This is a genomic window from Caballeronia eucalypticola (assembly GCF_047608185.1).
GTDB lineage: Bacteria > Pseudomonadota > Gammaproteobacteria > Burkholderiales > Burkholderiaceae > Caballeronia.
This window is the reverse complement of the sequence record NZ_JBLKRU010000028.1, coordinates 57672-102438: the sequence shown is the minus strand read 5'-3', so window position 1 is coordinate 102438 and position 44767 is coordinate 57672. Positions and strand designations below refer to the sequence as shown.

The window sequence follows — 44767 nt, the reverse complement described above, 5'->3', positions numbered from 1 at the left end:
TTCCTGCTTGACCTGCTGAGCCGCGAACTCACGCCCAAGACACTGCGACGCCATCGCGACAATCTCTGGCTGCTGGGAGGTGAATTGATCCGCAGGCGTTACGAGGACACCAGGCTCAAGAAACTGCCCGCGCAAGAGGCCATCGCCGAGTTGATAGAACCAGACGGCGGCCCTCTGATCTGGCCACGCATCAGCCAGACTGATCAAGACTCCCTGGATGCCACCTGTCGCAGGCTATACAGGTTTCTCGAAGCCCGGGAAAAACCGGCAGCTAAAGGGTAGCGTGCTGCCACGGCTTACCCACCGAGTGCTTCGCACCTGTGGACAAGCCGCCTTGTGTGCCAGTGAAAGGCACCTCGGCTTGTCCACAGGCAAGCTCGGTGGATAAGCCTGCACCTGCGCATAACATCGTTCAAAAGAACCATACCTGAACTACGAAACCACCCATAAATTCCGCCGACCAAGCCAATTTCTCAATCGTTTTGCCCCGCTTTCCAGCGCTTCGCTCTAGGCTATGTGCTTCAGCGAACGACCGCGGCCGCTGATATGGACGGAACCGTCCTTTCAGATTGGATTTTTCCTCCCGCGAGCTCAGGTCCGATTTTATGTGACGTAATGCAGAACGATGTCCTATATCCAATTTCAATCTGCAGTTTTTTTGTCGCTAGAAAACGCCCGTTTTGTCCGACTAATCGAGCACAGCACTGTGCTAGAACCAGACTTATTTGTCTGCCAATACTAAAACTGTATATCTTTACGAAGTCATGCGAAGCAATACGTCTGGACATATTCAAATGTATTTAACCTGACGTGAGGAAGACGGTCAATTATGTGAAGGAATGCAGAGCAATGCATTAAGCCATATTGTCCGACGCAATACGGATTCCTTATGAGGAGTCGATTTTTATCGCGAATGTGCGGTAGCGCGCATTCGTTTAGGATATTGATCCGCCAAACTCAAAGGTGTGGTGAGGCTTGCGTTGGACCTGACTTATTTGCAATGAAATTTGCGATCGACAGCCAGTTATAAAGACCAATCAAGACCTTTTAAGGGAATGATATGTTCAATTCCGAAGCCGCCTCTAGTCCGAAATTGGAAGATGCATGCATTAAAGATATTGCTTCGGAGCACTTAAATCTGACGGAAGCAAAACTCCAATCCACGTGGCACGCCAACGCGATGAAAAGAACGATGGACGTCGGTGGGGCGTCTGTTCTGCTCATCGTGCTCTTTCCGGTCTTGATCATAATTGCGCTACTGGTCATGAGCGACCGTGGGAATGCCATATATGGTCACACGAGAATTGGTCAGCGAGGACGTACTTTCAGGTGCTTGAAATTCCGATCAATGGTGAAGAATTCGGACGCAGTTCTCGCCGAACTTCTCGCCACAAATCCGCAAGCACGTGCTGAATGGGGCAGGAATTTCAAGCTCAAAAATGATATTCGCATCACTCCCGTCGGCCGCGTTTTGCGTAAGACGAGCCTCGATGAGTTGCCGCAGCTCTGGAACGTGCTGCGCGGGGACATGAGTCTGGTCGGGCCTCGTCCAGTCGTGCAAAAGGAGCTGTCGCGCTACGGCAGTGATGCTCATTACTATCTCGCTCTGAAGCCCGGAATGACCGGCTTGTGGCAAGTCAGCGGCCGAAGCGATGTGGACTATACGACGCGAGTTTCACTCGACGTTAAATACGCCATGAACCGCTCGCTAGCATTCGATATATCGATTCTTCTGAGAACCGTCAAAGTCGTTTTCGCGAAAGACGGTGCCTACTAAGTCGGTTGAAGTTTCACATTCGTTCGCATTTTCCATTTCCGTTTCTATTTCGTAGATTGCTCGTAGGCCTGATCTCCTTGATCGACAGCGAGGGCTTCCTCGACCCCATCAATTCGCGAGAAACTATATGAGAGTGGTTCACGTAATAGAATCAACCGCTACGGGAACGCTTGCGGTTGTAAGCACGCTTGCCACGCGCCTCGCCAAGGAAGGTCACGATGTTTATGTAATCTATTCCGAGCGCGAAGAGACGCCCAAAAATCTGCGTGCAGTATTCCACCCGAACGTCGGTTTGTATCATCTTCAAATGAAAGGACGATCACTGGCGCGCATCTTGCCCAGCTTGCGCCGGTTGATCGTCGAATTGAAGCCGGATATTGTCCATATGCACTCGTCATTCGCGGGTTTCTTTGGCCGGGTGTCGACTTTTTTCGCGCTACCTGCAACCGCATTTATATATAGTCCTCATTGCATCTCTCTCATACGTCCTGATATCGGCAGACTAAAGCGGTCCTGTTTCACTGCGCTGGAGATGTTTGCAAGCGCGAAGAACTGCATATATGTCGGCTGCTCCGAAAGCGAATGTGTAGCAATTCGACGCTATCTTCGGCGGAAAGCTGTCTTGATCGAGAATGCGATTGATCAAGGCGCCGCCGTTCTAACTGGCAATCGTTCGAAGAGCACGCTATCCGGTTTGAAGAGCACGCGAAAAATCGTGACGGTCGGTGGCATTCGTGTGCAAAAGAACCCCAGGTTGTTTGCGCAGATCGCCCGTTCATTTGATCGAAGCGTCGCCGAGTTTATTTGGATTGGCGATGGGGACGTAGACCTAAAACGAACACTCGTGGAGGCGGGCGTGCGCGTCACGGGTTGGCTTACGCGTGCGGACACTATCAAGGCCGTGGCGCAAGCGGACATCTACCTTTCGACGGCTTCCTGGGAAGGAATGCCGATCTCCCTGATTGAAGCTATGACGATCGGTACACCCATTGTGGCGTCAGATTGTCCCGGTAACGCCGATATCATTCGTCATGATTCGACCGGGGTCATGTATAGGACGGCAGCACAAGCGACATCGCTAATTACGAGAATGATGACGGACGGGATCTATTGTGAAGATCTATCGCGCCGCGCGCAGCAGGAAGCTGACAAAAGATTTAGCGAGGATCGCTTCTTCAACAACATCGTCCAGCTTTATTCCGACCAGCTAAAAGGCGTTCAGTACACAGTCCGGCGCTAGGTGAGTAACGGTGGGAAGCTGCATAGGCGAGGGGGAGACCCTTGTCCGCCGCTCAACAACGGCTCGATCAAGTTCACACTACGTCATTGATGTTTGGGTTGGACCCACCTCCTTAATCATGTCGTCATGACGGTCAAGCTTAATCTCTGTAGTCACCCGGGTTTTTCAATGCTCAACAACGATACGGCGGGTTGCTAGACGCCTGGGTGCAGCCGCGAGATTATTGTGTCGGCGCTTGGGCGTCTGAGCGCGCCCGGGCCGGCCGCCGGGCGGCGTATATATGGAGTTGCAACATGAAGGGGAGCGCACAGGTCTCGCAGCCGCGGCAGAGTCGCCACTATTCGTTCTTGCTTGACACTGCCAAGGTTCAGCGCGAAAGGAATCTGAAGTAAAAGTGCTACTAGGTACTGGACCGTCTGCAGTTCGCTGGCCACTGGAGTTATTTGCCGCTATGCGTGAAATTATTTTTCGATCTCAAGATATCGTCAATGATGTGATCAAAGCGGACTTGCTTATTCTCATGATATTTGGCCGATCCTCCCTATTTCCCTGGTTATGCAACTGGTACGTTTCTTCGATCGTCCAATTAAAAACCACCTCCTGTGCGGTTGCGAACGGACCTGTCGAAATTGCGCCGCTAGGCTCATGCTGTATTTGCCGGTTAGCTCTTTGCAAGCCACATCCACGACCTGCCCGCTCGACGAAGTCGACCGAGGGTGAGCCCAATTTTGGATCGATCACGTTCTGTCGGGTCCGACTTCTCACGATGTACTGTATTGCGTGTCGCAATACCACTCTAATAAAAGGTGAGACTTTCGTTTAATTTTCGTTGGGATATGGACCACAGTCCGATGTTCAGAAGCGTACTTCCAGATGGATCGGAAAGCAGAGATATCGTTTGCTTTGATAGGACGGATCGAGCAAGCAAGGGATTACGCTGATGTCAGCTCTTCGTCGGTTTGATACAGGCGCGGTTGGGGTGAACCTCTTTGACGATGGGCTCTATATGAATGAGTTTTCTACCAAAGCACAAACCGCCGGGTCAGACCGGAACGACATCGGTCTGGTCCGGTATGTCGATATCGTTCTTGCAAACCGTTGGCTTTTCTTTGCGGTAGCTTGTTTGGTTCTGGCAGCGGGTACTGCTTACAGTTTTCTTGCACGCCCCGTCTACCAATCGGACATCCTGGTGCAAGTGGAACAGGAAAGCCCGACGAATGCGAAAAGCCTGCTGGGCGATGTATCTAGCCTGTTCGACGTCAAGACCGAAACCACCGCGCAGATAGAAGTGCTGCGTTCGCGCTTGGTGGTGGGAAACGCTGTCGATAGTCTCAAACTCTATATCAGCGCCGAGCCCTTGCGTTTTCCACTAATTGGAAACTGGATCAGCCAATGGAACAAAGGCCTGGCCAAACCGGGCTTGCTTGGGCTGGGCGGCTACGCGTGGGCTCATGAATCGATTAGCACGGACCTATTCGATGTCCCGGAAGATCTGGAAGGCGAAGATTTCAAGCTGATCGCGCTCGGAAACGATCGTTTCATAGTCAAGCAGAAACTCCTTGATGCGCCGATCTACGGCCGTGTCGGCCAGACAGTCATTTCAGACGGAAGCGCCGGCAAGATCACGCTGCATGTGCAGTCCCTTCATGCAAATCCCGGCACCGAATTCGTACTCGTGCGCAACTCTCGCCTGAAGACGCTAGAGAATTTGCAGAACAAGTTGGTCATTGTCGAGAAAGGCAAGGAGAGCGGAATAATCGATGCGTCACTGACAGGCACAAACCGGCAACTGACAGCGCAAATCCTGAACAATATTGCCGACGGATACGTGGCGGCGAATGTCGCGCGCAAGGCTGCCGAAGCGGAGAACTCGCTTGCATTTCTCAGCGATCTGCTCCCACAACTCAAGAAGGAACTCGGCAGTTCGGAGGAAAATTACAACGCTTTGCGGGTAAAGCGCGGCACGTTCGACCTGAGCGAGGAAGGCAAAACCTACCTGAAAGAAAGCGTCGATTTACAGACGGGCTTGATCGCACTTAAACAAAAACGGACGGAACTGACTGAGCATTTCACTGGCGAATATCCGGCGGTCCGCTCCATCGATCAACAAATCGCCGCCTTGAACGACAAGGTGGCCGCTGTGTCGGAGAAAATGACCCAATTACCTGAGCTCGAACAGGAATCTCTGCGGCTAATGCGTGATATGCGGGTCAACAACGACCTTTATGTCGGCATGCTAAACAATATGCAGCAGTTGAAGCTTGTCAAGGCGGGTAAGGTTTCTACCGTCCGTCTCCTTGATCGCGCCATGGTAGCGAAGGATCAGATCAAACCTAACAGACCGATACTGATTGCCGGGTCGGTGGTGCTCGGCCTTGTTCTGGGCGTTTTGGTGACCCTCCTCCGGCATGTCGTTCGCCGCGGAGTGACCGATCCTCGGGATATCGAGCAGGAGACCGGGCTGAGTGTCTACGCAACCGTGCCGGTTTCTCGCATGCAAGCGACGCTTGAAATGAACACTCAGGCGCGCAAGCATGGCGCCTTTCTACTCGCAGAACATTCTCCAGCCGACCCATCCGTCGAGAGTCTGCGCAGTCTGCGCCTTGCGCTGCAACTGTCGATGTCGGAGGCAGGGAGCAACAGGGTGCTGCTCACCGGTCCGAGCGAACGGATCGGAAAATCGTTCTTATGCGCGAATTTAGCGGCTGTGATGACAGGATCCGCCGAAAAGCGAGTGCTACTAATTGATGGCGATATGCGCAAGGGTCATTTGAACCGGTATTTCGGCAGGAATCCTCAACCGGGACTTGCGGATGTGCTGACATCGAGTGTCACCTTGAATCAGGCATTGCAGCGCGACGTCGCACCTGGACTCGATTTCCTCGCCAATGGCACGATGCCGCCCAATCCGGCAGAGCTTTTGATGAGCGATCAGATGTCGCGTCTTCTCGATTCGGTAGGTGACATTTATGACGTCGTGCTGATTGATACGCCACCGGTTCTCGCGGTTTCCGATGCCGCGATACTCGCGCATCGTTGCGGAACCGTGTTTCTCGTGGCGCGCTTCGGCGTGACCTCAGTCGGCGAGGTGCGCGAATCAGCCAAACAACTCAGGTATGCCAACGTTCTGTTGAAGGGCATCATCTTCAACGGGTTCGATCCAGTTGCTTATCGCTATAGCTTCGCCTCGCCAGCGGGCCGAAACCAGTATAGGTCGTACCATTACGCGCCAACCCCAGATGGCACAAAATCGCCAAATTGATGCTTGCCCGTTCTCATGTGTATTCTGCTGGCCGGTGCCGCCGTCATCGGAGGGGAGAAAAATTTGGCCGCGCCTTTGTTTGCAAACGGAGGTTGTTGTTCAATTATCTTCGTCTTCCACTTTGGTGAGCGAAGGCAAATACGTCGGTATCGACGTACGACGCGCGCTTTCCGAATTTGGGCTTTGCCTTGTCGGTCGTTTTGCTTGTGCCGAAAAGAAGGTGATTGTGAAGTGGTCCGAAAATCTTCGCAGCGTACTGCTTTATGTTTTTTGCTTCGGCTTTTGGCCAAGCCTTTTGCTAACCATTCGCTCCCGGTCTTGGCCCTAGGCGAGGGGTTATAAGCTTCGCAGCTCATCTTAGGATCCGTTAATGCAGACGGCGTAAGCAGCCGGATTCGGCCGCAATTAGGGGGAATGAAAGTGCGTATTGTCAAGCTACCTGCACTAATCGGGGAAAGTGCGACCCCGGATCTGTCGGCGGCCATCTGGATACTTGTACTTTCGGTTCTATGCTTCGTTTCCATCAATCATGAAGCACTACTTCCGGAAAGATTCTTATTGGACCAGCGGTATATTCTAGAACGAATGATGGCAGATGTTCGCTTCGAGCCATTCGGCGATTCGTTTGACAATCTTGCATGGTGCTTCCGGGCGCTTGGCATCGGATCACTGGGAATATCACTGTTCGGATACTTCGTCTCGACACTCGGACTCTTGCTTGCAGTTTGGCGCTCGGGCGTAGCCAGCCTGAGTTTTATTGAGCTTATCGTCATCTTCTTTTGGCTATTTGACCAGACGGTATACATTGGATTGCCTTCAAAGGAAATCGTCATTTCGTCGGCGATTCTGCTGATCCTGCTGTGCAGGGATTGGCGATTCGTCATCCTCGTTTTTATTGTCTGTACGGCGGTTGTTGCGATTTTCTTTCGTTCCTATTGGGCCATCACGCTTGTTCCGACGCTGTTGCTCTATTTTGGCGCCCCTGTACTGCGCAAACCACCGCTTCTCCTTCTGTTGGCCGTCGTAATGTTTGTCTGCGTGGCAATCGACTTCCGCATTCAGTATGGTGAAGCGCTAGACTTTGCGCGGCAGTCGGTGAATGAATGGAGGGATCCGAGCGAGGTCGCATCGCTGATCGTGCAAATCATCCCGGGGGGCAACATCGTCTCAGACGTTAGCAATACTATGCTCATCCTGGGTACATTTTTACTTCCATTGCCGTTGATCCTGTCAGGCGTCGCAACGCAGACCCTTGGCGGCATATGCACATTTTTTTCGCTGGTCTACATGTTCGGCCGCTATCAAAAAAGAACGGTACTCGGGGAGCCTGGCCGCTTTGATAGATTGTGTTTTTGCTTCACTGTCAGTTTTCTCGCGACTCAAGCGATCTTCGAGCCAGACTACGGATCGTTTCTCCGCCATCTTTCACCAATTTCGCCGCTCTTGCTGTATTTATTGCTTTCATCGAAAACTGTTAAGCAGTCCGACGCATCTAAGTTAATGGAAGCTGGGCGCGGCCGTCTGCATTTCAGCCCAAGGGAACGCAGATGGATTAAATCCTCCGATGGTTAATGATTCGCCCTACGACAGATTTGTCCTATAACTTTCAGTTGACCGCCAGTCCGCGAATACGCTACTTCGCTTTCGATATGGGATTGTCTACCATGCTGAATGTCACCAAGCCCGCATTGCTGGTAGCGGGCCGCGGGACAAGGTTCCTGCCCGCTGCTGGAGCAAGTCCCAAGGCATACTGTCGGTCGTCGACGAACCGCTGATCCGCACGCTATCAAGGAGAAGATTGCTGCCCGCATGACCGAGATGATCTTCGCGACGGGCGAGAGCAAGCGCGCGATCGAATGTCGTTGGACGCGTCCTGCTAGATCGGGCCGAACTCGAGTCGTACAGCAGACGGACGCTTGCTCGAGCTGGCACGCCGCATCAAACCGGCCCATGCCGGCAGATTCGAAGCGTCGGGCCGAAGTACATGGTTCGGCCATCGGGCATCTGTGGCGGGAAAGCTGACGAGGGACCGTTCGCCGTGATTCGCGCTAAGCGCAAGTGGGAATTTCTCGAAGATACGGTTTATCGTGCGTGGTCGAAGCAGTTTGCGCTGGTCGAGCGGCGCTATCCGACGGCCGGATCTGCGCGGCATCTGTCTGATCGCGACGATGTTACGTATCTATTTTATGCAGCAGTGCTTCATTTTGTTGGACCCAGAAATGGAAGAAGCGTTGTTTGAGGTGCCACTGTATCGCGAGTTTCCCGCTCTTAGCGCGGGCATGACACGTTCGCCGGATAAAGCCCATTTTTTTCGGCTCCGACATCAGCTCGCAAGGCATGGACTGGCAGCTCAAACGCTCGCGGCGGTAAATGAGACTGTGAGGGGAAAGACGCTTGATGCCAAAGGCTGGTCCGCAGTTGATGCCATCTTGCTCGGCGTGCCGGAGACAGTTCTGGAACTCGGGATCCAGAATGAAGTCTTCGTCGGAAGGGTTCGAACTATGCTTGCAAACGTTTCGACAACTTCAGCTTGCGTTCATTGCGTTCATTAACCCACTGTTGCGCTTCACCTTTGAAACCACCAAAAAACTGATCGCCGAGACCTATTTTGAAAATCTTCGCCGACGAAAAAGGTACCTACTGCGGCATGCAAGACAGGATCGTGCCGCCTGTTGCTGCGCCCGCTAGACCGATTGATGAGTCTGCCGCCTTTTCGATTTTTCATGAGAAGTGGTGGCTCGATATCGCATCCGATGGGCACTGGAGCATGGCCAAAGTCAAGCATGGTAACCAGTTGCTGGGCCAGTTGCCTTACTGTTCCACCCGCAGGGGCGGGTTGCGCATTTCGCATTTGCCGCCGCTAACGCACACGTTGGGTCCGATCATCAAACCCATGGGCCTTGATGAGCCTCGCGAACAGCATCATCGCCAGACCGTGACGTCGGCACTTATTGAACAGCTTCCGGACTTTGACAGCTTCTATCAGCTGTTCGACCCGCGTATTGAAGATGCGCTCGCTTTTTCCCTGCACGGGTTTGCGGTATCCGTGCGCTATACCTTCCAAGTTTCACCAGAGCGCACGGTTGCCGAGGCTTGGGCACGGATGCATAGCAAAACCCGGAACGTCATCCGTAGTGCCGAAAAGAAGCTGACAGTCGCGCCGGTCGCCACGCCGGATGAATGCGTACAGTTCTATGAGGCAAATCTGATTGAACGTTCGCGTAAGAACGCATACGGAAACAGCGTAATGCGCCGACTAGTCAATGCGTTCGTCGATCGGGAAGCAGGGCAATTGCTAGGCGCGTACGGCCCCGGAGGGCAACTCGTCGCTGCGATCGGTCTTGTATGGGACAGGCACGCGATGTACTACCTAATGTCATCACGCGAAGCCGGAGCGCACAGCGGCGCGATCAGCCTGCTGATCTGGGCGGCAATGCAAGAAGCACTCAAGCGAAAACTGACATTCGATGTCGACGGCTTCTATAGCGTTGGCACCTGCAAGTTTCTGGAGGGATTTGGAGGTACGTTGAAGCAGCGTCTTTGTGTCGAGCGCGCGAGTACGCTGTTCTCCGTTGCGCGTACTCTGAGGCGCCGGATCGTAACCGACTCGGGGACAGGGTTTTCTTCCCCAAACCTGTAACTCAGCCATTTGATTTGGTCGAGCCCGCGCATCCGTTGGCGCAGGAGCGCGATCTTCTCGTACAGGCGCACCGTCTTCACATCGAAGCCTAACTCCGATTTCCGGCACTACGTTCTCCGGTTTTGCCTCACACGAAAGTTATGGGATCTGTCATGCTGAGGACGCTTTCGGCGCGGCGGTGCCACAAACCCGATCCCCAACTCGATCTCGATAGCCATCAAACAGCTTCAGTTGTTAATACAGCCAGCGACTACTCGCTTTTCCAGCCGAAGCCCCGCTGATTCCGAGATCGACCCATGTGGCATCAAATCTTTTTTCCATCCGGCCTTCGATGAAGCTGAAGCACACGCGGGTATGTCCTGCAGCGAAGTATTCACCCAAGCGCGTAATACCGGATTGATCAGTTTTACCGTTCGATTCACCGGCTGCGACGGGTGTCGCCGAAACACCGCTTCGAGCTTGCGCAATAAGGCTGTGCGCTTGTGCTGCTCGGGGCGTGTAAGCACCTAAAAAGCCGGAGCGACGACTCTCGTCGTTAGTTGCAGGAAGACTAGGGATAAGCTGCGTAGCCTATGGCTTTCAAAGACGTCATGGCGCCGTTAAACTTCTGATTTTGCTGCAAATTTCCTCGATTTCCCGTTGCTGTTATGGCAAAAAGTCGTTCAGGTTTCGGCGAATTTCTACAGTGGCTCCATATTATTTCTCGCCCCTCCTCACACTCCCTTCTTGAAATTACCGGGCGGTGTGCCATATACTTGGCACTCGTCGCACGAGAGTGCTAACAGTTTTCCGGCCGGTGGCCTTGTGGCTCATCGGACGGGTTTCCCGCGTTTTTATAGTCTCAGTTAGAGAGGAGTGTGTATGAACCTTCGTCCTTTGCACGATCGCGTCATCGTTAAACGTCTGGATCAGGAAACCAAGACTGCCTCGGGCCTCATCATCCCCGACGCTGCTGCTGAAAAGCCGGATCAAGGTGAAATCTTGGCCGTCGGCCCGGGCAAGCGCGATGACAAGGGTACGCAAAACGCCCTCGACGTCAAAGTGGGCGATCGCGTGCTGTTCGGTAAATACGCTGGTCAGACCGTTAAGGTCGACGGCAATGAACTGCTCGTGATGCGCGAAGAAGACATCATGGCCGTCCTGGTCAAGTAATCAGCTTCAAGCCCATGGCGCTCCGGCCGGCGCGATCGAACCGCTTTTGCGAGTCTCGTCCGGCCCGGTAAAAGCCAGAAAACTGAAACGAATCAAGGAGTTTGAATATGGCAGCTAAAGAAGTCGTATTTGGCGATATCGCCCGTGCAAAGATGGTTGAAGGTGTGAACATCCTGGCCAACGCGGTCAAGGTCACGCTGGGCCCGAAGGGTCGTAACGTCGTTCTGGAACGCAGCTTCGGCGGCCCGACGGTCACGAAGGACGGTGTCTCGGTCGCGAAAGAAATCGAACTGAAAGACAAGCTCCAGAACATGGGCGCGCAAATGGTGAAGGAAGTTGCTTCCCGCACCAGCGACAATGCCGGCGACGGCACGACGACGGCAACGGTTCTGGCTCAGTCGATCGTCCGCGAAGGCATGAAGTACGTTGCATCGGGCATGAATCCGATGGACCTGAAGCGCGGCATCGATAAGGCAGTGACCGCTGCTATCGAAGAATTGCGCAAGATCAGCAAGCCTTGCACGACGAACAAGGAAATCGCTCAAGTTGGCGCGATTTCGGCTAACAGCGATTCGTCGATTGGTGACCGTATTGCTGAAGCAATGGACAAGGTCGGCAAGGAAGGCGTGATCACGGTTGAAGACGGCAAGTCGCTGGAAGACGAGCTGGACGTGGTTGAAGGCATGCAATTCGACCGCGGCTACCTGTCGCCGTACTTCATCAACACGCCGGAAAAGCAAACCGCGATTCTCGAAAACCCGTTCGTGCTGCTGCACGACAAGAAGGTGTCGAACATTCGTGACCTGCTCCCGATTCTGGAACAAGTTGCGAAGGCTGGCCGTCCGCTGCTGATCATCGCTGAAGATGTCGAAGGCGAAGCTCTGGCAACGCTGGTTGTGAACAACATCCGCGGCATCCTGAAGACCGTTGCCGTGAAGGCTCCGGGCTTTGGCGATCGTCGTAAGGCCATGCTGGAAGACATCGCGATCCTGACCGGCGGTCAAGTTATCGCGGAAGAAACCGGCCTGACGCTGGAAAAGGCTACGCTGGCTGAGCTGGGTTCGGCTAAGCGCATCGAAGTGGCGAAGGAAAACACCACGATTATCGACGGCGCTGGCGAAGCTTCGGCAATAGAAAACCGTGTCAAGCAAGTTCGCACGCAAATCGAAGAAGCAACGTCGGATTACGACCGTGAAAAGCTGCAGGAACGTGTTGCCAAGCTGGCTGGCGGCGTTGCAGTGATCAAGGTTGGCGCTGCTACCGAAGTCGAAATGAAGGAAAAGAAGGCACGTGTTGAAGACGCACTGCACGCAACGCGCGCAGCTGTGGAAGAAGGCATCGTGGCGGGCGGCGGCGTTGCGCTGATCCGCGCTCGTCTTGCACTGAAGGACTTGAAGGGCGACAACGCTGATCAAGACGCCGGCATCAAGATCGTGCTGCGCGCGATGGAAGAGCCGCTTCGCCAGATCGTCACGAACGGCGGCGAAGAAGCCAGCGTCGTGGTGGCAGCAGTTGCAGCCGGTACGGGCAACTTCGGCTACAACGCGCAAACCGGCGAGTACGTCGACCTGGTGGAAGCCGGTGTCGTGGATCCGACCAAGGTAACGCGTACGGCACTGCAAAACGCGGCATCGGTGGCAGGTCTGCTGCTGACGACTGACTGCGCTGTGTCGGAACTGCCGAAGGACGATGCTCCGATGGGCGGCGGTATGCCAGGCGGCATGGGCGGTATGGGTATGGACATGTAATTTCGGGCCTGGCCTGAATTACAGGGCAACGCGGGCTTCTTTCGGAGCCTGGCGTTTGCCAAAACGAAAAACCCGCATCGGCAACGATGCGGGTTTTTTTATGGGTGCACGCGCTAAAACGCGGATGTCCTGGTTTCGCCGCGCGAGGCTTGGAATCAGCGAAAATGGTGAGGGGATGCGCGCAAAGCAGTTCACATGTTCGCCATGGCGACGCTTTACGACTTGATGGGAAAATACGTCCATGGACGTCTGACGGCTTCTGGCGAGCTTGCTGAACGGATAATCGATTGATGATGGGCGAGTTCGTTCCCGAGGTCATAGTTGAACATCTGGTGCTCAGGCATTGCAGCAGATACACACACCAAACATGTCGAACCTAATCGGATAGGGTGCCAGGGCTATGTCCCGTTTTCGTAAAATCTTAGTCGTCGCGTTCTGCGGTGTACTGACCGTAGCCAGCCTGATTTATGTCAGGCTCGCGCTGCCTTACCCGTTCCGCCGCGCGGCTGCCGCGGTCACTACCGGGCCGGCGACGCCATCTGGCAGCGTACGATTTGCGGTGCTCGGGGATTCCGACAGCCAGTCCTTCCACGACAACCTCACGTTGGCAGATCCCAGCTTGCGAGGAGGCCCTTATCGCGCTACTACCTGGCAGTGGACCGAGGTCCTCGCTCGACTGAGGGGCGACCAGATCGACCCTGGCGAATGGGGAGCTTGGGGAACCGGCGCCTCTCGCGCTTATTTCGATGAAGCTTTCGGTCTTCTCGCCCGGACGCCCCGCAAAGACGATTATCGATACAACTTTGCCGTCAGCGGCGCTACCTGCAGCCAGTTGATGGGACATCCGCTGCGCCAGGCGATCCGTCTCGTTGACCTGATGAACACAGAGCCACAACCATGGCGAGGCGGCATTGTGCTGATCCGGATTGGCGTCAACGATATCGGCGGGGAGGACGTACTCGACGAGTTGTCACGGGATCCGGCTGCGTCGCATCCCGCGGCCTTGATCAACGCCTGTATTGGCGCAATCGGCGAGACAGTCGCCCTGATCCGCAAACAGCACCCGGATACCTATATCGCACTTGTAGGCGTGCTCAACAATGCAGATTGGTCGGTCGACTTCAACAAGTGGCAATCAGCCCGGGAGATAGCGAATATCAACGCGGGCATGGATCTCTTCGACAATGGCTTGCGCAAGCTTGCCGAGGAGAATCGTCGCGTTGCCTTTCTTGATGATCGTGCCTGGTTCAGGAGCCTTTGGGGCGAGCGTGACGACCATGGTCGCCCGCTTTACAAGTCCGTTCATCTGTCACCGGGCTGGGCAATTACCAATACATCAGGCGATGACCCGCACAATGCTGTTCTTTCCGACGGTCATGCGGGCGTAGTTTGGAATACCCTTTGGGCGCAGCATCTTGTCACGTCCCTGAACGCCGCATTCGGATTGCATTTCAAACCGATTACGGATGCCGAAGTCATCGACTTTTTGCAACCAAGCTTTGCTGCGAGCGGGCAATCAGCTTCGTCATTACAGACTCCTTAGCATCGCTAACTTAGCGGGTAACGTGCACGTGTATCTGTGTTTGCGTCAGTTCAACGGCGACCAAGCCGAGGCATTGGTCGCCGCTGTATCAAAGGCGGCGCTATGGCTGATTGCTCGGGCCAACTGCAGCGAGTTGGCCGAGTACCTGCACGACGCTACCCATCAGCTCAGTGAAGGGCATGCACGCCACGTGTTCAACTGCGCACTCCCGTTCGCGGAGCGGGCAGTGTGCCGCATACCACGCGACCGGCTATTTCTAGCGCTTGCGAAACGCCGAGCGGCAGCACGATGCCGAAAACCGTCACGATCAGCAGCAACACATACCCATTCTCGACACCGGCTCTCGTCAACACGATGCGAATCCCTGCCGCCGCCAGGATGTGCATGACATACATATGCATCGAACGTTGCCCGCATAGCACGAGCGGCGCTTTTGCCAGCGTCTGGTTAGCCCGGTAGCAGACGATCATGGTCAATGCCATGCCGAAGATTACAGCCGGCAACGCTTGCTACGAGTAGACGGGCGCCGCGTTCCAGATCGCATGAACCGCCAGGCCGAATCCGGCGCAACAGACAACGAACGATTTCCAGGTCGCGATTGACGCAATGTACCGCTCGCGTCCCGGCCCGATCGCCGTGCCCGCTGCGAAGAAAATGCTCATATTCATGGAGGTCGTGAGAATGGATTCCGGCAGCGCCGTGCTGAAAGCGAGTGCCGCGATTGCGACCACCATGAGCGCCGGACCGCGTCGGCCGCAGGCAAACGCGATCAATTGCCAGATCATCAATGCATAGAGGAACCAGAACTGGCCGAGCGGCGCGTAGAAGAGCTTGGGCCAGTCAGACAATGCGAGCGGGTGATTGGTCGAGTGGGACATCGCGACCTGTACTCCGCCTTGAATGATCGACCATACGAAATATGGAACGACGATCGCCGTGAACTTGCGCTGACATTCCGGCTCGCCCTGATCCGCTCTCCAAACGCATTTTGCTGGCACGCGCAGCTGGCGCGCGCGATCTCCGACGCGAGATACGTCATGAGAAGGAGCGGCCGCCTGCTGCGGCTGCATCGTGGGAATATGCGGGGACCTGCTGAAATGTGGCGCGCGGATAACTTCGCGGCTAACGAAAGATAGGGGGCTCTGAGGGCTAGCTCCGGTGTATGGCATACGTATCGAATTGATTTGTGTGACTTATCGAGTTTACTAGTTCATTAGTCCAGTATTCTTGTGACTGTTTAATCTCGCCTGCATTGAAATGTCAAATACAACAGCATTTTTTTCATTACGTATTGAAAGGTTATAATCTGCCGGCACGATTTTCCGGTGAAATCGCATTAATCCCGCCAGTCTAAATAGATGCGCATTTTCATGTTCGACAACGCACATGCGGATAAATGGCGCGGTAGTAATCTTTAAATAAGGTCCTTAAACCTACGAAGGTGCGTCATGTATGCGCATAGCGATGGTTCTGTGTTGGCTAATACGTCAGGCCAATTGCTTACAGACGACAGCTTTCTACAAGCTTGTCGAAAGGATTTTAAAAGTAATTTTAATCTGCGTCCATTCAAATTCAATCACACGTTGCATCGAAGTGGTTTATTCGAGATCCCTAGGATCATTGAAATCTCTCGAAGAATGATCGAGAGCAAAGGCGACTATTCTGCCCTCGATTTCCGGCACGGCTCTATAGGCACGAAGTTCGGTGACAGCTATGTAGATGCAAAACTGAGCGGCATGTCCCCGAGCGAACAACTTGATGAGACGTTTTCTCATCTTGGCGACAACGGCACATGGATCAAGCTGGTGCGGGTGCAGAGTTACGACCCCGAGTATGCTCACGTCCTGGATGTCATTACATCCGAGCTTGAAAGTCTGTCTGATTTTCCGCTGCGCAAGGACATGTCCTGGGTAACCATGACACTGATACTTTCCTCGCCGAATATTTCAACGCCTTTCCATATTGATCACGAATCCAATTTCCTTTTCCAGGTGCAGGGATCAAAGGACGTCTGTTTATTCCCTCCAGCAGATCGCGAGTTGGTGCCGGATCAGGAAATCGAAAATTACTATAGCGGCAATTTCGATGCTGCGCATTATCGCCAGGAAATGCAAAGTCGCGGTACTGTCTTTCGGCTTAACCCCGGTGAAGTGGTGCATCAACCAACATTAGCGCCGCACTGGGTAAAAAATGACAACAATATCTCGGTGAGTATAAGCATCAATTACTGCATGAAGTCTATCGAGAAAATTGCAAGGATTTATCAAGCCAATTATTTTCTGCGCAAGATGGGCTTAGCGCCTTTGCCGCCAGGTCTTTCACCATTGCGCGACAGTTTGAAGTGGAGACTCATCTCGACACTGGAACACCGCCATCCAATGACCTTCTCGGATGTCGTCCACGCGCCGGTGACCAGATTGAAATTACCGCTGAATGCGGTCCGGCGGCTTGTCAGGCGATAACCGGACTTGCGAGAGGTCCCGTTACCATTACCCTGTCTTTGGCAAACGAAGCGATCTCGCGCATCAGCATGCCGCCTTGAAATGAATCCCGGCGTGCAACTAACAAAGCTTGCACGCCGGGACCCGTCCACCTACGTCACACCTACGCAACTCTAAGCCCTCGCATGGCTCAGGGATGCGGTCGAAACCTCCTGCTCGCCGACATCGGCTTCAACGCTCTCCGCCTGGGCTTCCTCAAGACGCACACGCAGTTGCTTGCCGATAACAGCGGTACCGGCCGGGCGGAACATCTGGTCATGCAAGCCCGGAACCGGCGTGACGACCAGCTTGCCTATTACCACCGATTTCCAACCCAGCTCGTCGGCGAACAGACGACCCTTGAGCACTTGAGCACTACGGAAGATCTGAATATCGCCGTCATAGACCGCCGGACAGTATCGCGTCTGCTGATCCAGCAGATATTCGATGTACCAGCGATTCTCAGCTATCAAATGCTCTGACACATTACCTTTGATCAGGCCGAGCTTAAGCGCAAATTTCGCGATGCCAAGCAAACGAAGGATTCGATAATGATTAAGGAACGCGACCATCGAGGTTTCGCCCCGCATGGCTTTGCGGAAGTCGCGTGGAATGTTGTCGGCACGCACCTGCAGCTTGCGCAACTGCTTGTCGTACCAAGGCATCGCCTCGCGATACCCAGGGCACCATGAGTCGTTGAGCACAACGAGTTCGACCGTCTCACCCTCGCGCCGCAGCTGATGGGCCGCCTCCACGCACATCGTGCCGAGCACACAGAGCCCCATGAGGATGTACGGGCCGTGCGGCTGGGCCAGCCTGATCAGCCGCACGGCATCCGCGGCGATATCCTGGAAGGCGCGCTGCGGAAAATCGCGCGGTTCCCCTTCAGGAATCATCGGGATGTCGATGATGGGCCGATTGCCGACTTGCTGAGCCAGTTCATAGAGAACGGCCGTGTTGTTGAGCATGATGATGGGCGTTCCGGGCGCATCCTCGTTATATCGCACGATATTGCGCGCTTTCGCCTCCAGCTCAGCTTGGCTCATGAAGCCGCTGAGACCGACGCCTCCCCCGACCGTCAGCGTCTCTTTCCCGATAGCGGGCGCCACTGGCTGTTTCGCTTCAATGTCGACTGTTTCCAGTACGTCGCGCCACTTGGCGAGATACCCGTCGACCGTCTCGACATCGTAGAGGTCCGTGTCGCCTTCACACGAGATGCGCCAGCCTTCCGGGCGCCGCACCATGAAGAAACTCAGGTCGTAGAGCGCGCCCGCGTTGAAGGAGGGTGAAGTCGTCGCAGTGAAATCTCCGCGGCGAACTTCATCGCCGAGACCGACGAAGCTTTGCTGCAGGGCGAAATTCACCGAGCACAGCGGCGGGCGATCCACGTCGGACACTTCGCCCGCCATCGTCATCATCTCTTCGAACGGCAAGTGCAGATGTTCGATGGCATCGCTCAGCTTGGCACCGCACTGCGCGGTGACGGAGGCAAGCGTGCTGTTTTGAGGAACATCGAGACGAAGGATCACCGTGTTGATCAGCGGTCCGACCACGCCTTCGAGTTCCTGCTGATCGCGCACCGACATCTGTGTGCCCATCGCAACATTGGTTTGGCCGACGGCCGGTTGCAGTGCCATCGCGAGGCCGGCAGCGGCCACGCTGAACGGGGTCACGCCTTGCGCCTTGGCCGCCGCAATCAGGCGGTCGCTCAGCGCGCTCGGCAACAGGATGGAGCGAATGGCGCCCTGGAAGCGCCGCTGCTGCGGCCGGGGACGATCGCCGGGAACATCGAAGCGGCTGAAGTCCTGAAGCTCCTTGCGCCAATGCGCGCGAGCGCCATCGAGCGCACCGCTCGCCTGGAACTCTTCCTTCCACAACGCGTAATCGCCATGGTGAAGATCAACCTCGGGGAATTCGGGATCGTGGCCGGCGTGTAACGCGGCAAGTCCTTCCACGAGTTCGCGCACGATGATCGCGAAGGACCAGCCATCCATGACAAGCGAATGGAAGGTCAGCTGCAATTCACCTTGCGTCACCGACTTGGGCAACCACACGGCCCGGAAGAACGACGGCGACGACAAGTCAAAGGGCGTGCGGGCCTGCTGTCCGCCGATACGCTCGGCTTCGGCAGTGCTGGCCTTTTCTTCCAGACCGGTGAGGTCGGCTACGTCAAGCCGGAACGGCACACGGCTCCAGACCTGCTGACGCAGACCCGCACCCGTCACCACGAAACCGGTACGCAATATTTCGTGGCGGGCTACCAGTTCGCCAAGCACCTGTTCGATGCTCTCGGCTTTCAGCGGCCCCGACAATTGCAGCCGGAAGGCAATGTTGAGCGCGGAGGCCTGCGGCGACGCCTTCTGCTCATTCCAGAACCGTACCTGGCAGGCGCTCGCCGGAAACAGCGCGTAGCCGGCTTCGATCTCAACAGCAGGGGCGATACTCAAGGCTATCGCGTTCATGACTTTAGACTCCCTCTGCGTGTCTGCGCTTGAAGTTGAGAATCGATGGCCTTGCCACGGCATTAGCTTCCATCAACTCGGTCGTCTGCGTGCTGTCGATGCTCGCGGCCAACTGGGCGATCGAAACGTTCTTCATCAGTTGACGGGCATCCACACCCAGTCCGCGTTCGTTCATTCGTGCAACGATGCGGAACAGCTGGAGGCTGTCAGCGCCGAGGCTGAAGAACGGCTGGTCGACGCCTACTTGCTGGAGGCCGAGCACTTCGCCCCAGATTGCTGCAATGGTCGCCTGCGTCGGCGTCATGGCTGCTGGCTGGGCCGGCGCGGCCGGCACTTCGATCAACGTAGCAGCCGATTCTGCCGATGCGGGGACCGGCGGGACCACCTTGAGCGCCGCATGCTGCTGGCGTGCAGGCGTAGCCACCATATCCGCTGTCGGCACTTGCAGAGCCTTGCGGTCGAGCTTGCCGTTGGCGGTCTGCGGCAACGCGTCGAGCGTCATCCACAGACTCGGCACCATATACGCGGGCAACTGTTCGGCAATATGCGCCGCGATCGTTGCCAGGTCCGTCTTGTCAGCCGCTTCAACGATGTAACCCACGAGGCGAGGACTGTCGTTGACGGTATGCAAGGCAACAGCAGCCGCTGCAACACCGGGCGCCTTGCGCAACGCCGCCTCGATATCCTCAATCTCGATGCGGAAGCCGCGCAGCTTGATCTGCTGGTCGCGACGGCCGAGGTGCAGGAGCGAACCATCGGCAAGCCGCTTGGCAAGATCGCCCGTGCGGTACAGCCGACGCGGTGCAGCGCCTTCGATAGCAACCTGCTTAAAGGCGGCATCGGTGAGATCGGGGCGGTTGAAATAACCCTTTGCCAGGCCTTCGCCACCAATCCACAGTTCGCCGGTGACGCCTTCCGGTGCCAGATGCAGGTCATCGGTCAGCACATGCAGGTCGGTATTGGCAAGCGGAGCGCCGAGCACGACAGCCCCATTCGCAACAACACGCGAAGCGGACGACCAGATCGTTGTTTCGGTCGGGCCATACAGGTTCCACACTTCAGCGCCGGTCGCCAGCAGCTTGTCGGCGAGGTCGCGCGGCAACGGCTCACCGCCGCACAGGATCTTGAAGCCCTTCGGCACCTTGAAGCCGGCCTCGAGCAACATGCTCCAGAGCGATGGCGTCGCTTGCAGAACCGTTGCGCCTTCGTCCTTCAGCCGCGTGACAAGTTCGTAGCCGGTGCGCACTTCCGTATGGCCTGCGATGAACGTCTGGCCACCCACGATCAGCGGTAGGAACAGTTCCAGACCGGAGATATCGAAGGAGAACGTGGTGACCGCGACAATGCGATCCCGTGCATCAAAGCCCGGTGCTTGCGCCATCGACAACAAGAAGTTGCTCAGTGCACGATGGCCAATCTCCACGCCCTTGGGCTTGCCAGTCGAACCGGACGTGAAGATCACGTACGCTGAATCCTTGTCCGACACGACCGGCAGCGTCACGTCTTCGTCGTCGCTCTCCGTTTCAGCAAGCAGCGCTTCCAGTTCCAGCACGCGATGTTCACCCGCTTCCAGCACTGTGCGGCTTCCAGCATCGCTGAGGATGGCGGCAATGCCGGCACCATCGAGGATCTGGCTCAGACGCGCTGGCGGCATCGTCATATCGAGCGGTACGTAGGCGCAACCGGCACGCCACACGCCAATCATCGCCGCCACGGTCATGGCCGTGCGGTCCATCGCGATGGCGATACGTCCGCGCGGTGCGATCCCTGCCGCTACGATCCGGCGGGCGATCTGGTTGGCGCGTGCATCGAGTTCAACATAGGCCAGGGCTTCCGTTTCGTCCGATACAGCCGTCGTATCGGGAGTGTGGCGGGCCTGCGCCGCGATCATCGCCGGCGTTGTCTGCGACAGATCGAAATCACGCTGCGTCGCATTCAGTTCGTCGCGAAGATGCTGAACCTCGCTTTCGTCCATCAGAGGCAGTGCCGCGATAGCCGTTTCCGGATTCTGCGCGATGGCTGCAAGCATGGTTTCGTAGTAGCCGAGCCAGCGCTGCACGGTCGATTCGTCGTAGACGTCGGTGTTGTAATCGCAATCCATGCGAAGACCTTCCACCGACTCGATGACATTCAGGAACAGATCGAAGTTGCTGAAGGCCTTCGCGTTCGGCGTGAAGTGCGTTGCGACGCCTGCCATGTCGAGCTGTTCGTCGACCTTCTCGAGGTTGAATTGCAGTTCGGTCAGCGGCAGCCGGTTGAAGTCGCGCTTGATACCCAGGTCACGCACGAGTGCGCCGTAGGTGTAGTTCTGGCGATCACTTGCGTCGAACACGTGGTCCCGCACGGCTTTCATGTGCGCGGCGAAAGGCTTCTCGCGGTCGAACTTGACGCGCAACGGCAGGAAGTTGACGCAGTGCCCGACCAGCAGCGCATCGCCCGCCAGGGACTGGCCTGCCATCGGGGCGGCGATCACGACATCGTCATTCCCGGAAAGGCGGCCAAACAGCACCTGGGCGGCACCCAGCAAGGTGGCGAACAGTGAGCAGCCTTGCTTCGATGAAGCGGTCTTCACCTGCTTGAGAAGCGGCGCGCCAATATGGCGTGTGGTCGAGTTGCCGCGGAAGCTCTTCACCTCGGGGCGCGGGCGGTCGCCCGGCAGATCCAGCTGCGGAGCGGGGTCGCGATGCAGGTTCAGCCAGAAGTCGCGCGTTTCTGCGTCGATACCCGCTTCATCCTGTGCCTTGGCGAAAGCGAGGAAGCTCTGCACTTCGTCGAGTTCAGCCTTGCTGCCCGAAATCTCGGCCGCGTAGAGGGCGCCCAGATCGCGCAGCACGATGTTGATCGACCAGCCGTCGCAGATGATGTGATGGGCGGTAAATACGAACGCCCACTTCTGCGCTTCCATACGGACCAGCGCAGCGCTGACCAGCGGAGCACGCGTCAGGTCGAAGACTTCGCGCGCTTCGGCATCGATGAAGGTCTTCAGTTCGCCGGCTGCGTCGGCATGGCCGGACAGGTCGAATTTTTCCAGCGGAACCGTGGTCGACGCGTCGGCGAACATCTTGTCGCCGGAGCGCGAGAACCGGGCGCGCAACGCATCATGGCGAGCAACCGTTGCGGCAAAAGCGCGTTCGAAAGCGGCCTCGTTGAAGTGACCCGTCAGTTCGAGGGTGAAGGACTCATTGAACACGAGCGATGCTTCGTTTCCCAGTTGAGCCGACATCCAGATTTCCTTCTGCGGCTCGGTGAGCGGAGACTCGGTGAGCGGCTTCGGTTCTGCCAGTGCAGGAATCGACGCTTCCTTGTTGCCGCCAAGAATGCCGACGGCCTGGAGCGCGTCGATACTTGCAATGAACGCATCGCCGATCTTGCGGATGTCTTCATCCGAGTGGCTGGTCGTCAGGAAGCAAGGGAAGCCTTCCATGATGTGGATGCCGAGGTAGCGCATGTACGGATAGAACAGGCTGCCCAAGCGGTCTTCGCCCGCGAAGCTGACGTAGAACCAGCTCGAGAACGTTTCTGCCCGCGCGGCAATGCCGACTTTTTCCAGATGCCCGTTGATGCGCTGCACGAGGCCGTCCATGCGCACGCCCAACGTCTCCTGAAGTGCGGGGCCTGCTTCCTTGAGGTGCAGGAGGACGGCTTTCATCGCGGCCAGCACGACGGGGTGGCGCACGAAAGTACCGGCAAAGAAGGTCGGCGGGACTTCGGGAACCGACGCGTCGCCGAATTGCCACTGGCCGCCGTCGAGCGCATCCATGTACTGCGAGCTGCCGGCGAGGACGCCGACGGGCAAGCCGCCGCCAACCACCTTGCCGTAGGTCGCCATGTCGCCCTTGATGCCCCAGTAGCCTTGCATGCCGGCTTGATGGACGCGGAAGCCAGTCACGACCTCATCGACGATCAGCGCTGACTCGTTGGCCGCGGTGACATCGCGCAACTGCTGCACGAATTCCTTCGGGCGCAGATTGGGATGGCGCGATTGCACCGGCTCGATCAGGACAGCGGCGATATCATCAATATTGGCCTTGATCCACTCCAGGCTTTCTGACCGTGCGTACGGCAGCACGACCATGTTGCCGACCGAGTTCTTCGGGATGCCAGGCGCGAGCGGGAAAGCACGCGGGACGCCCGCTTCGCTGCCCGGCTTGACCAGGACTTCGTCGAACTGGCCGTGATAGTCGCCATCGAAGCAGACGACCTTGTCCTTGCCGGTCACGGTGCGCGCCAGGCGCATGGCTGCCATCACGGCTTCCGAACCGGTGTTGCAGAACGTGACGCGCTGATGGCCGGTCATATCGGCGAACATCTGGGCGACTTCACCCGCGAGCGGGGACTGCGGTCCGATAGCAAAACCTTCCGCCATCTGCTTGTTGACTGCATCAACCACGAAATCCGGTGTATGGCCAAACGCGGTCTGGCCGTAACCATTGACCACATCGACATATTCATTGCCGTCGATGTCCCAGATCTTCGAACCCTTGGAACGCTCGGCGACGATCGGATAAACGAGTTCCTTCCATTCCTCGGTGAAGCCGCTGGCGGTACGCGGATCGGCCAGCACAGCACGATACGATTGCGTACGCGACTTGGAGGCGGCGGTCTTCGCCGAGTAGCGAGCCGAGAGATCAGCGATGAACGACTTCTGGACATCGGTGGTCGCCGCCGAGGGCGTAGCGCCGGGCTTGTACGCTGTAAAGCGCGACGGACGGTTTTCGTCGAAATTGATCTGCGGTGCGGTGGACGCCACGGCTGCGGCAACCGGCTTCAACGCCACGCTCAGAGCCGGGGCCTGAACTGCCGCTGCATTCTGTTGAACTGCAACCGGCGCGCCGCTGAACATCTGCAGTTGACGCTCCATCAGGGATTGCATCGCAGCGAGCTGGTCGCGGATCACCGATTGCATGTCGCCCGTGGCCGGAGCGGCGGCCATCACCGTGGTCATGACCTGAGTGGCCACACCCGCAACGGCTACCGGCGCTGCTTCTGCAACGACAGGTGCCGCCACCGGTGCCGGGTCAGCCGGCAAGGCGCCATCGAGGAACGTAGCCAACGCGGGCAGCGTCGGATAGTCGCTCATGATCTGCCGGAAACTGATCGTGACGTCGTAGCGGCGGCGCAACTGGCGGGACACTTGTCCCATGAAGAGCGAGTCGTAACCAAGATCCCAGAAGGTCACGTCCGGGTTGGACGTATCCGGCGCTTCGCCGGACATCTCGGTGAGAAGGGCTGCCAGTTCGGCGATGAGGCGCGGGGTACGATCGATTTGGACGGCTTGTGTCATGGCGGTCTTGGGAGTGTCGGTTATAACGTCGGACGAAGCGGGCGCGGCAAGGGCCGCAGCGGCCGTGGTCGTGGGATTTGAAGAAACAGTTGCAGGAGCATCGATCCAATGCCGTTCCGGTTCGAACGGATAAGCCGGCAGCGAAATACGACGGGCGCCTTCGGCCTGGACGGTTTTCCAGTCGAGCGTGAGGCCATTCAGCCACAGCCGCCCGGTCGCCTCTGCCAGGACGGAAAGCTCCCGGTCGCGCAGGGCGAAATCAGGCAGGGAGGCAATCGCGCCCACATGCCGGTCCTTCGGCAATCCCTGCATGACAAAAGTCGACAGGGCCCGGCCTGGGCCGATTTCGAGGAACAGCGGCTTGCCTTCTGCCGTCACCGCGGTCAGCGCGTCGTTGAAGCGCACCACGTTGCGGCAATGACTGGCCCAGTAAAGCCCCTGCACCGGCTGATCCATTGACGCCCACTGCCCGGTCACAGAGGACACGTACGGGATCTTTGGCCGTGCGAAAGAAAGGCTGTCCGCAAGCTTGGCAAGCTCGTCCACGACGCCGGACATCATTCTCGAGTGGAAGGCATGCGACGTATGCAGACGCCGGTGTTCAACGTCGCTCGCCTTCAGCGTGGCTTCGAAAGCCTCGATGGCGGCGAACGGGCCCGCCACGACGCTCAGCGATGGCGCGTTGACTGCAGCCAGGTCGACATTGTCGGGAAGGATGGGCAGAAGATCGGCTTCCGACATGCGCACGACCAGCATCGCGCCCGGTTCGGCCGATTGCATGAGCGCACCGCGCCGGGCGATCAGGTACAGCGCATCTTCGAAAGAGATCGCTTCAGCCACGCAGGCTGCGACCAGTTCGCCAATGCTGTGGCCGAGCATGGCCGTCGGCTTGATGCCGCGCGAGATCCACAGTTGCGCCAGAGCATATTCGACCAGGAACAGCGCCGGTTGCGCGTAGAGCGTCGAACGGATCGGGTGCGGAGTATCGTCGCCTTCCGGGGCTTCGCTCAACAGCAGCGTGCGGATATCCAGGCCGACATGCGGCGCCAGCACGTCGGCGCCCTTGTCGATCCACTCGCGATACACCGGCTCGGTCCGATAAAGCGCTGCTCCCATTCCCGGGTACTGCGCACCCTGGCCGGGAAACATAAAGACCACCGCGGGCGCGGCCTGAGGAGCCTGAGCGTCAATGGCTCCCTTTTGAAGCTTCGCCTGGGCCTGATCGAGGCTATCGGCGATGACTACGGCGCGGTGGGTAAAGGAGCGGCGGCCCGTTTGCAGCGTCGCGGCCACATCGCCAAGCGAGAGGCCGGGATGGGCGGCCAGATGGCCGGCAAGATTGGCCTTCGCGCGTTCGAGCGCAGCCGGGCTTCTTGCTGAAAGCGGCAATATCTGCATCTGCTCCAACGGCGCCCCTTGCGATTCAGATGCAGCATCCGCACGGTAAGGCGCTTCTTCCAGCACCAGATGGACGTTCGTGCCGCCCACGCCGAAGGAGCTCACGCCGGCGCGACGCGGTGCCGGGCCATCGGCCCAGGGAGTCGCCGCCGCGTTGAAGAAGAACGGGCTGTTCGCCGAGTCGATGCCCGGATTCGGCGCATTGAAATGCAGGAGCGGCGGCAGGACACGGTCACGCAGGGCGAGCGACGCGGCGATAAAGCCCGTCACGCCGGCGGCCGCATCAAGGTGTCCAACGTTCGCTTTCGCCGAGCCGAGCGCACAGAACTGGCCGCCCTCGACGCCACCCAGGCGGAACGCCTGCACGAGGCCGGCGAATTCGATCGGGTCACCAAGCGGTGTCGCCGTACCGTGCGCTTCGATATAGCCAATCGAGGCCGGATCGACGCCGGCTTCGGCGTGCGCGATGGCAATGGCGCGGGCTTGCGCATCGACGCTCGGAGCCGTGAAACCGACCTTGTCCGAACCGTCGTTGTTGATGCCTACACCACGGATCACGGCATAGATCGGGTCCTTGTCGGCGATGGCGTCTTCAAGACGTTTCAGCAAGACGACGCCTGCGCCGCTGCCGAACACCGTACCGCTGGCGTTGGCATCGAACGGACGGCAAACGCCATCGGGCGCGCCCATTCCGCCTTCTTCGTAGAAGTAGCCGCGCTTCTGCGGGAACGTGACCGATACACCGCCAGCCAACGCCATGTCGCAGCGTCCCGAGCGAAGATTCTCCACTGCCAGGCTAATCGCCGTGAGCGAGGTCGAGCATGCCGTTTGCACCGACATGGCCGGGCCAGTGAGGCCGAGCTTGTAAGCGGTGCGGGTGGCGACGAAATCACCGGCGCCGACCAGCTTTTGATACTCGCCGATCTGGAACTGGCTCGTGAACTCGTCGATAACCCCACGATCCGACAGCACATGCTTGAGGAAGTAGGTATTCATCGAGGTGCCGGCGAACACGCCGACGGCGCCAGCGATCTTGGCCGGATCGTATCCGGCATCTTCGAACGCCTCCCACGCGATTTCGAGGAACAGGCGTTGTTGCGGATCGGTCAGCGCCGCTTCGCGCGCCAGCATTCCGAAGAAGCCGGCATCGAAGCGGTCGACATCAGCGAGGATCGGACGTGCCTTGACGTAACGCGCTTCGCGGCGAGCGCCGTCGTCGAAACTGTCTTCCAGTTCGGCCACATCGAAATGCGTGATGCAGTCGCGGCTCGCGAGGATGTTGGCCCAGAGTTCGGAGACATTGCGCGCGCCTGGAAAACGACCGGACATGCCGATGACGGCGATCGCTCCGCTATCCGTATTACGGCGGCGCTGGACGGACCCTTCCTTCGCTGTATCGAGGGTGCTGCGCAGATGCGTGACCAGCGCCTCGACGTTAGGATGGCGAAACAGATCCACAAGGGCGATCTTGGCGGCCACATCGCGCACGATGATGGCGTGCGCCCGCATCAGGTCCAGCGAACGCAGTCCAAGGTCAAAGAAATTCGACTGGCGATCGACCGGTTTGCCAAGGAGCTCTTCGAACACGGCCGCCAGCTTCCCGCCGATATCGTCGTCCATCGCTTCGGGTTCGGCTGCGGCCGCTTCCGGTGCAGGCGCAGCGAGTCCTGCAAGCAGGGCCTTGCGGTCGACCTTGCCATTCGGCGTCAACGGAAAGGCCGGCAGGACACGCAATTCCGTTGGCACCATGTAGTCAGGCAAAGCAGCCTTGAGATAAGCGCGTATCGCGTCCGGCGAGACAGCGGGGGTTATTGCATCGGCTTTCACAAAACCGGCGATGGCCTTGCCTCTGCGGCCTTCGAATGCTGCGACGGCCGCGTCGGCCACGCCGGGAGCCGCACGCAACGCATGTTCGATTTCATCGAGTTCGATACGCTTGCCGGCGATCTTGATCTGACGATCGTTGCGGCCCAGGAAATCGATGGCGCCGTCCGGACGCCGGCGGACCAGGTCACCGGTACGGTAGAGCTTGGTCCCGGGCGTAAACACGTTGTCGACGAACTTCTCTGCCGTCAGGTCGGGACGATTCAGGTAGCCGAGCGCCACGCCGTCACCGCCCACGACGAGCTCACCGACTTCGCCCTCGGCAACGGGAACAAGCTTGTCATCGACGATATAAACCGCCGTGCCCGCAATAGCGTCGCCAATAGGAATGGCATCGCCGTTCGCCAAAGCCTCGCCGTCGCGCGGAATGCGGTAGCAGCAGGAGAAGGTCGTGTTTTCGGTCGGGCCGTAGCCGTTGATCACTTGCAGGCCGGCATGGGCATCCATGACCTTGCGAACATGAACGGGTGAGAGCACGTCGCCGCCCGTCAGGACTTCTTTGAGCGGGACGAATGCTTCGAGCCGATAGTCGGCGAGCGCATTGAACAGGCCAGCCGTGAACCAGGCGCTCGTGACGCCGAGACGCGCAATTTCCGCGGCGACGATATCAAGCGAAGGCTGAACCTCGTTGATGATGGCGGCGCACCCGCCGTTCAGAAGGGGCCCCCAAATTTCCAGCGTGCTTGCATCGAAGGCGAGGGGAGCCAGGTTGAGGAACCGCGTATTCGGCGTCATCTCAGCGAAGCTCTGGCCCTGCACCAGGCGCAGGATCGCGCGATGCGGCACCACTACGCCCTTGGGTTTGCCGGTCGAACCCGAGGTGTACATGATGTACGCGGCGGCGTCGCCAGTGGCTGCGTGGAGCGGAGCGGCACAGGCCGTCACCGACGACGTCACGATGTCCGCCAGATCGACCACTGCGCCATCCAGATTGCCAACCTTGGCGAGCGCAGCAGCTTCCGCGATGATGAGCTTGGGCGAGCAATCGGCAACGATGAAATCGAGTTGCGCCCGGGGATAGGCCGGATCGAGCGGCACATAGACGGCGCCCAGCCGCAGGATCGCCAGGATCAACGCCAGCGTGTCGCGGCTGCGCGGAACCATGATTGCGCAGCGATCGCCTGTCGCCAGTCCCATGCCGCTCAGGACGGTTGCAAGACGGGCCGAACGTTCGCCGAGGGCGGCATAACTTTCTTCACCCGTCGAGTCGATCACAGCGAGATTATTGCGAAATGCCGCACATACGGCATCGAAGCGCATTGCCACGCCAGGTATTTCACCTGGGCCGTCCGGCAAATCGGCCGTAAACCCATCTCTGTTCGACATGTGCTGCTCTCCAATATTTTAGAATGTTGGCCCTGTACTGAGCTGCGTCCCCGACAAGCGCACAGCTAGCAAAATGACGGCGGCCGTTCACGGGAAAGCGCAAACAGTACAAAGCTGTGCGCGCCCGACCCGTTCCTCGAACGTGAAATTTGCCGTAAGTGAAAGTTAATCGCCTGTGACATAACTATCCGTTCGTCGTCGCACACACCAACGACGCAACAGCATTTCATCGCAACGAGTTCGCGCGTTAAAAGCGTGCCGGGTGCTTTTTACTCAATTATTAAAATGACGGGAGAGCGTAAGCACGCCTTATCCGGGGGTGCTCTGACGAGGAACGGAGTTAAATCGCGCTGGATTGCGCAAGCAGATGCATCAAGCCCCATGCTCCCGACTTGCCTGCCGAATTGGAAGCCGAGCTGACAGCAAAACGTAACGTTCGCTTAACTCGGGTTGACTTGAAGAATGGGTAGGTACTTACTTACCCTACATGAGCGATTGATTCGCGCGATTTACGTTCGGTGCTACGCATTAGCAACTGGATTTTGCCGATAAGCTGTATTCGAGCATTGCGGTGAGCGCCGAGCGTCGTTAAGCAATCCGCTCTGCACTTCATTTCATTTCGACAATCGACCAGTCTGTGCGTCGGGCCGCCACCGCTCCCGCGCAGGTCGGGCTGAATGACAGGGCCCGAATGCACCAATGCATGGCTTCCTCCGCGTCGCCGCCAACGGCGCGGGGCGTTGTATCACCGCGGATGGAAAGATCGAATTCGAAATGGGTGGGTGGCAGGATGAAGCCGGTGCCGAGCGCTTTCAAGCACGCCTCTTTGCGAGCCCAGCTTTCGAAGAAGACTTTTTGTCGTTCTGCATTCGGCAACGCACTGAATTGTGCGCGTTCCTGATCGGAGAATACTTGCAGCGGCATACCCTCTTCGATCGGGCGGACTTGTTCTACGTCGATGCCGACTTCGAAGCCGCTCGAGATAGCGAGAGCAGCCACATTCTCACTGTGGCTGAGATTGAAGCAGATACCGCGTTCAGGAGGCTGGTTTGCGCAAAAAGGTTTGCCATCCGAACCATAGCCAATATCGACTTCAATCGGTGATAACCCGAGATAGCGGCTGAGCAGCTGCCTGAGTTCGCCCCGGCCCATCACGAAGCGACGGCGATGCCGTTCGAAGCGAAATTTGCCGGCGCGCTCTCGCTCCTGCGTCGATAGCGTTTCCCAGTAACTACTAAAATCGCCGTCGCAGAAATCGAGGTCCCACTGCCAGACATGCACTTGCTGCGCAGAGGGCGGTGTGAGGAGAGAAAAGGACATTAAATGCCTGGATGCGACCGATGACGGGTGCTGGTGACGGGGACTGGTGAGGGGGCTTGCCGATTCTACAGGATCGACACGGGTCATCAAAAGCGGGGAGAGCGGTGCAGCGCCGCAGACGCTGCGGACGACTCCGGCCCCTGCGTATATAAACGTATAGGCGTCGCTGCACGATCGGCTTAGGATCGTTATTGGCAGCGAACATATCAGCAAAACAATTCGTCACCCGGGGGGGAATTTCTGACGGACTCTGATCGTTTATGTAGTCAAAGCTGATCAGCGATCAGGGCTGCGGCAGTTCGCATGTGGGCCATCGAACAGTGCCGTACTGCGCGCAGCAGTCTAATAATGGCGGGACGAATAGTCGGGCAGGGCAAGTAGTCCGAAATCGATCTCACAAACGAGCGTAAAAGCGAATGAAAATATTGATAGCCAATACCCTATATAGCCCCGACATGGTCGGAGGGGCGGAGGTATCCACGCAAATACTGGCGGAGGGCCTGGTCGCATCGGGCGCCGAAGTGTGCGTCGTCTGCGCAACGGGTACGGGCGTTGATCGCATCACCGAACTGAATGGCGTGAAGATTTATCGTCTGCGTCTTAATAATTTTTATTGGCCACATAATTCAACGAAGCATTCGCGGATCATGAAAATGATCTGGCACGCAGTCGATGTCCATAACGTGCTTATGGCACTCAAATTAAAAAGAATCATCCAGCGAGAAAAGCCGGATATCGTCAGTACGAGCAATCTGGCGTGCCTTTCCATCGGCATATGGCGCTTATCGAAGCAAGCCGGTGTGCCGATCGTTCACACGGCGCGCGACTACTACCTGATGTGCCCCTCATCGAAGATGCTCTCGCATAACAAATCATGCGAGCGGCAGTGCGGGGTCTGCGCGCGCTATACCGGACCGAAGAGAACCGCGTCGCAGCGTGTCGATGCCGTTATTGGTGTGAGCCGGTTCGTGTTGCAGAAGCATATCGACAGCGGATATTTCGCGAGTGCCTCCACAACAGGTGTGATCAACGACTGCTATCTGCCGATGCAGGGTGAATTGCCTCCTGTAGCATCGAACGTAGCCCGCGACGGCGTCGTTCGGCTCGGCGTGCTTGGGCGGGTATCGCCCGAGAAAGGCATTGAAGTGCTTCTCGACCAGTTGTGCCGCGACTCATCGTTGAACTGGACATTGACGATTGGCGGCAGCGGTGACGCAGCCTATCTCGACACATTGAAGAGCACGTATAACGATCCGCGCATCAACTTCGCCGGCCACGTCGTGCCGGCGGAATTTCTTCGACGCATCGATATTCTTGTTGTGCCGTCAAAATGGAATGAGCCGTTCGGCCGTGTCACGGTCGAGGCTTACTCGCATGGTGTCCCTGTCGTTGGCGCGAACACCGGCGGCATTCCAGAGGTGATCGAGCCGAGCTCGAATCTGATCTTCGACATCGATCAGCCGCATACGGTGATCGACAAGATTCACGAGGCTGTTCAGCTCTTGAACGATCCTCAGACACCCACGCGTTTGCGCGACTATGCGCAGACCTTCAGCCCAAAGGCGATGGTCGATGCATATCTGGAAGTGTACAAAAACGCGCTGAAAGCAAGGCCGTGCGCCATTGCAGCAACGCAACAGAAAGTCACGACATAGTTCCGTCCGTCAAGGCTTGGTCAACGGTCGTCCAGAGACACGCTGGACGGTCCGGCCGCGTAGCATGCCCTACACCCCTGCATCGGCTTTTTCCCTGACGGCGGCGCGTTTCGGGCGCACGTTCAATGCCCTGCGGCTTTTCACGCGCAGCGCGTTGAACTGTGCATGGCCGGCGGCGGTGTTGTCGAAGATGCACCAGACTTCGTGCACTTTTTTCGCCCGGTCGTGGAGCGTGAGCGCGAGGGCATCGAGGTAAGGATACTCATACGAAGACTGGTACATCTCCGGCGAACCATGCAGCCGGAAATACACCAGCGATGTATCCGCCCGATATCTGATCGCACAATCAGCGGGTTGCGGATCGGCATCGACGTAAGCGATCTTTTTCGACTTGAGCATCGTGGCGGCGGCTTTCGAGAACCAGCTCTCGTGGCGCGCTTCCAGCGCGATCGGAATGTCCGTGCGTTCGCGCATCGATGTAAAAAACGACTTGGCGATATCTGGATCGAACGACAGGCTCGGCGGCAGTTGCACGAGCCAGCAGCCAAGCGTACTGCCCAGTTGAGTCGCGGCTTCGAGGAAAGCGTCGAGCAGCGCCTCGCAATCAACGAGGCGTGCGTCGTGTGTAATGGCCTTCGGGATCTTCACCGAAAAGCGAAACGTGGCGGGCACGCTGTCACGCCAGCGCGCGTACGTTTCTGCCCGATGCGGCCGATAAAAACTCGAGTTGATTTCGACGCAGGTGAGCACCTGCGAATAGCGGGCGAGATGAGTGCCTTCGCCGGGGAAATGTTCCGCGACCGCGTCCGTGAGACCCCAGCCGGCACAGCCGATCCGTACAGGCGCAAAGCTGTGCTTGAGTGGGGGGAGCGATGGTTTGCGCAGCGGCATGTGTCAGTCTCGCTCCAGGAAAATATTAGTGGCGGGCTTCGCCCGGTATGACGGGTGGTGCATCTGCTTGTGTATCGATGACCACGGGCGGCGTCTCGTCGTCATCGTTCGAACGCGCCCAGAAAAACCGGTCCGGCAAGTAAGCGCCCATGCCGGGCCTGAACGCTGCGCGGGTCGCCTGGAACACATATTCCTGAGCTTCGCGCGCGGCTTCCGCGGGTTCCTGACCGTTGGCGAGCAACGCGGCGATGGCGGAGCCGAGCGTGTCGGTAATGCCCATCATGCGATGCTCGGTGCGGTCCCATGTGTCCTGCCGGATCTGGCCTTCCTCACTGTAAAGCGTATTCACATGCCGGTGCGTGCCTGTTTCCGTCGCCAGGATGTACTCGCAGCCTTGCGACAGCAAATGCGAGATGGCGGCGTCGAGCGTGGGCGCTTCGGCGTCGCCATCGGGCTGTGCGAGTTGCAGGAGCGTGGCGTGATCCGCAACGAGCATGGTGGTTTGCGGCACTAGCAAATCTGCCATCGATTCACGCAATTCGTCCGCCGCCAGCACATGTTCGTCGTCGAGCGTGAAATCAGGTGCGAGGATCAGCGGCACGTCGTCGTAATCGGCAACTACTTCCGCAATTGCGCTGACCACTTCCGCACGCGTCGCCGCGCCAATCTTGAAGGCCGCCACCGGCATATCTTCCAGCAACATGCGGGCCTGAGTGCTGACGGTATCGGGATCAAGCCCGGTGACTTCGTCGCAGGTCGCCGAGTCTCGGACGGTGTAGCCGGTCAGGACAGTGAGCCCGTGGCAGCCCATGCTGGCGAGGGTCAGCAGGTCTGCCTGCAGGCCGGAGCCGCCCGTGGGATCGGACAGGCCAAAGGTGAGAACAATAGGAGGGGTGTCGCTGGGCATCGGATTATTCGTGGTTTCAATCTAATCGGCTATTCAAGCGACCGGACAATGAGTCGGCGCAAACGGCACGATTATGCGGCCTAAAGTCACGCGGGCACATGAGATGGGCTTTTTTTCGCGCCGAAGTTGAGTGAAACAGTGTGCGGGAACCAGTGAAACGAAGGTCCGATACTTGCTGGAAGGGCCTCGCAGGCCGTACGGCGTTCAATTGAGTGGTTCAGACGGCAAAGCTGACAAACTCCAGACGGAAGGGGAAGAAACCGAAGAGAAGCCGAAAAACCCGTCCGAATCCTGACCGATCCGCCAGCGCTGCCGCATTGCTAGGCATGGCGCTGCCAAACCGGTACCATCATGCACTCATTTAACCGATTGCCCGACGCGACATAAGTATGGAATACAGAAGCTGGATGTGCCTGATTTGCGGCTGGATTTACGACGAAGAAGCGGGATTGCCCGAAGAAGGAATTGCGCCGGGCACTCGCTGGGAAGACGTTCCAATTAACTGGACGTGTCCCGAATGCGGCGCACGCAAGGAAGACTTCGAAATGGTCCAGATCTGAGCAAAGGCTCGGACGTCGTGCAAGGAACACTCGCGCCGCATGGATGGGATGCCTTCATGCGGCGCGCCTTGTTTACGTGCCGGGCGTCGTGAAGGTTTTTGATTCGTTTTGCAGATCGCAATGTGCGGGATGGTCAGCTAGACCAAAGATGGACCACTGAGCAGGAACGCTCGGCTAGCGAGTTGGCGCGACCGGCTCGACTTTTCCGGCGTGTGTCCGGGTTTTATCGCCAGAGGGGATGCGGCGGCATGCATTGGCCGCTTTTGGCGACAATGCGCCCGGGTTCGATCAAGATCCATCCGATGCCTGGGGCTTGGCGCCGCGCATCGGCTCGTGAGCGTTCCATGACAACTCAATCCGGTTTGAGCAACACGTTCCAGGCATTGCCCAATCCGCGCGGTGGGGCTGTGCGGATTGCAGAGATGGCGCTGACCGACGCACTGCACGCGTTCATGCGCGACGGCGACACGCTTGGCGTGCTGCGCCGCGGGATTGGCGCGTTGCAGTCGGCGGGCTGGCTACCGGCGCAGCGGTTCGGCGAGATCCTGGTGCTGGTGTCGCCGCTGGCCGGGCTGAGCGACAAGAATCGCAACCAATTTGCCGAAGCGCTGCGTGACTTCAGCGCGGCGGTCGAGCGCCGCAATCTGCGGGAGCTCGCGTGCTCCACCCTTTTGTTCGAGCATTATCGCGGGCTGCATGCGCTGATGGCCGCGCATACCCGCGCAGCCCCCGTTTCCTTCGATGACCTCGCGCTCGCCGGCCGCGCCATTGCGCCAGCTACGTTGCGCGCCATTTCCCCGGAGCGCCTTGCTCGCGTGCGGGCGCACTACGAACGTGCGTTGCTGATCCTGCTGAGATCGAAGGCGGGTGAGTTGAAGGGAGAGGCGGAAATTGTTTCCATCCTCGACGCCTGTCTAGCCGATCTCGCCGGCCCCGATCCCTACGATTTCTGGCGTCTGGCGATTGGGGTGATCGAAGCATTGCGTTTGCAGCCGGATCCCGACACCGCCGCAGACGCACGTCGGCTGTACGCGCGTTTCAATCTGGTTCTGGCCGATCAGGCGCACGGTTTGTCGCATGCGCCCAAGTCGCTGGTGCGCGCCGCGCTCGCGCTGCTGTGGCGCGATTACGCGTTATACGGCGCGTCAGCGGAGGATTCCGCTCAAGTCGATGTATTGCGCGACTACGGCTTGACCGTGGATTGGCACGTTGCAGCGTCGCAAGCGTCCGAGGACGAGTGGGAGCGCAATGCGGAGCAGGCGCGCGATGCTCCCACGCGGGACTTGGGCGTATTGCGTGTGAACGCGGTGGCGTACGAGGACTTTCTGACGAGCGCCGAGCCGGCTATCGGCGCGTTGATCGAGCATGGGATGTCGGCGCGGGAAGCAAGCCGTATCGATGTACCGGCGGCGCTCAAGGCTGCCGACGCGGCGTATCGGCTGGGTGCGGCGGCCTGCGCGTTAGGGCTGGGCCATGTCGCGTTGCTTGCCGATACGCTCGGGCTCGCCTGGCGCCGGATTGCGTACGAGGCGCAGATAACGCCAGAGGGCTCACCGCTCGATGCATCGATTCCCGAGAAGGCCGCCCAGGCGCTCGGCGCGATGTTGCATCAGGCGGCGGCTGGCATTGCGCCATCGGAAGGCGGCGCGTCGGTGGCGGCGCTGACCGCGATGATCGAAAGAGGCATGGCTGTCGCGCGATAGGGGTTACTTCACCGCCGCATACCGCGCGAGCGTGATCTTGCGCGCGGCATCGTGATCGACGACTGGCATCGGGTAGTCAGCGCCCAGCGAAATCTTCGCGGCCTTCAACGCATCCGGTTTCGCTTTCCACGGCGCGTGGATGTCTTTATCCGACAACGCCGCAAGTTCCGGCACGTAATGACGGATGAACTTGCCGCGGGTATCGAATTTCTCCGACTGCGTGACCGGATTGAAAATGCGGAAATACGGCTGCGCGTCGCAACCGCTCGACGACGCCCACTGCCACCCGCCATTATTCGATGACAACTCGAAGTCGTTCAGCAGCGACTCGAAATAGTGCTCCCCGCGCCGCCAGTCAAGCCCGAGATCTTTGGTGAGAAAACTTGCCACGACCATCCGCAAGCGGTTATGCATATAACCCGACTGATTGATCTGGCGCATGGCGGCATCGACTAGCGGATAACCCGTCTGGCCTTCGCACCACGCGGCGAAATTGGCATCGGCGGCATCGCCCGTTTCCCATTGAATGCGGTCGTATTCCGGCTTGAACGCTTTGTGATCGCCCGGCACGCCAACGTACGGAAAGTGGTGCAGCACCGAGAAATAAAAGTCGCGCCAGATCAATTCGGACAGCCACGTTTCCGCGCCTCGATTGCCGTGACGCTGAGCGTCGTGAGCGGTGCGAGCGAGTGCGCGAATCGAAATAGTGCCGTGCCGCAGATGCACGCTGAGATAACTCGGTCCCTTAACGGACGGAAAGTCGCGCGTCCGGTCGTAGTCCACCATGCGGTCGCGGAAGTCGTCGAAGAGCTGATATGCGCCGCTCGTTCCGGCCGGCAATGCGGGCGCGTGCGTGGCACTGAATCCAAGCGATTCCAGCGACGGAATGGCGTGCTTCACGCCAGCCGGCGGCCGCGCCAAAGCAGCGAGATTATCCTCCGACGCATACGGCTTCAACGCGTCCGGCGTCAGCGACGCGAGCCAGTTGCGCTTATAGGGCGTGAACACGGTGTACGGCTTGCCCGTGCCCGTCAGCACGTCGTCCTGATGAAAAATCACCTGGTCCTTGAACGTGAAAAACGCGACGTCCGCGCTGGCCAGCTTTTTACCGATATCCTCATCCCGCGCCTTCGCCGACGGCTCGTAGTCGCGATTCGCGAACACTGCGTCAACGCCGCATTCACGCGTCAGCGCCGGAATCTCGTGCGCCGGCACGCCGTGCCGCACGATCATGCCGCCGCCCGCGTCGCGCAGGGTTTTATCGAGTTCGATCAGGCTGGCATGAATAAACGGAACGCGGCGATCGTTTTGAGGCAGGGGCGAGAGAATTTCGCTGTCGAAAACGAAGGCGCACAGCACCCGGCGACAGCGAGTTAGTGCGTGATAGAGTGCAGCATGGTCTGCCACGCGCAGGTCTCGTCGAAACCAGACCAGCCCCAGATCAAAGTCGGCCATCAAGCAGTGCCTTTGCTAAAATTTGAATTATGTCCAAGACTTCCGATCGCATCAATTTGACCAATCAGTTCCTGATCGCCATGCCTAACATGGCCGATCCCACGTTCTCCGGGACTGTAGTCTACCTTTGCGATCACAGCGAGCGCGGTGCGCTCGGCCTGGTGATCAACCGGCCGACCGACATCGACCTCCAATCGCTTTTCAATCGCATCGACCTGAAACTCGAGATCGAGCCGCTCGTGCATCTGCCCGTCTATTTCGGCGGCCCGGTGCAGACGGAACGCGGCTTTGTGCTGCACGATCCGGCTGACGGCGATGTCTACACCTCGTCCATGAGCGTCCCCGGCGGCCTTGCCATGACCACGTCGAAAGACGTGCTCGAAGCAGTCGCGAGCGGCAAGGGGCCCGCACGGTTCCTGCTCACGCTCGGCCATGCCGGCTGGGGCGCGGGGCAATTGGAAGAAGAAATTGCCAAGAACGGCTGGCTGACTGTGGAAGCCGATCCGCGCATCGTCTTCGACGTCCCCGCTGAGGACAAGCTGCAAGCGGCGTTGTCGCTGCTCGGCGTGTCGCTTTCCATGCTGTCGGGCGAAGCGGGCCACGCATGACGGGTGACTCCCGCATTGACACCCGCACCGAAGCCACGCTGATTGCCTTCGATTACGGCGAGAAACGAATTGGCGTCGCGGTCGGCAACACGTTGACCGGGCACGCCCGGGCGCTGACAGTGTTTGAAAACCGCAGCCGCGAATATCGGTTCGAAGTGGCCGGTCAATTAATCGACGAATGGAAACCCATGACGGTGATTGTCGGGCTGCCCATGCACCCCGACGGCACGCCGCACGAAATGACCCAACTGGCCACGCGTTTCGGCAATCAGTTGAACGGTCGTTTCAGCGTGCCGGTGACCTGGGTGGACGAGCGGTATTCATCGGTGGAAGCGAAGGCCGAAATGAAGCGCAACGGCGTGAAGATGAACGCAAAAGGCCGTTACGACGATATCGACGCCGAAGCCGCGCGGGTCATCCTCCAACAATATCTAGACGGACTTCACGACCGATCATGAGTTCCATTGACGCCGAGGCGCTGTACCGCGAGTTGCTGGGTCAGATCCGCGCCGCGTATGGCGAATCGCTGACGCAATCAGGCGCGCCGGTGCTCGCCGGTATTTACAGCGGCGGCGTGTGGCTGGCCGAACGGCTGGCCAAAGATCTGGACGTGGCTGGATTCGGCGTGGTGAACGTGTCGTTGCATCGCGACGATTACGCTAAAAAGGGCCTGCACAGCCAGGCCAGCCCGACGTCGCTGCCGTTTGAAGTCGACAATCGAAAAATCCTGCTGATCGACGACGTGCTCTCGACGGGCCGGACCGTGCGCGCAGCTGTCAACGAGCTTTATGATTTCGGCCGCCCGGCCGCGGTGGAACTCGCCGTGCTCGCCGATCGCGGCGGCCGCGAGTTGCCCATGGCGGCGCGTTTCACCGGCGGTGTGGTCGATATACAGGCAAACACCAATCTCGTTCTCACGCGGCGCGATGACGGCACGCTTAGCTTCACGACCGAAACCCGCACGGATTGATTAAAACCGCACACGGACAGAATCAATAGCAGCGCCGCCTTTCCCCTGACAAAAAACAACGTACCACCAGGATTGACATGAACACGTCCACCCAGGGTTCTGCCGACGGCAGCGAGCCGGATCGAAAACCGGCGTCTTCGCGCTACGGTTTTCTCAAAGGCAATCCGCAGCTTACGAAGAACGGCGAACTCAAGCATCTGCTCACCATTGAAGGACTTCCGCGCGCGATCGTCACGCATATTCTCGATACCGCCGAACAGTTTGTCAGCGTGACGGATCGCGAGATCAAGAAAGTGCCGTTGCTGCGTGGCAAGTCAGTTTTCAACCTGTTCTTCGAAAACTCCACGCGCACCCGGACCACGTTCGAAATCGCCGCGAAGCGACTTTCGGCGGACGTGCTGAACCTGAATATCAACGCGTCGTCCACGAGCAAGGGCGAGTCGCTGCTCGACACCATCAATAATCTCTCGGCCATGCACGCGGACATGTTCGTCGTGCGTCACGCGTCGAGTGGCGCGCCGTATCTCATTGCCGAGCATTGCGCGCCGCACGTGCACGTGATCAATGCCGGCGATGGACGTCATGCACACCCGACGCAGGGTCTGCTCGACATGTACACCATCCGTCATTACAAGAAAGACTTTAGGAATTTGCGCGTGGCGATTGTTGGCGACATCCTGCATTCGCGGGTTGCGCGCTCCGATATCCACGCGCTGACCACGCTCGGCGTGCCGGAAGTGCGCGCGATTGGTCCGCGTACCTTGCTGCCGAGCAACCTGAACGAGATGGGAGTGCACGTGTATCACAACCTCGACGAAGGCCTGAAGGACGTCGATGTAATCATCATGCTGCGCTTGCAGAACGAACGCATGAGCGGTTCGTTGCTGCCTTCATCGCAAGAGTATTTCAAGTCCTGGGGACTCACGCCGGAGCGCCTTGCGCTGGCTGCGCCCGACGCTATCGTGATGCATCCGGGACCGATGAATCGCGGCGTCGAAATCGACTCGGAAGTGGCCGATGGGCCGCAATCGGTGATCCTTAATCAGGTCACGTTCGGGATCGCCGTGCGAATGGCGGTAATGGGCATCGTTGCCGGAAATAACGACTAACACCATGAAGATTCATATTCAGGGCGGCACGCTCATTGACCCGTCCGCGGGCACCGAAACCAGGGCCGATGTGTTTATCGCAGAGGGGAAGATCGTTGCCATTGGCGATGCGCACGCGGATTTTCAGGCGACTCGGGTAATCGATGCAAAGGGGTTAGCCCTTGCGCCGGGTTTCGTCGATTTGAGCGCGCGGTTACGCGAGCCGGGTTTTGAACACAAAGCCACGCTCCAGTCAGAAATGGCGGCCGCGGCCGCGGGTGGCGTCACCAGTCTCGTGTGTCCGCCCGATACCGATCCCATTCTCGATGAACCGGGTCTGGTCGAAATGCTCCGGTTCCGCGCGCAGAAGTTGAATCAGGCGCACGTGTATCCGCTCGGCGCGTTGACGGTCGGGCTCAAGGGCGAAGCGATCACCGAAATGGTCGAGTTGACGGAGTCGGGCTGCATCGGCTTCTCGCAGGCCGATACGCCGATCGTCAATACACGCACGCTGCTGCGCGCGCTGCAATATGCGACCACGTATGGTTATGCCGTCTGGCTGCGTCCGCAAGACTCTTACATGGCGAGCGGCGGCGTGGCGGCGAGTGGGGCGGTGGCATCGCGGCTGGGGTTATCGGGCGTGCCGGTGTCGGCGGAAATCATCGCGTTGCATACTATTTTCGAATTGGTGCGGGTGTCGGGGGCGCGCGTGCACTTGTCGCATTTGTCGTCGGCGGCGGGCGTTGCGCTCGTGCGCGAGGCGAAGGCCGAGGGCTTGCCCGTGACGTGCGACGTGACGATTAACCATGTGCATTTGACCGATATGGATATCGGCTATTTCAACTCGCAATTTCGCTTGGATCCGCCGTTGCGCTCGCAGCGTGACCGTGATGCGATTCGCGCGGGGCTGGCCGATGGCACCATCGATGCAATCTGCTCCGATCACACCCCGCTCGACGACGACGAAAAGCTGCTGCCTTTCGCCGAAGCCACGCCGGGTGCGACGGGGCTGGAACTGCTGCTCTCGCTGACGGTGAAATGGGCGCGTGAGGCGCGCGTGCCGCTGGCGAAGGCGCTCACGCGTATCACGAGCGCGCCGGCCGCGGTGCTCAAGCTGAACGCGGGGCGTATTGCCGTAGATGAGGCCGCCGATCTCTGTCTTTTCGATCCCGCTGCCGAATGGCTTGTCGAACCTGCGAAGCTCAAGAGCCAGGGGCACAACTCGCCGTTCCTCGGTTATGAGTTGCCGGCGCGTGTGCTCATGACGCTTGTGTCGGGGCATATCGCTTATGAAGCGCGCGCGGACCGGTCCTGACCATGTTCGCTTTTCGCAAAGTACGGATTTTCGGGCATCTGCTTCACGGCATGTGGACCGTGGCTACGCGTTTTCCCAACGCGACGCCGCAGGTGCGCATGGAGTTGAATCGGCGCTGGTCGATTGAAATGCTCCGCCGCTGCGGGATGAAACTTGTCGTCCACAACGATCAGGCGCGGCTCGATAGCGGCGCGCTGGTGGTCGGCAATCATGTGTCGTGGATCGATATCTACGTGGTGAACGCGTGGCGGCCGACGCCGTTTGTATCGAAGGCTGAAGTGCGGCAATGGCCGCTCGTCGGCTGGCTCGCGCAGCAACTCGACACCATTTTCCTTCAGCGTGAAAAACGTAGCGATGCTAAACGCATCATGCATGAGCTGTCGGAACGGCTCGTGCGCGGCGAACTCATGTGCGTGTTTCCGGAAGGGACGACGTCGCTTGGGCGCGACTTGCTGCCGTTTCACTCCAACCTGTTTCAGGCGGCTGTGTCGGCGTGCAGGCCCGTGCAACCCGTCTGCCTGATGTACGAAGACGCGAACGGCCGGCAGGCGGACGCGCCGGCTTATATCGATGACCTGACGCTCGCGTTCACGCTGAACGCCATGCTTCGCGATACGCCGTTGACGGCGCATCTTTACGTCTGCGATGCGATCGAGCCGGGTGCCGACAGGCGCGCGCTGGCGAAGCAAGCGCAAGCGGCGGTGGAGGCGGCGTTGCGGCAGATGCAAGCGAGTTTGAAGGTGCCGGTGGCCGTGGTTAGCGTTGACGCGGGGACGGTTGCGGAGTTCGAAGCGGTGACGCCGCGGCGTTGAGGGTTTAACGGGTAGTCGGGCCGCGATTGCCCGCGAAGCCGCCGGACGTAAAACCTCACCTCGCCGTCCACGCACGACGCCGATTTATACTTGACTGGTCGACGTCGAATTGGGCTGTCTCATGCGCGTATCTATCGGGTAAAGGGTTTTTATGATTCTGGTAACGGGCGGCGCCGGATTTATCGGCGCTAACTTCGTGCTCGACTGGCTGAAAGCGTCCAACGAAGCCGTGCTCAACGTGGACAAGCTGACCTACGCCGGGAATCTGGGGACGCTCAAGTCGGTACTACGCGACCCTAGGCATATTTTCATGCAGGCGGATATTTGCGATCGTGCTGCAATGGACGCGCTGCTCGCCCAGCATCAACCTCGCGCGATCCTGCATTTCGCCGCTGAAAGTCACGTGGACCGGTCCATTCACGGGCCCGCTGAGTTTGTACAGACCAACGTTGTGGGCACGTTTACGCTGCTCGAAGCAGCGCTTGCCTATTGGAAATCCTTGCCCGAAGCAGATCAAGCGGCGTTTCGCTTCTTGCATGTATCGACGGATGAGGTGTTCGGCTCGCTATCCGCCGGCGACGCGCCGTTTTCCGAAACGTCAGCTTACGCGCCGAACAGCCCATATTCCGCGACTAAAGCGGCTTCCGACCATCTGGTGAGGGCTTACAAACACACTTATGGCCTGCCAGTCGTGACGACGAATTGTTCGAACAATTACGGGCCGTACCAGTTTCCCGAGAAGCTGATTCCGTTGATGATCGCGAATGCGCTGAGCGGCAAAGCCTTACCCGTTTACGGCGATGGTCAACATATCCGCGACTGGCTTTACGTCGGTGACCATTGCGCGGCGATACGCGAGGTGCTGGCGCATGGCCGCCCCGGAGAAACGTATAACGTAGGCGGTTGGAACGAGAAGACGAATCTTGATGTCGTGCATGCCGTGTGCGACCTGCTGGACCGGCTGAAAGCGAAGCCCTCCGGTTCATACCGCGACCAGATCAGCTTAGTGGCAGATCGACCGGGCCATGACCGCCGTTATGCTATTGATGCGCGCAAACTCGAGCGCGAACTTGGTTTTAAGCCGGCCGAAACGTTTGAGACTGGCATCGAGAAAACGGTGCGATGGTATCTCGACAATCAGGCGTGGGTGGACGAGGTGGCTTCCGGTGAATATCGCCAGTGGGTCGAGGCTAACTATGCGCAGCTTGCTGATATCCATTGGCCCAAACAGGACTGACGATGGCCCGTAAAGGCATCATTCTCGCCGGTGGTTCGGGTACGCGGCTCTACCCGATTACCCATGTTGTCTCGAAGCAGTTACTGCCCGTATACGACAAACCGATGATCTATTACCCGCTCTCCACGCTGATGATTGCGGGGATTCGCGATGTGCTGATCATATCGACGCCGCATGATGCGCCGCGTTTCGAATCGATGTTCGGTGATGGCAGCCAGTGGGGCATGAACATGCAGTATGCGGTGCAGCCATCGCCGGACGGACTGGCGCAGGCGTTTATTATCGGCGAGGAATTCATTGGCGGCGACCCTTGTGCGCTGATCCTCGGCGACAATATTTTCTACGGTCACGATCTCGGCAAGCAACTCGAGCATGCCAGCGCAAAGACCGACGGCGCGACGGTTTTCGCGTACCACGTGCACGACCCCGAGCGTTACGGAGTAGTTGAATTCGACGCGAATTTCCGCGCGTTGTCGATTGAGGAAAAGCCGGCAGTGCCGCGCTCGAACTACGCGGTGACCGGTCTTTACTTCTACGATAACAACGTCTGCGAGATCGCTGCGGATATCAAGCCGTCGTCACGCGGAGAGCTCGAAATCACTGATGTAAATTTGTTTTATCTCGCGCAGCGCAAGCTCGAAGTGGAGATCATGGGGCGAGGTTATGCATGGCTCGATACCGGCACGCCGGATTCTTTGATCGATGCCGCCACGTTCATCGCGACATTGCAGAAACGCCAGGGTCTGGTGGTCGCGTGCCCTGAAGAAATTGCTTACCGTCGAGGCTGGATTGACGGCGAACAACTGTCGAAGCTTGCGCAGCCGCTCGCAAAAAATGCCTATGGGCAATATCTGCTCAACCTACTTACGAACCACGTCGCATGGCCCTCCACATAAGCGCTACCGCGTTGCCGGAAGTCGTGGTCATTGAGCCGGAAATTTTCGGCGATGCCCGCGGCTTCTTCTACGAAAGCTTTAACAGTCGGGACTTTAGCGAGCACGTGCAGGCGGGCGTTGAATTCGTGCAAGACAATCATTCACAATCGGGCCG

The 44767-nt window shown here is 58.3% G+C and carries 29 protein-coding genes and 3 pseudogenes (1 of these 32 running past the window's edge); 23 read left to right on the top strand and 9 right to left on the bottom strand.

The annotated features are described in order from the left end of the window. The 9 genes and pseudogenes from ACMX25_RS27120 to groL all read left to right on the top strand — a co-directional run. Positions 1 to 282, top strand: a pseudogene (locus ACMX25_RS27120) (hypothetical protein); the annotation flags it as partial. Positions 283 to 1180: 898 nt separating this feature from the next. Further along, positions 1181 to 1777: pseudogene (locus tag ACMX25_RS27115) on the top strand (sugar transferase); the annotation flags it as partial. Positions 1778 to 1904: 127 nt separating this feature from the next. After that, positions 1905 to 3017, top strand: coding sequence for a glycosyltransferase (locus ACMX25_RS27110; RefSeq protein WP_414953089.1), 1113 nt, complete (start codon positions 1905 to 1907; stop codon positions 3015 to 3017). A gap of 1006 nt (positions 3018 to 4023) precedes the next feature. Continuing rightward, positions 4024 to 6279 (top strand): polysaccharide biosynthesis tyrosine autokinase, encoded by a 2256-nt coding sequence (locus ACMX25_RS27105; RefSeq protein ID WP_414953091.1) that lies wholly within the window; start codon positions 4024 to 4026, stop codon positions 6277 to 6279. Between the two features lie 414 nt (positions 6280 to 6693). Further along, positions 6694 to 7851: a hypothetical protein gene (locus tag ACMX25_RS27100; protein ID WP_414953088.1), complete on the top strand. Its 1158-nt coding sequence runs from the start codon at positions 6694 to 6696 to the stop codon at positions 7849 to 7851. Between the two features lie 515 nt (positions 7852 to 8366). Further along, positions 8367 to 8831: a transposase gene (locus ACMX25_RS27095; protein ID WP_414953087.1), complete on the top strand. Its 465-nt coding sequence runs from the start codon at positions 8367 to 8369 to the stop codon at positions 8829 to 8831. Positions 8832 to 8887: 56 nt separating this feature from the next. Beyond that, a complete protein-coding gene (locus tag ACMX25_RS27090) occupies positions 8888 to 9919 on the top strand; it encodes a GNAT family N-acetyltransferase (RefSeq protein WP_414953086.1) in 1032 nt (343 codons plus the stop codon). Positions 9920 to 10780: 861 nt separating this feature from the next. Continuing rightward, on the top strand, positions 10781 to 11071 hold the full coding sequence (locus ACMX25_RS27085; RefSeq protein ID WP_031362728.1) for a co-chaperone GroES: 291 nt from the start codon (positions 10781 to 10783) through the stop codon (positions 11069 to 11071). A gap of 107 nt (positions 11072 to 11178) precedes the next feature. After that, the gene (gene groL / locus ACMX25_RS27080) at positions 11179 to 12819 is read left to right on the top strand and encodes a chaperonin GroEL (protein WP_414953085.1); all 1641 of its coding nucleotides are present in this window, start codon (positions 11179 to 11181) and stop codon (positions 12817 to 12819) included. A gap of 18 nt (positions 12820 to 12837) precedes the next feature. On the opposite strand, the gene ACMX25_RS27075 is transcribed toward groL, so the two are convergent. After that, positions 12838 to 13062 carry a hypothetical protein gene (locus tag ACMX25_RS27075; RefSeq protein WP_414953084.1) on the bottom strand — a complete coding sequence of 75 codons (225 nt, stop codon included), beginning with the start codon at positions 13060 to 13062 and terminating at the stop codon, positions 12838 to 12840. A gap of 157 nt (positions 13063 to 13219) precedes the next feature. Here ACMX25_RS27075 and ACMX25_RS27070 point away from each other — a divergent pair, with 157 nt between their 5' ends. Beyond that, on the top strand, positions 13220 to 14362 hold the full coding sequence (locus ACMX25_RS27070; protein WP_414953083.1) for a GDSL-type esterase/lipase family protein: 1143 nt from the start codon (positions 13220 to 13222) through the stop codon (positions 14360 to 14362). A 194-nt stretch (positions 14363 to 14556) separates the two neighbouring features. Here the strand turns inward: ACMX25_RS27070 and opgC are convergent, their stop codons facing one another. Both opgC and ACMX25_RS27060 read right to left on the bottom strand, forming a co-directional pair. Then, entirely contained in the window at positions 14557 to 14865 is a 309-nt protein-coding gene (opgC, locus tag ACMX25_RS27065) for an OpgC domain-containing protein (protein ID WP_414953082.1), read from the bottom strand. A 6-nt stretch (positions 14866 to 14871) separates the two neighbouring features. Next, positions 14872 to 15432 carry an acyltransferase family protein gene (locus ACMX25_RS27060; RefSeq protein WP_414953081.1) on the bottom strand — a complete coding sequence of 187 codons (561 nt, stop codon included), beginning with the start codon at positions 15430 to 15432 and terminating at the stop codon, positions 14872 to 14874. Positions 15433 to 15810: 378 nt separating this feature from the next. Between ACMX25_RS27060 and ACMX25_RS27055 the strand changes: the two genes are divergently transcribed. Continuing rightward, entirely contained in the window at positions 15811 to 16824 is a 1014-nt protein-coding gene (locus ACMX25_RS27055; protein WP_414953080.1) for a cupin-like domain-containing protein, read from the top strand. 152 nt (positions 16825 to 16976) lie between these two features. Here the strand turns inward: ACMX25_RS27055 and ACMX25_RS27050 are convergent, their stop codons facing one another. From ACMX25_RS27050 to ACMX25_RS27040, 3 genes are all read right to left on the bottom strand, one after another. Then, positions 16977 to 19304: a condensation domain-containing protein gene (locus ACMX25_RS27050; RefSeq protein WP_414953079.1), complete on the bottom strand. Its 2328-nt coding sequence runs from the start codon at positions 19302 to 19304 to the stop codon at positions 16977 to 16979. Positions 19305 to 19308: 4 nt separating this feature from the next. Then, positions 19309 to 29196, bottom strand: coding sequence for an amino acid adenylation domain-containing protein (locus tag ACMX25_RS27045; protein ID WP_414953078.1), 9888 nt, complete (start codon positions 29194 to 29196; stop codon positions 19309 to 19311). 609 nt (positions 29197 to 29805) lie between these two features. Further along, on the bottom strand, positions 29806 to 30477 hold the full coding sequence (locus tag ACMX25_RS27040; protein WP_414953077.1) for a 4'-phosphopantetheinyl transferase family protein: 672 nt from the start codon (positions 30475 to 30477) through the stop codon (positions 29806 to 29808). Positions 30478 to 30932: 455 nt separating this feature from the next. On the opposite strand from ACMX25_RS27040, the gene ACMX25_RS27035 reads away from it, so the two are divergent. Then, the gene (locus tag ACMX25_RS27035) at positions 30933 to 32171 is read left to right on the top strand and encodes a glycosyltransferase family 4 protein (protein ID WP_414953076.1); all 1239 of its coding nucleotides are present in this window, start codon (positions 30933 to 30935) and stop codon (positions 32169 to 32171) included. A gap of 69 nt (positions 32172 to 32240) precedes the next feature. Here the strand turns inward: ACMX25_RS27035 and ACMX25_RS27030 are convergent, their stop codons facing one another. Both ACMX25_RS27030 and thiD read right to left on the bottom strand, forming a co-directional pair. After that, on the bottom strand, positions 32241 to 33062 hold the full coding sequence (locus ACMX25_RS27030; protein ID WP_414953075.1) for a DUF72 domain-containing protein: 822 nt from the start codon (positions 33060 to 33062) through the stop codon (positions 32241 to 32243). Between the two features lie 25 nt (positions 33063 to 33087). After that, a complete protein-coding gene (gene thiD / locus ACMX25_RS27025) occupies positions 33088 to 33969 on the bottom strand; it encodes a bifunctional hydroxymethylpyrimidine kinase/phosphomethylpyrimidine kinase (RefSeq protein ID WP_414953074.1) in 882 nt (293 codons plus the stop codon). Positions 33970 to 34358: 389 nt separating this feature from the next. Here thiD and ACMX25_RS27020 point away from each other — a divergent pair, with 389 nt between their 5' ends. Next, positions 34359 to 34529: a rubredoxin gene (locus ACMX25_RS27020; RefSeq protein ID WP_025527884.1), complete on the top strand. Its 171-nt coding sequence runs from the start codon at positions 34359 to 34361 to the stop codon at positions 34527 to 34529. A 344-nt stretch (positions 34530 to 34873) separates the two neighbouring features. Next, complete coding sequence (locus ACMX25_RS27015) at positions 34874 to 36232, top strand: hypothetical protein (protein WP_414953073.1); 1359 nt, start codon at positions 34874 to 34876, stop codon at positions 36230 to 36232. Between the two features lie 3 nt (positions 36233 to 36235). Here the strand turns inward: ACMX25_RS27015 and ACMX25_RS27010 are convergent, their stop codons facing one another. Beyond that, positions 36236 to 37687, bottom strand: coding sequence for a cryptochrome/photolyase family protein (locus ACMX25_RS27010; protein WP_414953072.1), 1452 nt, complete (start codon positions 37685 to 37687; stop codon positions 36236 to 36238). A 29-nt stretch (positions 37688 to 37716) separates the two neighbouring features. Between ACMX25_RS27010 and ACMX25_RS27005 the strand changes: the two genes are divergently transcribed. The 9 genes and pseudogenes from ACMX25_RS27005 to rfbC form a co-directional block, all read left to right on the top strand. Beyond that, positions 37717 to 38295: a YqgE/AlgH family protein gene (locus ACMX25_RS27005; protein ID WP_031362713.1), complete on the top strand. Its 579-nt coding sequence runs from the start codon at positions 37717 to 37719 to the stop codon at positions 38293 to 38295. Next, positions 38292 to 38763: pseudogene (ruvX, locus tag ACMX25_RS27000) on the top strand (Holliday junction resolvase RuvX). Before ACMX25_RS27005 ends, ruvX begins: the two are co-directional and overlap by 4 nt. Beyond that, positions 38750 to 39265 carry a bifunctional pyr operon transcriptional regulator/uracil phosphoribosyltransferase PyrR gene (gene pyrR / locus ACMX25_RS26995; RefSeq protein ID WP_414953071.1) on the top strand — a complete coding sequence of 172 codons (516 nt, stop codon included), beginning with the start codon at positions 38750 to 38752 and terminating at the stop codon, positions 39263 to 39265. The pseudogene ruvX and the gene pyrR overlap by 14 nt, the downstream one beginning before the upstream one ends. 77 nt (positions 39266 to 39342) lie before the next feature. Next, the gene (locus tag ACMX25_RS26990) at positions 39343 to 40374 is read left to right on the top strand and encodes an aspartate carbamoyltransferase catalytic subunit (protein WP_414953070.1); all 1032 of its coding nucleotides are present in this window, start codon (positions 39343 to 39345) and stop codon (positions 40372 to 40374) included. A gap of 4 nt (positions 40375 to 40378) precedes the next feature. Then, complete coding sequence (locus tag ACMX25_RS26985) at positions 40379 to 41668, top strand: dihydroorotase (RefSeq protein ID WP_414953069.1); 1290 nt, start codon at positions 40379 to 40381, stop codon at positions 41666 to 41668. A gap of 2 nt (positions 41669 to 41670) precedes the next feature. Beyond that, complete coding sequence (locus ACMX25_RS26980; protein ID WP_414953068.1) at positions 41671 to 42480, top strand: lysophospholipid acyltransferase family protein; 810 nt, start codon at positions 41671 to 41673, stop codon at positions 42478 to 42480. A 151-nt stretch (positions 42481 to 42631) separates the two neighbouring features. Continuing rightward, a complete protein-coding gene (gene rfbB / locus ACMX25_RS26975; protein WP_414953067.1) occupies positions 42632 to 43717 on the top strand; it encodes a dTDP-glucose 4,6-dehydratase in 1086 nt (361 codons plus the stop codon). Between the two features lie 2 nt (positions 43718 to 43719). Next, positions 43720 to 44613, top strand: a complete 894-nt coding sequence (rfbA, locus tag ACMX25_RS26970) for a glucose-1-phosphate thymidylyltransferase RfbA (protein WP_414953066.1) — start codon at positions 43720 to 43722, stop codon at positions 44611 to 44613. Beyond that, on the top strand, positions 44598 to 44767 hold the start of the coding sequence (gene rfbC, locus ACMX25_RS26965) for a dTDP-4-dehydrorhamnose 3,5-epimerase (RefSeq protein WP_414953065.1). It continues 382 nt past the right edge of the window; the window shows 170 of its 552 coding nt (coding positions 1-170); the start codon lies at positions 44598 to 44600; its stop codon lies beyond the right edge, outside the window. Before rfbA ends, rfbC begins: the two co-directional genes overlap by 16 nt.

Coding starts and splice junctions, on each gene's coding strand:
- ACMX25_RS27110 (WP_414953089.1), top strand. CDS start 1,905: ATGAGAGTGGTTCACGTAATAGAATCAACCGCTACGGGAACGCTTGCG.
- ACMX25_RS27105 (WP_414953091.1), top strand. CDS start 4,024: ATGAATGAGTTTTCTACCAAAGCACAAACCGCCGGGTCAGACCGGAAC.
- ACMX25_RS27100 (WP_414953088.1), top strand. CDS start 6,694: ATGAAAGTGCGTATTGTCAAGCTACCTGCACTAATCGGGGAAAGTGCG.
- ACMX25_RS27085 (WP_031362728.1), top strand. CDS start 10,781: ATGAACCTTCGTCCTTTGCACGATCGCGTCATCGTTAAACGTCTGGAT.
- groL (WP_414953085.1), top strand. CDS start 11,179: ATGGCAGCTAAAGAAGTCGTATTTGGCGATATCGCCCGTGCAAAGATG.
- ACMX25_RS27075 (WP_414953084.1), bottom strand. CDS start 13,062: ATGGACGTATTTTCCCATCAAGTCGTAAAGCGTCGCCATGGCGAACAT.
- ACMX25_RS27070 (WP_414953083.1), top strand. CDS start 13,220: ATGTCCCGTTTTCGTAAAATCTTAGTCGTCGCGTTCTGCGGTGTACTG.
- ACMX25_RS27060 (WP_414953081.1), bottom strand. CDS start 15,432: ATGCAGCCGCAGCAGGCGGCCGCTCCTTCTCATGACGTATCTCGCGTC.
- ACMX25_RS27055 (WP_414953080.1), top strand. CDS start 15,811: ATGTATGCGCATAGCGATGGTTCTGTGTTGGCTAATACGTCAGGCCAA.
- ACMX25_RS27050 (WP_414953079.1), bottom strand. CDS start 19,304: ATGAACGCGATAGCCTTGAGTATCGCCCCTGCTGTTGAGATCGAAGCC.
- ACMX25_RS27045 (WP_414953078.1), bottom strand. CDS start 29,196: ATGTCGAACAGAGATGGGTTTACGGCCGATTTGCCGGACGGCCCAGGT.
- ACMX25_RS27035 (WP_414953076.1), top strand. CDS start 30,933: ATGAAAATATTGATAGCCAATACCCTATATAGCCCCGACATGGTCGGA.
- ACMX25_RS27030 (WP_414953075.1), bottom strand. CDS start 33,062: ATGCCGCTGCGCAAACCATCGCTCCCCCCACTCAAGCACAGCTTTGCG.
- thiD (WP_414953074.1), bottom strand. CDS start 33,969: ATGCCCAGCGACACCCCTCCTATTGTTCTCACCTTTGGCCTGTCCGAT.
- ACMX25_RS27020 (WP_025527884.1), top strand. CDS start 34,359: ATGGAATACAGAAGCTGGATGTGCCTGATTTGCGGCTGGATTTACGAC.
- ACMX25_RS27015 (WP_414953073.1), top strand. CDS start 34,874: ATGACAACTCAATCCGGTTTGAGCAACACGTTCCAGGCATTGCCCAAT.
- ACMX25_RS27010 (WP_414953072.1), bottom strand. CDS start 37,687: ATGGCCGACTTTGATCTGGGGCTGGTCTGGTTTCGACGAGACCTGCGC.
- ACMX25_RS27005 (WP_031362713.1), top strand. CDS start 37,717: ATGTCCAAGACTTCCGATCGCATCAATTTGACCAATCAGTTCCTGATC.
- pyrR (WP_414953071.1), top strand. CDS start 38,750: ATGAGTTCCATTGACGCCGAGGCGCTGTACCGCGAGTTGCTGGGTCAG.
- ACMX25_RS26990 (WP_414953070.1), top strand. CDS start 39,343: ATGAACACGTCCACCCAGGGTTCTGCCGACGGCAGCGAGCCGGATCGA.
- ACMX25_RS26985 (WP_414953069.1), top strand. CDS start 40,379: ATGAAGATTCATATTCAGGGCGGCACGCTCATTGACCCGTCCGCGGGC.
- ACMX25_RS26980 (WP_414953068.1), top strand. CDS start 41,671: ATGTTCGCTTTTCGCAAAGTACGGATTTTCGGGCATCTGCTTCACGGC.
- rfbB (WP_414953067.1), top strand. CDS start 42,632: ATGATTCTGGTAACGGGCGGCGCCGGATTTATCGGCGCTAACTTCGTG.
- rfbA (WP_414953066.1), top strand. CDS start 43,720: ATGGCCCGTAAAGGCATCATTCTCGCCGGTGGTTCGGGTACGCGGCTC.